43 protein-coding genes, 1 other RNA gene and 1 riboswitch (1 of these 45 running past the window's edge) are annotated in these 57,671 nt (G+C 71.0%); of the genes, 18 read left to right on the top strand and 26 right to left on the bottom strand.

Annotated elements, in window-relative coordinates; genetic code table 11:
* Nucleotides 1-1,343 carry the 3' portion of a UDP-N-acetylglucosamine 1-carboxyvinyltransferase gene (murA, locus tag ACZ4FV_RS14605; protein ID WP_395863382.1) on the top strand. The gene continues 1 nt to the left of window position 1, outside the view, so only the last 1,343 of its 1,344 coding nucleotides appear in the window; only part of the start codon is in view: it crosses the left edge, with 2 bases visible at nt 1-2; its stop codon occupies nt 1,341-1,343.
* Nucleotides 1,344-1,501: 158 nt separating this feature from the next.
* On the opposite strand, the gene ACZ4FV_RS14600 is transcribed toward murA, so the two are convergent.
* From ACZ4FV_RS14600 to ACZ4FV_RS14590, 3 genes are all read right to left on the bottom strand, one after another.
* A complete protein-coding gene (locus ACZ4FV_RS14600; protein WP_355539945.1) occupies nt 1,502-1,783 on the bottom strand; it encodes an HU family DNA-binding protein in 282 nt (93 codons plus the stop codon).
* A 235-nt stretch (nt 1,784-2,018) separates the two neighbouring features.
* Nucleotides 2,019-3,425: an NAD-dependent malic enzyme gene (locus ACZ4FV_RS14595; RefSeq protein WP_395863383.1), complete on the bottom strand. Its 1,407-nt coding sequence runs from the start codon at nt 3,423-3,425 to the stop codon at nt 2,019-2,021.
* 439 nt (nt 3,426-3,864) lie between these two features.
* Nucleotides 3,865-4,923 (bottom strand): ABC transporter permease, encoded by a 1,059-nt coding sequence (locus tag ACZ4FV_RS14590; protein WP_465322721.1) that lies wholly within the window; start codon nt 4,921-4,923, stop codon nt 3,865-3,867.
* A 125-nt stretch (nt 4,924-5,048) separates the two neighbouring features.
* On the opposite strand from ACZ4FV_RS14590, the gene ACZ4FV_RS14585 reads away from it, so the two are divergent.
* Complete coding sequence (locus ACZ4FV_RS14585; protein WP_465322720.1) at nt 5,049-5,663, top strand: TetR/AcrR family transcriptional regulator; 615 nt, start codon at nt 5,049-5,051, stop codon at nt 5,661-5,663.
* A 51-nt stretch (nt 5,664-5,714) separates the two neighbouring features.
* Here ACZ4FV_RS14585 and ssrA read toward each other — a convergent pair.
* From ssrA to ftsE, 5 genes are all read right to left on the bottom strand, one after another.
* Nucleotides 5,715-6,084: a transfer-messenger RNA gene (gene ssrA / locus ACZ4FV_RS14580) on the bottom strand.
* A 140-nt stretch (nt 6,085-6,224) separates the two neighbouring features.
* Nucleotides 6,225-6,704 (bottom strand): SsrA-binding protein SmpB, encoded by a 480-nt coding sequence (gene smpB, locus ACZ4FV_RS14575; RefSeq protein ID WP_395863485.1) that lies wholly within the window; start codon nt 6,702-6,704, stop codon nt 6,225-6,227.
* Between the two features lie 94 nt (nt 6,705-6,798).
* A complete protein-coding gene (locus ACZ4FV_RS14570) occupies nt 6,799-8,052 on the bottom strand; it encodes a M23 family metallopeptidase (protein ID WP_402234109.1) in 1,254 nt (417 codons plus the stop codon).
* Between the two features lie 163 nt (nt 8,053-8,215).
* A complete protein-coding gene (ftsX, locus tag ACZ4FV_RS14565; RefSeq protein ID WP_395863391.1) occupies nt 8,216-9,121 on the bottom strand; it encodes a permease-like cell division protein FtsX in 906 nt (301 codons plus the stop codon).
* Between the two features lie 56 nt (nt 9,122-9,177).
* Nucleotides 9,178-9,867: a cell division ATP-binding protein FtsE gene (gene ftsE / locus ACZ4FV_RS14560; protein ID WP_020553326.1), complete on the bottom strand. Its 690-nt coding sequence runs from the start codon at nt 9,865-9,867 to the stop codon at nt 9,178-9,180.
* Between the two features lie 236 nt (nt 9,868-10,103).
* Here ftsE and ACZ4FV_RS14555 point away from each other — a divergent pair, with 236 nt between their 5' ends.
* Nucleotides 10,104-10,292, top strand: a complete 189-nt coding sequence (locus ACZ4FV_RS14555; protein WP_402234107.1) for a hypothetical protein — start codon at nt 10,104-10,106, stop codon at nt 10,290-10,292.
* Between the two features lie 380 nt (nt 10,293-10,672).
* Here ACZ4FV_RS14555 and ACZ4FV_RS14550 read toward each other — a convergent pair whose 3' ends face one another.
* The 4 genes from ACZ4FV_RS14550 to ACZ4FV_RS14535 form a co-directional block, all read right to left on the bottom strand.
* On the bottom strand, nt 10,673-11,656 hold the full coding sequence (locus ACZ4FV_RS14550; protein ID WP_465322719.1) for a hypothetical protein: 984 nt from the start codon (nt 11,654-11,656) through the stop codon (nt 10,673-10,675).
* A gap of 346 nt (nt 11,657-12,002) precedes the next feature.
* A complete protein-coding gene (gene prfB / locus ACZ4FV_RS14545; RefSeq protein WP_465322718.1) occupies nt 12,003-13,115 on the bottom strand; it encodes a peptide chain release factor 2 in 1,113 nt (370 codons plus the stop codon).
* Nucleotides 13,116-13,152: 37 nt separating this feature from the next.
* Nucleotides 13,153-15,219 (bottom strand): protein kinase domain-containing protein, encoded by a 2,067-nt coding sequence (locus ACZ4FV_RS14540; protein ID WP_395863399.1) that lies wholly within the window; start codon nt 15,217-15,219, stop codon nt 13,153-13,155.
* 149 nt (nt 15,220-15,368) lie between these two features.
* A complete protein-coding gene (locus ACZ4FV_RS14535) occupies nt 15,369-16,865 on the bottom strand; it encodes a serine/threonine-protein kinase (protein ID WP_402234102.1) in 1,497 nt (498 codons plus the stop codon).
* Between the two features lie 345 nt (nt 16,866-17,210).
* Here ACZ4FV_RS14535 and ACZ4FV_RS14530 point away from each other — a divergent pair, with 345 nt between their 5' ends.
* Nucleotides 17,211-19,841, top strand: coding sequence for an FHA domain-containing protein (locus ACZ4FV_RS14530; protein ID WP_395863403.1), 2,631 nt, complete (start codon nt 17,211-17,213; stop codon nt 19,839-19,841).
* Between the two features lie 120 nt (nt 19,842-19,961).
* Here the strand turns inward: ACZ4FV_RS14530 and ACZ4FV_RS14525 are convergent, their stop codons facing one another.
* Nucleotides 19,962-21,242: a serine hydroxymethyltransferase gene (locus ACZ4FV_RS14525; RefSeq protein ID WP_395863405.1), complete on the bottom strand. Its 1,281-nt coding sequence runs from the start codon at nt 21,240-21,242 to the stop codon at nt 19,962-19,964.
* A 32-nt stretch (nt 21,243-21,274) separates the two neighbouring features.
* A riboswitch (ZMP/ZTP riboswitch) is annotated at nt 21,275-21,363 on the bottom strand.
* Nucleotides 21,364-21,521: 158 nt separating this feature from the next.
* Here ACZ4FV_RS14525 and ACZ4FV_RS14520 point away from each other — a divergent pair.
* The 5 genes from ACZ4FV_RS14520 to ACZ4FV_RS14500 all read left to right on the top strand — a co-directional run bounded on the left by ACZ4FV_RS14520 (nt 21,522) and on the right by ACZ4FV_RS14500 (nt 27,031).
* Nucleotides 21,522-22,733: an ABC transporter ATP-binding protein gene (locus tag ACZ4FV_RS14520; RefSeq protein WP_395863407.1), complete on the top strand. Its 1,212-nt coding sequence runs from the start codon at nt 21,522-21,524 to the stop codon at nt 22,731-22,733.
* Nucleotides 22,730-24,076: an ABC transporter substrate-binding protein gene (locus tag ACZ4FV_RS14515; RefSeq protein ID WP_402234100.1), complete on the top strand. Its 1,347-nt coding sequence runs from the start codon at nt 22,730-22,732 to the stop codon at nt 24,074-24,076. The genes ACZ4FV_RS14520 and ACZ4FV_RS14515 overlap by 4 nt, the downstream gene beginning before the upstream one ends.
* Before the next feature lie 9 nt (nt 24,077-24,085).
* The gene (locus ACZ4FV_RS14510; RefSeq protein WP_395863411.1) at nt 24,086-25,447 is read left to right on the top strand and encodes an ABC transporter permease; all 1,362 of its coding nucleotides are present in this window, start codon (nt 24,086-24,088) and stop codon (nt 25,445-25,447) included.
* A complete protein-coding gene (locus ACZ4FV_RS14505; RefSeq protein ID WP_395863412.1) occupies nt 25,444-26,364 on the top strand; it encodes a carbohydrate ABC transporter permease in 921 nt (306 codons plus the stop codon). Before ACZ4FV_RS14510 ends, ACZ4FV_RS14505 begins: the two co-directional genes overlap by 4 nt.
* Before the next feature lie 241 nt (nt 26,365-26,605).
* Nucleotides 26,606-27,031, top strand: a complete 426-nt coding sequence (locus ACZ4FV_RS14500; RefSeq protein ID WP_395863413.1) for a hypothetical protein — start codon at nt 26,606-26,608, stop codon at nt 27,029-27,031.
* Between the two features lie 79 nt (nt 27,032-27,110).
* Here ACZ4FV_RS14500 and ACZ4FV_RS14495 read toward each other — a convergent pair whose 3' ends face one another.
* Nucleotides 27,111-31,994, bottom strand: coding sequence for an NAD-glutamate dehydrogenase (locus tag ACZ4FV_RS14495; RefSeq protein ID WP_395863415.1), 4,884 nt, complete (start codon nt 31,992-31,994; stop codon nt 27,111-27,113).
* A 360-nt stretch (nt 31,995-32,354) separates the two neighbouring features.
* Between ACZ4FV_RS14495 and ACZ4FV_RS14490 the strand changes: the two genes are divergently transcribed.
* Complete coding sequence (locus tag ACZ4FV_RS14490) at nt 32,355-32,918, top strand: DJ-1/PfpI family protein (protein WP_465322717.1); 564 nt, start codon at nt 32,355-32,357, stop codon at nt 32,916-32,918.
* 64 nt (nt 32,919-32,982) lie between these two features.
* Here ACZ4FV_RS14490 and pruA read toward each other — a convergent pair whose 3' ends face one another.
* From pruA to ACZ4FV_RS14475, 3 genes are read right to left on the bottom strand one after another with little or no spacing between them, the layout of a single operon-like run.
* Nucleotides 32,983-34,611 (bottom strand): L-glutamate gamma-semialdehyde dehydrogenase, encoded by a 1,629-nt coding sequence (gene pruA / locus ACZ4FV_RS14485; RefSeq protein WP_395863419.1) that lies wholly within the window; start codon nt 34,609-34,611, stop codon nt 32,983-32,985.
* A 56-nt stretch (nt 34,612-34,667) separates the two neighbouring features.
* A complete protein-coding gene (locus tag ACZ4FV_RS14480) occupies nt 34,668-35,327 on the bottom strand; it encodes an HAD family hydrolase (protein ID WP_395863421.1) in 660 nt (219 codons plus the stop codon).
* A gap of 26 nt (nt 35,328-35,353) precedes the next feature.
* Nucleotides 35,354-35,815: a DUF6912 family protein gene (locus tag ACZ4FV_RS14475; protein WP_402234097.1), complete on the bottom strand. Its 462-nt coding sequence runs from the start codon at nt 35,813-35,815 to the stop codon at nt 35,354-35,356.
* Nucleotides 35,816-36,090: 275 nt separating this feature from the next.
* Here ACZ4FV_RS14475 and ACZ4FV_RS14470 point away from each other — a divergent pair, with 275 nt between their 5' ends.
* Entirely contained in the window at nt 36,091-36,684 is a 594-nt protein-coding gene (locus ACZ4FV_RS14470; protein ID WP_395863425.1) for an Rv3235 family protein, read from the top strand.
* 159 nt (nt 36,685-36,843) lie between these two features.
* On the opposite strand, the gene secA is transcribed toward ACZ4FV_RS14470, so the two are convergent.
* Entirely contained in the window at nt 36,844-39,612 is a 2,769-nt protein-coding gene (gene secA / locus ACZ4FV_RS14465) for a preprotein translocase subunit SecA (RefSeq protein ID WP_395863427.1), read from the bottom strand.
* A 139-nt stretch (nt 39,613-39,751) separates the two neighbouring features.
* Between secA and ACZ4FV_RS14460 the strand changes: the two genes are divergently transcribed.
* Both ACZ4FV_RS14460 and ACZ4FV_RS14455 read left to right on the top strand, forming a co-directional pair.
* Entirely contained in the window at nt 39,752-40,282 is a 531-nt protein-coding gene (locus ACZ4FV_RS14460) for a GNAT family N-acetyltransferase (RefSeq protein ID WP_395863428.1), read from the top strand.
* Between the two features lie 28 nt (nt 40,283-40,310).
* Nucleotides 40,311-41,519: a winged helix-turn-helix domain-containing protein gene (locus ACZ4FV_RS14455; RefSeq protein WP_395863430.1), complete on the top strand. Its 1,209-nt coding sequence runs from the start codon at nt 40,311-40,313 to the stop codon at nt 41,517-41,519.
* 101 nt (nt 41,520-41,620) lie between these two features.
* On the opposite strand, the gene ACZ4FV_RS14450 is transcribed toward ACZ4FV_RS14455, so the two are convergent.
* The 6 genes from ACZ4FV_RS14450 to mtrA all read right to left on the bottom strand — a co-directional run bounded on the left by ACZ4FV_RS14450 (nt 41,621) and on the right by mtrA (nt 48,404).
* Nucleotides 41,621-42,331, bottom strand: a complete 711-nt coding sequence (locus ACZ4FV_RS14450; RefSeq protein ID WP_052174179.1) for a response regulator — start codon at nt 42,329-42,331, stop codon at nt 41,621-41,623.
* A gap of 219 nt (nt 42,332-42,550) precedes the next feature.
* Entirely contained in the window at nt 42,551-43,231 is a 681-nt protein-coding gene (gene hpf / locus ACZ4FV_RS14445; protein ID WP_395863432.1) for a ribosome hibernation-promoting factor, HPF/YfiA family, read from the bottom strand.
* The gene (locus tag ACZ4FV_RS14440) at nt 43,119-43,484 is read right to left on the bottom strand and encodes a phosphoribosyltransferase family protein (protein ID WP_402234312.1); all 366 of its coding nucleotides are present in this window, start codon (nt 43,482-43,484) and stop codon (nt 43,119-43,121) included. The genes hpf and ACZ4FV_RS14440 overlap by 113 nt, the downstream gene beginning before the upstream one ends.
* A gap of 681 nt (nt 43,485-44,165) precedes the next feature.
* A complete protein-coding gene (locus ACZ4FV_RS14435; protein WP_395863436.1) occupies nt 44,166-45,941 on the bottom strand; it encodes an LpqB family beta-propeller domain-containing protein in 1,776 nt (591 codons plus the stop codon).
* Nucleotides 45,938-47,710, bottom strand: a complete 1,773-nt coding sequence (gene mtrB / locus ACZ4FV_RS14430; protein ID WP_395863438.1) for an MtrAB system histidine kinase MtrB — start codon at nt 47,708-47,710, stop codon at nt 45,938-45,940. The genes ACZ4FV_RS14435 and mtrB overlap by 4 nt, the downstream gene beginning before the upstream one ends.
* Nucleotides 47,711-47,726: 16 nt before the next feature.
* Nucleotides 47,727-48,404, bottom strand: a complete 678-nt coding sequence (gene mtrA, locus ACZ4FV_RS14425) for an MtrAB system response regulator MtrA (RefSeq protein WP_026219725.1) — start codon at nt 48,402-48,404, stop codon at nt 47,727-47,729.
* A gap of 381 nt (nt 48,405-48,785) precedes the next feature.
* Here mtrA and ACZ4FV_RS14420 point away from each other — a divergent pair, with 381 nt between their 5' ends.
* The 5 genes from ACZ4FV_RS14420 to ACZ4FV_RS14400 are packed head-to-tail and all read left to right on the top strand — an operon-like array spanning nt 48,786 to nt 54,374.
* Nucleotides 48,786-50,306: a hypothetical protein gene (locus ACZ4FV_RS14420; protein WP_465322716.1), complete on the top strand. Its 1,521-nt coding sequence runs from the start codon at nt 48,786-48,788 to the stop codon at nt 50,304-50,306.
* Nucleotides 50,303-50,968 (top strand): DUF4129 domain-containing protein, encoded by a 666-nt coding sequence (locus ACZ4FV_RS14415; protein ID WP_395863442.1) that lies wholly within the window; start codon nt 50,303-50,305, stop codon nt 50,966-50,968. Before ACZ4FV_RS14420 ends, ACZ4FV_RS14415 begins: the two co-directional genes overlap by 4 nt.
* A complete protein-coding gene (locus ACZ4FV_RS14410) occupies nt 50,965-52,107 on the top strand; it encodes a DUF4350 domain-containing protein (RefSeq protein ID WP_395863444.1) in 1,143 nt (380 codons plus the stop codon). Before ACZ4FV_RS14415 ends, ACZ4FV_RS14410 begins: the two co-directional genes overlap by 4 nt.
* On the top strand, nt 52,104-53,072 hold the full coding sequence (locus ACZ4FV_RS14405; protein ID WP_395863446.1) for an AAA family ATPase: 969 nt from the start codon (nt 52,104-52,106) through the stop codon (nt 53,070-53,072). The genes ACZ4FV_RS14410 and ACZ4FV_RS14405 overlap by 4 nt, the downstream gene beginning before the upstream one ends.
* A 6-nt stretch (nt 53,073-53,078) precedes the next feature.
* Entirely contained in the window at nt 53,079-54,374 is a 1,296-nt protein-coding gene (locus ACZ4FV_RS14400; protein ID WP_402234085.1) for a DUF58 domain-containing protein, read from the top strand.
* Nucleotides 54,375-54,478: 104 nt separating this feature from the next.
* On the opposite strand, the gene ACZ4FV_RS14395 is transcribed toward ACZ4FV_RS14400, so the two are convergent.
* Nucleotides 54,479-55,204, bottom strand: a complete 726-nt coding sequence (locus ACZ4FV_RS14395) for a response regulator (RefSeq protein ID WP_465322715.1) — start codon at nt 55,202-55,204, stop codon at nt 54,479-54,481.
* Entirely contained in the window at nt 55,201-56,310 is a 1,110-nt protein-coding gene (locus ACZ4FV_RS14390; RefSeq protein WP_465322714.1) for a histidine kinase, read from the bottom strand. Before ACZ4FV_RS14390 ends, ACZ4FV_RS14395 begins: the two co-directional genes overlap by 4 nt.
* Nucleotides 56,311-57,671 lie beyond the last annotated feature (1,361 nt).

The raw sequence follows: 57,671 nt of genomic DNA, 5'->3' as shown, positions 1-57,671 counted from the left end.
TGCAAGACGACGTGCTCTTGGTTCACGGCGGTTCCCCGCTTGAGGGCGAGGTTCGCGTCAAGGGCGCCAAGAACCTGGTGCCGAAGGCGATGGTGGCGGCGCTTCTCGGCGAGGCGCCGAGCCGACTGCGCAACGTCCCGGAGATCAGCGACGTACGCATCGTCAAGGGCCTGCTGCAACTGCACGGTGTGGCGGTGCGCGAGGGCGACGAGCCGGGCGAGTTGCTGATGGACCCGACCCAGGTCGAGCAGGCCAACGTCGCGGACATCGACGCGCACGCGGGTTCGAGCCGGATCCCGATCCTGCTCTGCGGACCGCTGCTGCACCGACTGGGCCGCGCGTTCATCCCGGACCTGGGCGGCTGCATGATCGGCGACCGGCCGATCGACTTCCACCTGAGCGTGCTGCGCGAGTTCGGCGCGGTGATCACCAAGCGTCCCGAGGGTCTCTACATCGAGGCGCCCAACGGCCTCAAGGGCACCAAGGTGAGCCTGCCGTTCCCGAGCGTGGGCGCCACCGAGCAGGTGCTGCTCGCGGCGGTGCGCGCGGAGGGCACCACCGAGTTGTCCAACGCGGCGGTGGAGCCGGAGATCATAGACCTCATCTGCGTGCTCCAGAAGATGGGCGCGATCATCTCGGTGACCACCGACCGGGTGATCCGGATCACCGGCGTGTCCAAGCTCGGCGGTTACGACCACCGCGCCCTGCCGGACCGCCTGGAGGCCGCGTCCTGGGGCTGCGCGGCGCTGGCCACGCACGGCGACATCTACGTCCGCGGCGCCCGCCAACTGGACATGATGACCTTCCTGAACGTCTTCCGTCAGGTCGGCGGCGCGTTCTCGATCGACGACGAGGGCATCCGCTTCTGGCACCCGGGCGGCCCGCTGAACGCGATCGCGCTGGAGACCGACGTGCACCCGGGCTTCCAGACCGACTGGCAACAACCGCTGGTGGTCGCGCTGACCCAGGCCACCGGCCTGTCCATCGTGCACGAGACGGTCTACGAGCGGCGGCTGGGCTTCACCTCCGCGCTCAACCAGATGGGCGCCACGATCCAGCTCTACAGCGAGTGCCTGGGCGGCACGCCGTGCCGGTTCGGCCAGCGCAACTTCCAGCACTCCGCGGTCATCTCCGGCCCGGCCAAGCTGCACGCGACCGACCTGGAGATCCCGGACCTGCGCGCGGGCTTCTCGTACCTGATCGCCGCCCTGGCCGCCGAGGGCACCTCGCGGGTCACCGGCATCGATCTGATCGAGCGCGGCTACGAGGACTTCCAGGCCAAGCTCGAGGCCCTGGGCGCCCGCGTGGAGCTGCCGATGAGGGTCGCCGAGAGCGTCGCCTAAGCCGTTTCCCGGGCCTCCGCGGGCCCCAGTGCCCTCTTCCCGGGGCCACAGGGGCCCGAGGAGGCCCGCAAACGGCCCCGGTGGGCCCGACGACGCCGGAAGGGCGGCTTCCCCGAGGGGAAGCCGCCCTTCCGGTTTTCTACCGGGGCGCTACGGACTTACTTGCCCGAGGCCGCGGCCTTGAGCTTCGAGCCCGCCGAAACCTTGACGCCGAAGCCGGCCGGGATGTCGATCGGGTCGCCGGTCTGCGGGTTCCGCGCGGTGCGGGCGGCGCGGTGGGTGCGCTCGAAGGTGAGGAAGCCCGGGATGGAGACCTTCTCGTCACCCTTGGCGACGATCTCGCCGACGACGTCGGCGAGCGCGCTCAGTACGGCATCCGCGTCCTTGCGGGTCACGTCGGCGCGCTCCGCGAGGGCGGCCACCAGCTCACTGCGGTTCATGTGTCACTCCCGTGTCTTGCTGACCTCCGCCGACGACCACGGAACGTGGTCGCAAACGTGGTTCAGTCCAACTCGCTGTTCTTGCCCCGGGGACGAATCCTGCACTCATCCATGCCCGGAAGCTAATCAAGGACACGCCAAATCACTGGGAAAGCCCCGTGATTTCGCGGTTCCGGCAGATTACGGGGCCGTTAGGGGGCCCCTGCAACCGGGATACGTACGGACAGTACGACGATCATCCCGCAGGGTTCTGACGCTCCGCCAACACCGCGTCCCGCACCGCCGCGGCCACCACGGCGGACACCTCCGGGTGGAAAACACTCGGAATGATGTAGTTCGGGTTGACTTCGTCGTCGGAGACCACCGACGCCAGCGCCCGCGCGGCGGCGAGCAGCATGTCGTTGGTGATGTGCCGGCTCTGCGCGTCCACCAGACCGCGGAAGACACCCGGAAAGACCAGCACGTTGTTGATCTGGTTGGGGAAGTCGCTGCGGCCGGTGGCGACCACCGCGGCGTGCTCCAGGGCCGTCGCCGGATCCACCTCGGGATCCGGGTTGGCCAGCGCGAACACGATCGAGTCCGGCGCCATCGCGGCGATGTCGGTGCCTGCGAGTACGTTCGGCGCCGACACCCCGACGAAGACGTCCGCGCCGACCACGGCCTCCTTGAGCGTGCCGGTGAGGCCCTGCTCGTTGGTGTGCTCCGCGATCCAGCGCAGGTCCTCGCCCATGTCGGTGCGACCGGTGTGCACGACGCCTTGGACGTCCGCGACCACCACGTGGCCGGCGCCCGCGGACAGGAGCAGCTTGAGGATCGCCGTGCCCGCCGCGCCCGCGCCGGACATGACAATGCGCACATCCTCGATCTTCTTGCCGACCACCCGCAGCGCGTTGGTGAGCGCGGCGAGCACCACGATCGCGGTGCCGTGCTGGTCGTCGTGGAAGACCGGAATGTCCAGCGTCTCGCGCAGCCGGCGCTCGATCTCGAAGCAGCGCGGCGCGGAGATGTCCTCCAGGTTGATCCCGGCGAAGCCCGGGGCCATCACCTGGACGGCCCGCACGATCTCGTCCGGGTCCTGGGTGTCCAGGCAGATCGGCCACGCGTCGATCCCGGCGAAGCGCTTGAACAGGGCCGCCTTGCCCTCCATCACCGGCAGCGCGGCCTTGGGGCCGATGTTGCCCAGGCCGAGCACCGCGGAGCCGTCGGTGACCACGGCGACGGTGTTGCGCTTGATGGTCAGCCGGCGCGCGTCGTCCGGATTCTCCGCGATCGCCATGCACACCCGCGCCACGCCCGGGGTGTAGATCATCGAGAGGTCGTCACGGTTGCGGATCGGATGCTTGGACTGCATCTCGATCTTGCCGCCGAGGTGCATCAGGAAGGTTCGGTCCGAGACCTTGCCGAGGCTGACGCCCTCGATCTCCCGGACCGCCTCCACGAGCCGGTCGGCGTGCTCCGTCGAGGTCGCGGCGATCGTGACGTCGATCCGCAGGCGCTCGTGGCCGGACGCGGTGACGTCGAGCGCGGTGATCGACCCCCCGGCGGATTCGACCGTGTTGGTGAGTCGACTGACCGATCGGCCCCCCGCGGGGACCTCCAGTCGAGCCGTGATCGAGTACGAGGCGCTGGGCGCTGCGGGCATGAACTCTTTCTCCTCCGATCGCTGCGGCACCCCGTCTGCCACGGCGCCGCATCGCTCCCGATGGTCTCACTTCGTGGACACGAGCGGGTCCGCGGGCCGTCCCGGGCGCCCGCCTTACCCGGGCCGGGCGCCGCCGCAAACTGTGATCCTCGTCCTTCGCCGTTCATTCCGGCGCCGGGCGGCCGGTCGGTTACGCTGTTTTACGACACCGGCTCGATCCAAGCCCCCGGGCCCAACCATTAGTCCCTACGAGGGACCACTTGCCGAGAGGCGAGCATTGGCGGGTCGGTGTCCTCGACATCACACCGGCGGTCCCCCAGGGGCCGCCGGTTTCGTATGCGCGGCCTCGTCCCGCCGACACCCCCACGACGCCCGACGCGCCTCGCGCCGCTCACCGGCCGCGGTCCGGCGCTCGTCGGCGAGTCGGCCGCGGTGACGCTCATGCCGCGCGCGTTCGCCCGAGGCCGAGGCCGAGGCCGCTCGCGGCCGAGAGCACGGCGCCCAGGGCGATCCACGCGCCGAGCACCACGAGGTGCCCGCCGGCGCCGTTGCCGTCGAAGAAGGCGGTCGAGCGCAGCAGGTTGCCGCCCGCGCCGGGCGGCAGCAGTCGGCCGAGCTTGCCCCACGGCTGGGGGAGCAGTTCCGGTGCGCTCGTCGCGCCCGACAGCGGATTGCCGATCAGGAACATGGTGACCGCGCCGAGCACGATGCCCGGCCTGCCCAGCACCGCGGCCAGGCCGATGATCGGCAGGTTGACCGCGAGCAGCAGCAGCGCCACGGCACCGGCGTCGACCGCGTAGGGGCCCGACAGCGCACCGACCCACCCCTGGAGCAATCCCGTGGCCGCGAGCCCGCCCAGCGCGGCGAACAGCGCCGCTCCCGCGAGTCGCAGCCGCAGTCGGGGCACGAACAGGGTCAGGAAGATCCCGCTGAACATCCCGGTCATCACGAGTGGCAGCACCGCGCCGCCCAGGCCCGCGCCGCGCGGATCGTCCGCGGGAGCCGGTACGACGTCGACCACGGGTACCGGCTGGCCCTCGTGCACCGCGGCCACGTATCGCGGCAGCGACTGCGCCACCGTAGCGCTCGCGGCGGAGGCGGTCAGCAGGCGCGGTCCGGCCGGGCCGAGCACGATCGCGCCGTAGTCCCGGCGATCCTCGATCCGGGCCCGCGCCGCCGCCTCGTCGGCCACGGCGTGCACCGTGAACGCGCCCGGATGCGCGCGTTCGAGGCGATCGGCCAGCGCGCTCGCCTCGGCCGGCGCACCCGCCACGGCGATCGGCAGGTCCCGCGGCTCGCTGCGGGCGCCCGGCCACGCGAAGAGCGTCACCATCAGCAGTTGCAGAACCACGAGCCCCACCGCGACCGCGGCCGCGATCCGCACCGGCGACGTCGGTCGCGCGCTCCGCGGCGCCGTCTCGGGGCCCGACCCCGACCCCGCGGGCGCCATCTCTTCGGCCGTTCCCGGAGTCCGCTCCTCCGAGGCGTTGTACGGCATGGCGACTCCACGCTCCCTCGCGCACGATCCCCGTTCGGGATCCGGGCAATTCATCGATCGATGAATCCGATCCTGGGCGCGCGCCCGCGTACTGTCAAGACGAATGTTCGTTTTATTATCGAGCCATGCCCAAGGTCAGCCAGGAACACCTCGACGCCCGCTACCGCCAGATCCTGGAGGCCGCGCGGCGCTGCTTCGCGCGCAACGGTTTCCACCGCACGTCGATGCCCGACGTCTTCGCCGAGGCCGGGCTGTCCGCGGGCGCGGTCTATCGCTACTTCAAGGGCAAGGACGAACTGATCGCCGCCTGCTGCACCGACGCACTACAGGCGGTGGCCGCGGCGCTACCGGACCCGCCCACGCTGGCGCAAGGGGACGTCGGACCGCCCCCGCTCGCGGCGACTCTGGATCGGCTCGTCGACGCCGTCGTCGAACTCGACGGCCAGGAGGGCATCGGCCGAGTGGCGATCCAGGTCTGGGGCGAGGCCATCCGCGACCCGCGACTGAGGACGCACGTGCGGACCGAGTACGACGCCGTACTCGATCGCCTCGTCGCGGTCTGCGCGCTCTACCTCGACGCCGGCGCACTGCCCCCGACCGTGGATCCCAAGGTCGTCGCACTGGCCGTGATGGCACTGCTCCAGGGCTTCACGATCCAGCGCACGGTGTTGGGCCACACCTCGGAGGCCGACTTCAAGGCGGGCATCCGCGCGCTGCTCGGCGCGCGCGACGACATGTGACACACGCGAGAAGGCCCGGTGTGCGAGCACACCGGGCCTTCTCGTCAACAGGGGTGGAGGTGGCGGGAATTGAACCCGCGTCCTACGGTGCGGAACCAGAGCTTCTCCGAGCGCAGTCCACAACGATTTTCTCGGCCCCGGTGTTCACGTGGACAAGACACCGACGGGCCCAGTTACTGTTTTTTGTCCCGCACGACCCCGTAACCGGGTCTTGCGGTGGAGTCCCCTAGATTATGCCAGGGTCCGGGGCGGGGACGCACCCGGTCTGACACCTTCGGATACTCGCTTAGGCAGCGAGGGCGAAGGAATCGCGCTTGGTATCGGCGATTATTTGTTTGCGACAGGTGGTTAACGAGATCATTGTCGCTTCCTCGGCTCGCTTCCTCTGCTTCGACAGCCGCAGTCGAAACCGATCACCCCCTATTGAGTTTTCAAGCAACCACCGAGGCTCCGAGGAACCCTGGTGCCCTGCTCGACGGCCCGAACCGCCACACTTGCTCGGCCCGAACCAGCCACATCGTACGGTCCAACGTCGGACCGGTCCACTTCATTCCCGGCGGGTCATCCTCGACGGCCGCGCACGTACTTCGACATCACGCGCTCCGTCTCGCGCCGGTCCTGCTGTTCGCGCAGGGTCTGTCGTTTGTCGTAGTTCTTCTTGCCCTTGGCCAGCGCCAGTTCGAGTTTGGCCCGACCGTCCTTGAAGTACAGGCTCAGCGGCACGAGGGTGTGACCGGTTTCCTGGGTCGCCTGGACCAGTTTCTCGATCTCGTGGCGGTGCAGCAGCAGCTTGCGCTTGCGCCGCGCCGCGTGGTTCGTCCACGTGCCCTGCGAGTACTCCGAGATGTGCACGTTGTGCAGCCACACCTCGCCGCCGTCGATGCTCGCGTAGCCGTCCACCAGGGACGCCTTGCCGGCTCGCAACGACTTGACCTCGGTGCCGGTCAGGACGAGGCCGACTTCGAGGGTGTCCTCGATGAGGTAGTCGTGCCGCGCCTTCTTGTTCTGCGCGATGAGCTTGCGCCCGGTCTCTTTCGCCATGATCCCTGCATTCTCGCGCATGGCCGCAAGCTCATTACCCGCCCGGGTGGCCGGCCTTTCCGATCCGATTCCGTCGCGGCCCCCGGGTCCGCTGTCACAACCACAGCGCGGGGTCGACGAACTCGCCATCCACGAGCACCTCGAAATGCAGGTGCGCGCCGGTGGACCAGCCGGTGTTGCCGGACCGGCCGACCTGGTCGCCGCGGGCCACCCGCTGCCCCTCGCGCACGGTGATCCGGGACAGGTGGTTGTACGTCGTGGTCAGCGCGACCCCGCCGACCCGCCCGTGCGAGAGCACCACGCGGTAGCCGTACGCCGCGTTGTAGCCGGTCTGCACCACCGTGCCCGCGCGGGCGGCGGTCACCGAGGTGTCCTGCGGGACCGCGAAGTCGGTGCCGGTGTGCAGCTTCGTGTACTCCAGGATCGGGTGGTAGCGCATCCCGAAGCCCGAGCTGACCGGCCCGCGCACCGGATAGGAGAGCGCACCGCCCTGCTTCGCGGACGAGGACGCTCTGCCCGCCGCGCCCGCCGGCGCGTTGCTCCGGTTCGCCAGCTCCGTCAACCGCTTCTGCTCGGACCGGGTCGCCTCGTAGCGCTGCTGGTCGGCCGCCTTCTCCTCGCGCGCGGTCGCCAGCGCGGCCTCGCGCTGCTTCGCCAGCGCGGCCACCTTCGCCTCCGCGTCGGTCGCGGTCTTCTCCAGGGCGACCACCTCGGCGAGTTGCCGAGTGGCCTCGGTGTGCCGCACCCGGGCCTCCGCGCGACGCCGCTCCAGCTCGGCCCGGCGGGCGTCGATCGCGTCCCGGGTGCGCTCCAGCCGGGCGATCGTCTCGTGGTCCGCCTGAAGCATCTGCCGATAGCTCTGGAGGCTGCTGAGCAGCTCCGCCGGGGTCTGCGCGCGCAGGATCATCGACAACTGCGCCATCGCGCCGTTGCGGTACGCCCGGCCCACCAACCGGGTCACGTCGTCGCGCACCGCCTGGGTCGAGGCCGCCACGTCGTGCAGCTCTGCCTCCGCCGTGCGCACCGCGGCCTCCGCCAGCTCCACGCCGTGGCTCAGGTCGACCGTCCGGGTTCGCGCCTCGGCCACGCGCGCCCGGGCCGCCTCGAGGGCGGCTCGGGCGCCCGGCCCGGCCGCCTCGGCCTCGGCGTACGCGGTCTCCGCGGTCGCCAGGCGGGCCAGTGACGCGTCCAGGTCGGCCCGCATGCCCCGGGCCGCGGCGTCGGCGCGCTGCCGACGGGCCCGCGCGTCACCGCCGTCGCCGTCGGCGTACGCGGGCACAAAACCGACCGCGGCCGTGATCACCACGAGCGCGGAGAAGCCGAGTCGCCTGGTCCGAATTCTGCGCATGATCACAAGAAACGCGTAATTGCCAGAAATTGCCACGACCCACACCGGTATGGAAGTAATACGAACCCATCCGGCTGCGTACAAACGTTCGACAGCCCCGTTCCGCGGTGGCGGAACAGGGCCGTCGGGGCCGTCGGGTCGAGTTCCGCGAACGGATCCCGGGTCAGACCTTGAGGTACTTCAGGAGCGTGAAGAACGACGCGATCGCCGACATCAGCACCCCGAAGAGGATCAAGAGCGGCAGGGTCGCCAGCACCGGTCCCCAGCCGATCAACTCGAATGCGTTGAACTGCTGACCCAGGCCCTTCTCGACGCCGAAGAAGAACCCGGTGCTCAACAGGCCGGAGGCCAGCACACCGCCCAGCAGGCCGGCGATGGCGGATTCCATGATGAACGGCAATTGGATGTACAGATTCGACGCGCCGACGAGCCGCATGATGCCGGTCTCCCGCCGCCGGCTGAACGCGGACACCCGCGCCGTGTTGACGATCAGCAGGATCGCCACCAGGAGCATGAATCCCATCACGCCGTAGGCCGCGTACTGCGCGTTCTTCAGCAGCTTGAAGAACGGCTCCAGGATCTTGCGCTGGTCCTGGACGGACTGCACGCCCGGTCTGCCGGCGAACGCGCTCGCCACGACGTTGTACTTGGTCGGGTCCTTGAGCTTGACCCGGAAGGATTCCGGCAACTGGTCGGCGGTGACGCTGCCGGAGAGCGGGGATTCCTTGTTCTGCTCCTTGAAGTGCTGGAACGCCTCCTGCTTGGACTCCTGGTAGGTCTTCTCCACGAGCGGCATTCGGCTGAGCTCGGCCTTGATCGCATCGCGTTGCTCGTTGGAGACCTCGCCGCCCGCACATCCGGCGTCGTGGTCGCTCTTGCCGCACAGGAAGATCGAGACCTCGACCCGGTCGTACCAGTAGTCCTTCATCTCGTTCACCTGAACCCGCAGCAGCGCACCCGCTCCGGCCAGCGTGAGGGACAGCGCGACACTGACGATCACCGCGATCGTCATGGTCAGGTTCCGGCGGAGACCGACTCCGATCTCCGAGAGGACGAACTGGGCGCGCATGATGTCCTAGTCGCTAGGGGCGCGGCCGGACTGCCGCGCCGTGGTGGTCCGGTGGATCAGTGCTGGTAGCCGTACACGCCGCGAGACTGGTCGCGGACCAGGCGGCCCTGCTCCAGCTCGATCACGCGCTTGCGCATCTGGTCCACGATCGCCTGGTCGTGTGTGGCCATCAGGATCGTGGTGCCGGTCCGGTTGATCCGGTCGAGCAGCTTCATGATGCCGACGCTGTTCTGCGGGTCGAGGTTGCCGGTCGGCTCGTCGGCGATGAGGATCATCGGCCGGTTCACGAAGGCACGGGCGATCGCCACACGCTGCTGCTCACCACCGGACAGTTCGCCGGGCATGCGGTCTTCCTTGCCGCCCAGCCCCACCAGGTCCAGCACCTCCGGTACCACCTTGCGGATCGTGCCTCGGGGCTTGCCGATCACCTCGAGCGCGAACGCGACGTTCTGATAAACCGTCTTGTTGGGCAGCAGGCGGAAGTCCTGGAAGACGGTGCCCACCTGGCGGCGAAGCGCCGGCACCTTCCAGTTGGACAACCGGCCGAGGTCCTTGCCCGCCACGAAGATGTTGCCTAGGGACGGCCGCTCCTCTTTGAGGACCAGCCGCAGAAAGGTGGACTTACCCGAGCCCGAGGACCCGACGAGGAAGACGAACTCACCCTTCTCCACTTCGAGGGAGACGTCGTGCAACGCGGGGCGCGGCTGCTTCGGGTAGGTCTTGCTGACGTTGTCGAATCGGATCACGGTTGCATCACGGTGCGCCAGTGTAGGGGGCAGGGCATCCGGCCGGGGGCACAGGTGTGGCCAAGGGACCACGCCGTCGCGAGCCGGGCGCCCAGGCTCGAACGGAGTGGTCGTCGGGCATGGCCATTCCGTGAGTGTAAGCGGCACAGTGGAAGGGGACGGGAACTTCCCACCGCGTCGTGAGCGTTATGCGTGTCGATGCGTGATAGCGGAGCAATCGAGGCGGAGGCGTCGAGATGACCTTGGACCGCCTGGTGTGCGCGAACTGTGCCGGCCTGGTCGCGGAGGGTCGCTGCCCGACGTGCCGGGCCAGTCGTGAACGGCTCCAGCGTTCCGGTGGACTCAATCTCCAACCCGCGATGCTCGCGGCACTCGCACTGCTGGTCCTGGTGTGCGCGCTGCTGCTGGCCCGCGTGGGCGGCTGAGCCGCGGAGCACGAGTCGCCGGGCCGGATGCGGCCCCGCTCGCCCGAGCAGGACCCCCACCATCCCCGAACAACTGCGAAACGACACGAAGGCCCTGGGTGCCCCCAGGGCCTTCGCGTCGTACAGCGGCGTTCCGCGGCTTCCGGAACCCGGATCGGGCATTGTCGGCAGCTGTCCGACGCGGACCGAACCGAGCGGGCGCCCCGTTGTCGAGGCCGGGCACAGGGCCCGGCGTCGTACCGCGGTGCCGCCCACCGTCCGTGATTCCGAGCCGACCGTTTCACAGACGCACTCGCGATGACGCGGTGCGCCCGGCCCGGAACGGCTGGACGGCGGATTCAGTGCCCCGGCACCGCCGCGCCGGGGCACAAGTCTTCGACTCAGGCCGCGGAGGCCTGCTGACGGCGCTTGAGCCGCGCCGGCAGCACGGTGAAGGTGAAGCCACCGGCCGCCATCGCGGCGCCGCCGACGACCAGGAACGCCATGTTGGCGCCGGAGCCGGTCGAGGCCAGTTCCTTGTTCGCGGGCTGCTGCGCCGCCGGAGCGGTGTCGCCGCCGCCGAAGTCGCGAACGGGGGCGTTCTGCTGGTCGCCGTTGCCGCTGCTCGTCCGGGTGTTCCCGTCGCCGCCGCAGTTCAGGTCGAGCCCGCCGGTGGCGTGCGTGGCGTCACACGTGTTGCCGCCACCGGTGCTGCCGCCCGAGTTGCCCTTCGTGGTGGTCCCGGAACCGCCCGAGTTGCCCTTCGTGGAGCCCGAGGACGAGGTCCCCGTGGATCCGGCCGAAGTGCCCTGCGAGCCGGAGGACGTACCGCTCGAGCTGCCCGAGCTGGTAGTGCCGGTGGTCGAACCCGACGTCGTCGTACCGGTGGTCGAACCGGACGTGGTCGTGCCCGTGGTCGAACCCGAGGTGGTGGTGCCCGTGGTCGAGCCCGACGTGGTCTCACCCGTGGTCGAGCCCGACGTGGTCGTACCCGTGGTCGAACCCGACGTGGTCGTACCGGTGGTCGAGCCCGACGTGGTCTCACCCGTGGTCGAACCCGACGTGGTCGTACCCGTGGTCGAACCCGACGTGGTCGTACCGGTGGTCGAGCCCGACGTGTTGCCGGTCGTGGCGCCCACGATCGTGCCGCCGGTGGTTGCGCCGACGACGGTGCCACCGGTGGTCGTACCCGTGGTGGTGCCCGTGGTCGTACCGGTCGTGCTGCCGGAGGTCTCGCCGGGCGGGCACGTGTGCGTCTGCTCGCACCCGTCGTCCGGACCCGGGTCCGCCGCGCTCGCGACGCCCGCGACCGCGAAGGACGCGCCCGCCGCGAACAGCGCGGCGGCGGCTATCCGAGCCGTCCGGACGCGCATTTTGGTTGTCATCAATTAACCCCCAGTTGGTGGGATCCCCGTATCCGCGCCGGCGCGGGTGGGGTCCCAAACGCCGTTGGGCATCACTTCGACGCGCGCCCGTGCCATCCGTGGATGGCACTCGGACTCCGATCGGATGCGTCGCGGCAATGCCGCCGTTCAGACTGGTAACCGGGCGGATGCCGCGTCAAGGGCGTTCGGAGAGGGTTGCGGGGTTAATTCCGATTCGCCGCGAAAATCGGCACGAAAGCGCAACGCGTCACAACACGAAGACCCCCGCGAATACGTGGGGGTCTTCGTGCTCGTGAATCGGGTATGAACCGGCTTTTCGCTCGGCGGACCCCGCCGTTCGCGGCGACTACGCGGCGGCGGACTGCTGTTGCTTGCGCCAGCGGATTCCGGCCTCGATGAAGCCGTCGATTTCGCCGTCGAGCACCGACTGCGGGTTGCCCACCTCGAATTCGGTGCGCAGGTCCTTGACCATCTGGTACGGGTGCAGGACGTACGAACGCATCTGGTTGCCCCAGGACGAGCCCTCGCCCTTGAGCGCGTTCATCCGGGCCTGCTCCTCCTGGCGCTGGCGCTCGAGCAGCTTGGCCGAGAGCACCGCCATCGCGGAGGCGCGGTTCTGGATCTGGGAGCGCTCGTTCTGGCAGGACACCACGATGCCGGTCGGGATGTGCGTGATGCGCACCGCCGAGTCGGTGGTGTTGACGCCCTGGCCACCGGGACCGGACGAGCGGTAGACGTCCACCCGCAGCTCGGACTCGTCGATGTCGACGCGGTCGCTCTGCTCGACGACCGGCAGCACCTCGACGCCCGCGAACGAGGTCTGTCGGCGGCCCTGGTTGTCGAACGGCGAGATCCGCACCAGGCGGTGCGTGCCCTGCTCGACGGACAGCGTGCCGTAGGCGTACGGCACCTTGACCGCGAAGGTGGCCGACTTGATGCCGGCCTCCTCGGCGTAGGAGGTGTCGTAGACCTCGGTCGGGTAACCGTGCCGCTCGGCCCAGCGGGTGTACATCCGCAGGAGCATCTCGGCGAAGTCGGCGGCGTCCACGCCACCGGCCTCGGATCGGATGGTCACCAGCGCCTCGCGCGAGTCGTACTCGCCGGAGAGCAGCGTGCGCACTTCCAGTTCGCCGACCGCCTTGTGCACCGCCGCGAGCTCGTTCTCGGCCTCGGTGCGGGTGTCCGCGTCGTCCTCGGCCTCGGCGAGCTCGAACAGGACGTTGACGTCGTCCAGACGCCGGCGCAGGTCCTCGACGCGGCGCAGCTCACCCTGCAGGAAGGAGAGCCGGCTGGTCACCTTCTGGGCGGCTTCGGGGTCGTCCCAAAGATCCGGCGCCGCCGCCTTTTCGTTGAGCGCGGCCACATCGGCCCGCATCTTGTCGAGGTCGAGGACGGCCTCGATCGACGTCATGGTCGACTCGACGGACTTGAGCTCTTCGGAAGGATCAACGGCAGCCACGCCACCATCCTAAGTGGATCGCGGCCCGGTCTCGGACTCAGCCCGGGTCCGGACTCGACCCGGCGGCCTGGACCCGGCCGTTGTCGGCGCGGATGTACACGTCCACCCGGTCGGTTCCGGCGGCCGTCGCGGCCGGGGCGTCGGCGGTGGCGGTGTTCGGGTCGACCGGCCGCCAGCCGCCCTCGCCGGGCACCGCGCCGAGCAGTCGGCCGTTGCCGTCGCGGGCGAGCACGAGCAGGCCCCGGCCCTGGGTGTAGGCGGCGGCCGGGCGGGCGGACGCGGCCAGGCCGACCCGCTCGGGCTCGCGCCAGGTGCCGTCGAGGAAGGGGATGTGCAGCACCGCGTGGTCGCCGGCGCGCACCACGAACGCGGCCAGCGTGCCGGGGGCGCCGGCGGTGAGCGCGGGCGCGGCCTCGATCCGGCCCGCGCTGGGCACCGTGGTGAAGCCGCTCCAGGAGGTCCCGGTGAGCGATCCGGCGGCCAGGCCGTCGGTGCTCGTGCGCGCGACGATGTCGATGCGATCGCCGGTGGCGACCGCGGCGGGCGCTCCGCCGAGCTTGGTCTTGGCGTCCGTCCTGGTCCACTCGCCGAACCGGCCGTCGGCCAGGGTCGAGCGGTAGAGCAACTTGTCGGTCGCGCCGACCGCGAACACGTCCAGGCGTCCGGGTGCGGCGCTGACCGCGGCGGGATCGTCGGTGGTGCGGAAGGTGGGCAGCCGGCGCCATTCCCCCCAGCGCGGGCCTTCGCCGCCGATGTACCAGAGCCCGCCCTCGCCGTCGCGCTGCACCACCCAGGCGTGTTCGGCGTCCGCCCGGGCCGCCGCCGGGCCGCCCTGGAGCAGCACGGGCGCGGCGGGCAGCGGCACGAACGCGGGCCACGCGTAGCCGGCGCCGGCGCGCTGCGGGGCGGGGCCACCCGAGCCGCCCGCGGGACCCGGGGTGCTCTGCTGCGTGACGCCGGAGGTCTGCCCGGCGGGTCGGGTCGAGGTGCCCTTGTCCCGGGTGAACCACACCGCGACCGCGCAGACCGCCGCGATGGCGAGCACACCGCAGATCACCAGGATCAGTCGGCGGCGCGCGGCGCCTGCGCGGCGGGCCGGTTTGCTCCGGCGGTGCGACTGCACCGGGGCCGCGTCGTCGAACACCGGGCGGGTCAGGTTGGTGTGCGTGTCCCGGCTGCCGTCGGCGGCCTCCGAGGTCCCCGAGACCAGCGGGACCACGCCTGCCGGGCGCGGTACGGGGGTGTCCTGGCGGCCGACGTTCCCGTTGGGGTCGGGCACGTCGAACGCGGGCAGGCCGATCAGCGACGGCAGCGCGGAGCGCAGCCGTTCGCCGAACTCGCGGGCGGTCAACCGGGCGGCGGGCGCCTTGGACAGGCAGGACGCCAGCACCGCGGCCAGCGGATCCGGCAGGCCGGGGATGCCCGGCACCGGTTCGGTGACGTGTCGACGCAGCACCGCGCCGGGGTGCCCGCCGCCGAACGGCGTCCACCCGGTGAGCAGTTCGTACAGGACGGTGGCCAACGCGTACACGTCCACGGCGGCGGTGGGTTGCAGGCCCTCGATGATCTCGGGCGCCAGGTAGTCGGGCGTGCCGATGATCCGGGTGGCCCGGGTGCGGCGCGGCGCGTCGACCAGGCGGGCGATGCCGAAGTCGGTGAGGCGGGCCCGGGAGACCCCGGCGGAGTTGTCGATCAGGATGTTCTCGGGTTTGACGTCGCGGTGGATCACACCCTCGGCGTGCGCGGCGGACAACCCGTCCGCGACGTCGGCCACGATCGCGGCCGCCAGTCGGGGGGTGAGCACACGTTCGCGCTCCAGCCGGGCCCGCAGGTCGGGACCGATGACCAGGTCCATCACCAGCGCGAGGTCGGTACCGTCCACGACCAGGTCGTGCACCCCCACGATGTTGGGGTGGTCCAGGCTGGTCAGCGCGGTGCGCTCCTGCACGAAGCGCGCGACCAACACCTGGTCGGACGCGAGGTCTTCGCGCAGCAGCTTGATCGCGACGGGTCCCTCGGGTCCCTCGCCCTGCCAGACGGTCCCGCTGGCGCCGCGCCCGAGCACCTTCAGGGCGACGTATCGGCTACCGATCTTGCGTGCCAAAGCAGCTCCGTGGACCCAGCGAGCGTGGTGCTCACAGCGGACTTCCCCGACCGCACCCTACGCGGCCGACCCCCGGATCCGGGGACCGTCGGGCAGGACGGCGTGTACGAGGTCGTCCTCGACACGGGCGACCGGGGGATGATTATGCGTCAGTTCTTGGTGTCACCGCCGCCGCCGTCGTTGCCGGAGACGAAGTCCTTGACGTTGTCGTACCAGCCTCGAACGGTATCGAACCAGTCGATAGCGGAGTTCACCCAGTCGCGCAGCGGGCTGAACCAGTAGATGGCGAACAGGATCGCGGCCATGATCACCAGCCGGAGCAGGCAGCCGATGGTGCAGCCCACTCCCGGGATGCTGGTCAGCCGGAACCCGCGTCGCCTGCGCGGCTCGCGCTCGCGCGGTTCCGGCTCGCGCTCCCTCGGCTCGCGCGCCGGCCGTTCCCGGCGGCGCGGCTCGCGTTCGGGTGCCTCCTCGCGCCGATAGCGCGGTGGCGGGGGTGGCGGCGGCGGCCCGGGATCGGCGAGCGGCGGGGCGGGCGGCGCGGCGGCCTGTCGCACCGGCTCGGCGTACGCCGGCTGCGGCGGGTACTGCCGCGGTGGTTGCGGGTAGCCGGGCGGCTGCGTGCTCATCACCCGGGTCGCGTTGGGCGGGCTCGGCGGCGGTGTGCTCGGCGGTGTGGGCGGCGGCGCGGGATAGCCGCTCTGCGCCTGCGGGATGACCCGGGTGGGGTCGCCGGCGCCGGGGCGGGCGCCGAACGCGCTCGCGGCCAGCACCTGGGCGAGCGAGCCGTCGTCGGGCCGTACGCCGGCGACGATGTCGGCGGCCAGCCGCAGCGCGCGGCCCAGACCCGCCGCGTCCGGCCGAATCTCGGGCTGCTTGGCCAGGCAGCGCTCGGTGATCAGCCAGTACGCGTCGGGCATGCCGACCGGGCGGGTCGGCGCCTCGGTCAGGTGGTGGTGCAGCAGCGCGATCGGGTTGGTGTCCCGGAAGGGCGGGTGCCCGGCCACGAGTTCGTAGAGCACGACACCCGCGGCGTAGACGTCCACGGCCGGGGTGAGCGGTCGGCCCTCGGCGGTCTCGGGCGCGACGTAGCTGGGGGTGCCGACGAGTTCGTGGGTGCGGGTGAGCGCGGGCGAGTCGGCGAGCCGGGCGATGCCGAAGTCGGTCAGCATCGGGTAGAGCGAGTCGCCGTTGCGGGCGAGCATGATGTTGGCCGGTTTCAGGTCCCGGTGGATCACCCCGTCCGCGTGCGTCACACTCAGCGCGTCGCAGATCTGAGCCATCGTCAGGGCTGCGGCGGCCGGCGGCAGCGGGCCGTTGTCACGCAGGTAGGTGCGCAGGTCCGGGCCGTCGATCAGGTCCATCACCAGGGCGAGCGTCTCGCCCTCGACGACGAGGTCGCGTACGTGCACGAGGTTGGGGTGGCGCAGATTGAGCAGCAGCGAGCGCTCGCGCAGGAAGCGGGTGACCACGTCCGGGTCGGTGCCCAACTCCTCGCGCAGCACCTTGACCGCGACCGTCTCGCCCGAATCGCGCACGCTCGCGCGCCAGACGGTGCCACTGGCTCCGCGCCCCAGGGTTTCCTGAAGCAGATACTTGCTGCCGACCGGCCGGTCCACGACGCTCCCCACTGTCCTGTCCGCCACCTGGGCGGTGGTGCCGGGTTGCCGTCCACCCTAGGTGGTACTCGGCTACAGACGCATCGACCCCAGGTACGGTTCGCCACGTCGCGGCCGAACCCGAGGCGGTGTCGGTCCGAACCCGGCCGAACCCGGGCCGAACCCGGACCGGATCCAAGCCGGGCCCACGCGGCGGATACTCGATGACGCGGAGCGACTCGACGGCGGCATCGTGTTCGGGCGATTCGCCGGCGACTCGGTCTTTTTCGGTCGAAATTCGGACAAGATCCATCGTCTGTCCGGCTGTAGGCGACATGACGGTCGCGGGTGCGAGGATGCCTCTTGTTTTCTGCTCGGAGGAGGGAGGCGCGCATGCAGATCCGGCTCACCGTGCACGGACCGCAGCGGACCGGACCGGGCGCCGACGTGCTCGTCACCGCGCCGTCCGGGACGACGTTCGCGGGCATCGCGGGCGCGCTGCGGACCGCCTCCGGGACCGAGGGCCAACGCTTCTGGGTGGGCGACATCCGGCTGCGCGACGACACCCCCGTGGGCCGACCGCCGCTGGTGGACGGCGCGCTGGTCACCGTAGACGCGCTCGGCTCCCCCTCGCCCTCCGCCGGATCCCCGCAGTTGCGGGTGGTCGGCGGGCCGGACGCGGGTGGCGTGCACCTGCTGCACCAGGGCGGGGTACGGATCGGCCGCGCGCCCGAGGCCGAGGTGCGCCTGGGCGACCCCGATCTGTCCCGCCTGCACGCCGAGTTGTGGATAGAGCCCGGCCGGATCCGCGTCGCCGACCTCGGCTCGACCAACGGCACCACCGTGGACGGGATGCCGATCGGCCGCGAACCGGTCGACCTGCCGCCGGGCTCGCTGCTGCGGGTCGGCGAATCCACCCTCCAGACCTTCCTGCCGCCGCCCTACGGCTCGCCCGAGGACGGCTCCGGAGCCCGCGCCCGGGCCGACGGCACCGGGCACATCGAGGTGCGTCGCACCGCCCGCGCACAACTGCCGGTGCCCGCCCGCGCCCGCTTCGAACTGCCCGAGGAGACGGCGGGCCGGCGCCGCCCGTTCGCGCTGCGCCGCCGGGCCGCCGGGACCGAGCGGGAGACGATCGAGGCGGCCGCCCGCTCGGCGCTGCTCGACGAGGTGCGCTGGCGACGGGACCAGTCGCCCGATCCGGCGACCCTGCTCCTGGACGCGCTGGCCACCGGCGAGCCCGGCCCGGCGGGCCGGTTGTGGGAGCGCGCGGCCGGCCACCCCGAGGCGCTGGGTGTGCGTCTGGGCGTCGGCGACCTGCCCTCGCGGGTGACCCTGGTGGAACCCTCGACCGTCGCCGGCACGGGCGGCGAGGAGCGCCGACTGACCGCGTTCTCGGTCCCGGTCACCGTCTCGCTCAAGGACACCGTGCTCGGCCTGACCGGGCACCGCCCCCGACTGCTGGGCCTGGCCCGCTCGGTGGTGGCCCAACTCGCCGGACTGCACGGACCGCAGGATGTGGAACTGGTCGTGCTGTGCGCCGACCCGGGCACCGCCGCCGACTGGTCCTGGGCCCGCTGGTTGCCGCACCTGCGGCCGGGCGAGGGTCAGGACTGCCGGCTCCTGGTCGGCCTGGGAGCGGATCAGGTGCGGGCCCGCGCGGGCGAACTGCTGGACCGGATCGACACCGCCGAGCGGGTCCCGGTCCGGCGCACCGTGGTGGTCCTGGACGGCGCGGGCCGGTTGGCCGCCCGTCCGGAGATCGTCCGGCTTCTGGTCGAGGGACCCGCGGCCGGCGTGCACGCGTTGTGTCTGGACGAGCGGGCCGAGGAACTGCCGCCGCAGTGCTCGGCGGTCGCGCACATCGCCGGCGAGGTCGGCACCCGGATCGACCTGATCGGGCCGGGCACCCGGCGCGTCGAGGACGTGGTCGCGGACGCGGTGTCGTCCGCGTGGGCGGACCGGTTCGCCCGTGCCCTGGCCCCGTTGCGCGAGGCCACCCGTCGGGTCACCTCACCGCTGCCGGAGTCGGTCCGGCTCCTGGACCTGCTCAACCTGGATCTGCTCACCCCCGCCAAACTGCTCGCGGGCTGGCGCGAGGCGGGCCGCTCGCCGCGCGCGGTGCTCGGCTCGGACGCGCGCGGCCCGGTCACCGTGGACCTGTCCACCGACGGGCCGCACGTGGTCATCGGCGGCGCCGCGGGCTCCGGCCGCTCCGAACTGCTCGCGTCCGTGCTGTGTTCGCTCGCGGTGGCCAATCGGCCGGACGAGCTCGCCATCGCGCTGGTGCACGGCCCGGAGGGGCTGTCCGAGCTGCCGCACGTGGTGGGACACCTCACCGACGCGGAGATCCCGGCCGCCGGTGACGCGGTCGCGGCCGTGCGGGACGAACTGGATCGCCGTGAGGGGCTGTTGCGCGGCACGCCGTTCGAGGCGTACCGGGCCGGCTCGGACCGGCCGCTGCCCCGGCTCGTGGTGGCGGTGGACGACATAGACCTGCTGGCCGAGGCGTACCCCGGCTTCGTCAAGAGCCTCGCCGACGTGGCCCATCGCGGCGGCGCGCACGGCGTGCACCTGCTGGTGACCACCGGTCAGCCCGCCCGGACCCCGGAGATCGAGGCCGCGGCGGGCGCCGAACTGCGGATCGCCCTGCGGGTGGACGATCCGCAGGCCTCGCGCGTGCTGATCGACGTCGAGGACGCGGCGGGCGTGGACGAGGACTATCCCGGGCGCGGGTTCGTGCGCGGCCGGGACGGCGCCGTCGTCCCGTTCCAGGCCGGCCGGGTGACCGGCCGGATGCCGCGCACGGCCACCCTGCGCCCCACCGTGGTCCGCCAGGAGTGGCAGGAGATGGGCAACCGCCTGGCCCGCCGCCCGACCCCCGTGGGCGGCGGCAAGGGCCCCACCGACCTGGCCCTGCTCACCGGTGCCGTCCGCCGCGCCGCGGAACAACTCGGTACCCCGCTCCAAACCCCTCTGTGGCCCCCGGCCCCCTTGGAGCACCTGGCCCGCAAAGCCCGGTAACGCCCACCCGACCAGGCCGCGGGGCCCCACCAGGCACCCCGCGCCGCGGTAAAACCCCAACCTCCCCACCAGACGCAGCGGGTGGAGCGGGTGGAGCGGGTGGGCAAACAAATCCCGCGCCTACACAGGCAACCCCCGCGCCGGAAACCCACCCAAAAGCTCCCGCACCTCGCCCCGCACGCGCACGATCACGTCCTCGGCTCCGACCCCCGCCGCCGTCACCACCTGATCGATCCACCGCGCGATCGCGGGCATGTGCTCCTCGGCGAGCCCACGCGACGTGAGCGCCGGCGTCCCGATCCGAATCCCGGAGGGGTCGAACGGCGACCGGGTGTCGAACGGCACGGTGTTGTAGTTCACCACGATCCCGGCCCGATCCAGCGCCTTCGCCGCGACCTTCCCGGGCACCCCGCGCCGGGTCAGGTCCACCAGCAGCAGATGGTTGTCCGTCCCGCCCGACACCAACTCGAAGTCGCGCCCGACGAGTTCCTCACCGAGCCGTTTCGCGTTCGCCACCACCGCGTGGGCGTATGTCCGAAACTCGTCGGTCGCCGCCTCGCGCAGCGCGACCGCGATGGCCGCCGTGGTGTTGTTGTGCGGCCCTCCCTGAAGGCCCGGGAAGACCGCCTTGTCGATCGCCTTGGCATGCTCGGCGCGGCACATCAGCATCGCCCCGCGCGGCCCGCGCAGCGTCTTGTGCGTGGTCGTGGACACCACGTCCACGTGCCCGACGGGGGACGGATGCGCCCCGCCCGCGATCAGCCCGGCGATGTGGGACACGTCCGCGACCAGGATCGCGTCCACCTCGCGGGCGATCTCCGCGAACCCGGCGAAGTCCACCGTGCGCGGCACCGCCGTACCGCCGCAGAAGATGATCCGCGGCCGCTCGCGCAGCGCGAGATCGCGCACCTCGTCCAGGTCGGTGCGCCCGGTGTCGGCGCGCACGCCGTAGCGCACGCCGCGGAACCAGGTCCCGGTCGCGGACACCCCCCATCCGTGGGTGAGGTGCCCGCCCATCGGCAGCGCCATGCCCAGCACGGTGTCGCCGGGCCGGGCGAAGGCGAGGTAGACCGCGAGATTGGCCGGTGAGCCCGAGTACGGCTGCACGTTGGCGTGCTCGACGCCGAACAGGGACTTGGCCCGCTCGCGGGCGATGATCTCGATCGGGTCGATGTTCTGCTGGCCCTCGTAGTACCGACGGCCCGGATAGCCCTCCGAGTACTTGTTGGTCAGTACCGTCCCGGTCGCCTCCAACACGGCGGCGGAGACGTAGTTCTCGCTCGGGATCAGCCGCAGCGTGTCCTGCTGCAACAGTTCCTCGGCACGCACCAACGAGGCGATCTCGGGGTCGGTGCGGCGCAGTTCCGGGTGGCGATCGGTCACGTGCCCGTGGATGTCCATGTGTTCTCCGGCTCGGTTCACAGCGAATGTGATCCGGGTGCCCAGGCGGACGACACCTCGTCGGTGGAACCGCCGCTTCCTCGTGGTCGATCCCACGCGTACGCCAGTCGCGGCCCGTTCAGCATACGGAGCGCGACGGTCACCCGCCGCCTCATTACGCAGCGATGATCGAAAGTCACGAATAAGGCTCGTTGCACGGGGCAGGGGTTGTGGCCAACGCCACACCAGGCGTACCACAGGACATCAGCAGGCGGGATCTGTCCACCATCGGGGGAATTCGTGGCGGAAGTGGTACTGGATGCGGTTGGAAAGTTGTATACGGACGGCACTCGAGCGGTCACCTCACTCGATCTGACCGTCGCGGACGGGGAGTTCCTGGTTCTGGTCGGCCCGTCCGGATGCGGGAAGACGACCGCGTTACGGATGGTCGCCGGCCTGGAGGAGATCAGCGAGGGCACGATCAGCATCGGCGACCGAGTGGTCAATCGGGTGCCCTCGCGTGACCGGGACGTGGCGATGGTGTTCCAGAGCTACGCCCTGTATCCGCATCTGAATGTGCGGGACAACATCGGATTCGGGCTCCGATTGCGGAAGTTGCCCAAGGACGAGATTCGCGAACGGGTCACCAAGGCGGCCCGCACCCTGGGCCTGGAGGAGCACCTCGGCCGCAAGCCGAGGCAACTCTCCGGCGGTCAGCGGCAACGGGTCGCGATGGGCCGGGCGATCGTCCGGGAGCCGCAGGCGTTCCTGATGGACGAGCCACTGTCCAATCTCGACGCGAAGCTACGCGTGCAGATGCGCGCCCAGATCGCCCGACTGACCCGCGAACTCGGGGTCACCACGCTGTATGTGACGCACGATCAGACCGAGGCGATGACCCTCGGCGATCGGGTCGCGGTGATGAAGAAGGGCGTCCTCCAGCAGGTCGCCCCACCGCAGGAGCTGTACGACCACCCGGTCAACCTGTTCGTGGCCGGCTTCATCGGCTCGCCCGCGATGAACCTGATGACCGGCACGCTGAACCGCGACGACGCGGACGGCACCACGGTGGCGATCGGCAGCCAGCGGTTGACCGTGCACCCCGACGTGCTCGCCGCGCGCCCGGCGCTGGCCGGCTACCACGGTCGCCCGCTGATCGTCGGCATCCGCCCCGAGGACCTGTACGACACCGCCCTGGAGGGCGCCGAGCCCGCCGAGGGCGCGGTGTTGCGGGCCGAGGCCGACCTGGTCGAGGCGATGGGTTCGGAGGTGCTCGTGCACGTGCGCGTGGACGCGCCGCCCGCGGTCACCGAGGACGTCCAGGAACTCGCGCGCGACGTGGGCGCGGAGGACACGGTGCCGGACCCGGGCGCGGCCCATACCGAGCTGGTGGCCCGCTTCGGGCCGCGTACCCGGGCCCGCGAGGGCGCCGATGTGGTGATGCGGGTGGCAACCGACCGGCTGCACTTCTTCGACCCGGAGACGGGTCTGTCCATTACGGAGGACGCGTGAAGCGGTTCGTGGGCGCCTTGGCGGTCGCCTCGATGCTCGCCATGGGTCTCGCGGCCTGTAGCGACGACGGCGACGACAAGGGCAAGAAGAGCGACGCGACCCCCGGCGGGAGCGGCGCGCCGGCCGTACCCCGCCTCGACGGCACCACGGTGAGCGTCGCGGCGGTGTGGACCGGTGACGAGCAGGCCGCCTTCAAGAAGGTGCTCGCCGACTTCGAGAAGCGCACCGGGGCCAAGACCGAGTTCATCCCCACCGGCGACAGCGCCTCCACCTTCCTGGGCCAGCGGGTCGAGGGCAACGCGCCGCCGGACGTGGCGTTCCTGGCCCAGCCGGGCGTACTCCAGCAGTTCGCGCAGAAGGGCTGGATCAAGCCACTCGCGGCCGACGTGCAGCAGGCCGTGCAGGCGAACTTCGCGACCCAGTGGCAAAAGCTGGGCTCGTATCAGGACAAGCTCTACGGCGTCTACTACAAGGGCGCCAACAAGTCGCTGATCTGGTACAACGCGAAGGTCTACGAGAACGCGGGCGCCACCGAGTCCAAGACCTGGGACGACCTGCTCAAGAACGCGGGCCTGATCTCCGACTCGGGCACCCCGCCGTTCGCCATCGGCGGCGCCGACGGGTGGGTGCTCACCGACTGGTTCGAGAACATCTACCTGAGCCAGGCCGGCCCGGAGAAGTACGACCAGTTGGCCAAGCACCAGATCCCGTGGACCGACCCCTCGGTCAAGACCGCCCTGGAGACGCTGGCTCAGGTCTTCGGCAAGAACGACTGGTTCCCCGGCGGCAGCGGCGGCGTGCTCCAGACCGAGTTCCCCGCGTCCGTACCGCAGGCGTTCGGCGATCCGCCGAAGGCGGGGATGATCTCGGGCGGCGACTTCATCGGCACCAACATCATCAAGGACACCAAGGCCAAGATCGGCACCGACGCGAAGTTCTTCGGCTTCCCCGCGGTCGGCACCGGCAAGGCACCGGTGGTCACCGGCGGCGACGTGGCCGTGGCGATGAAGGACTCCCCCGGCGCCCAGGCCCTGCTCAAGTATCTGGCCTCGCCGGACGCCGCCAAGGTGTGGGCGCAGCAGGGCGGTTACCTGTCGCCGAACAAGAACCTGGACATGGCGTCCTACCGCGACGACACCACGCGCGGGATCGCCAAGAACCTGATCGCCGCGGGCGACGACTTCCGCTTCGACCTCTCCGACCAGGCGCCCGCCGCGTTCGGTGGCACCAAGGGTGAGGGCGAGTGGCGCGATCTCCAGGACTTCCTGCGCAACCCCTCGGACGTGGCCGGGGCGCAGAGCAAGCTCGAAGCGGACGCCGCCAAGGCCTACGCGGGCGGGTGACCGACGTCGATGAGTGAGAAGGCACCCGTACAGGTCGCGGTGCCCGAGAAGACGAAGCCGACGCCCGCGCGCGAGTCGCGCGGGCTCGGTTCGGGCGCCCTGTTGGGCTGGCTGTTCCTGCTGCCGGCCATCGTCATGCTCGCCGTCCTGGTCGCCTATCCGATCGTGTGGTCGCTGATCCGCAGCCTGTTCGGCGCGGACGGCTGGTCGGACTTCGTGGGGATCGACAACTACAAGGAACTGTTCACCGACGACGACACCTTCACCGCGCTCAAGAACAACCTGATCTGGGTCCTGGTGGTGCCCGCCGTGGTCACCTCGCTGGGTCTGGTCTTCGCGGTGCTGACCGAACGGGTCAGGTTCGCCACCGCGTTCAAGCTGATCGTCTTCATGCCGATGGCCGTGTCCATGCTGGCCGCGGGCATCATCTTCCGGCTCGTCTACGACCGCGATCCCGATCAGGGCGTGGCCAACGCGGTGATCACCAGCGTGCACGACATGTTCGACGAGGGCGCGCCGTATCCCGGCGCCCGACCGCGCAACGACACCGTGCTCGCGCCGCAGGGCGGCGGCTTCATCACCAAGGCCGGTACCGCGCCCGGCGGTACCGCGCTGTTGCCGCTGGTCGCGCTGCCCGCGGACAAGATCCCCACCGACGCGCGGGACGCCAAGCCCGCCGTGCCGCCCGCCGGGGGCCTCGGCGGCGTGGTGTGGGTCGACTTCACCAAGGGCAACGCGGGCAAGGCCGGAGTGGTCGACCCCGGCGAGAAGGGCCTGCCCGGGGTACGGGTCGAGGCGGTCCGGAACGGGAAGACGGTGGCGAGCGCGAGCACCGGCAAGGACGGCTCGTTCACCATGCCCGCGTCCGCCGCCGAGGGCGGCCCGGTGCAATTACGGCTGACCGAAGGCAATTTCGCCAAGTCCTTCGGCGGCTACGACTGGCTCGGGCCCAACCTGGTCACCGCCGCGATCATCGGCGCCTACATCTGGATGTGGGCGGGCTTCGCGATGGTGCTGATCGCGGCCGGCCTGGCCGCGATCCCGCGGGACGCGCTGGAGGCCGCGCGCGTGGACGGCGCGACCGAGTGGCAGGTCTTCCGCCGGGTCACCATCCCGCTGCTGGCCCCGGTGCTGGTGGTGGTGATGGTCACGCTGGTGATCAACGTGCTGAAGATCTTCGACCTGGTGTACATCATCTCGCTGGGCTCGTCCCAGAAGGAGGCCAACGTGCTGGCCCTGCAGATGTACATCGCCTCCTTCGGCGGCGGCAACAACCAGGGCCTGGGCAGCGCCATCGGCATCCTGCTCTTCCTGCTGGTGCTGCCGGCGATGTTGTTCAACATCCGTCGCTTCCGAAGGGAGAACCGGTGAGCACGTCCGTGACCCCCGACCTGACGAAGCCTCGGAAAGCGCCGGCGCCCCCGGAAGGGGGCATCAAGCGCGGCCTCGCCTCGCGTATCGTCGGCCGCACCGGCGGCGGTCTGGCGGCGGTCCTGCTGGTGCTGATCGCGCTGTTCTGGCTGATGCCCACCTTCGGACTGCTGGTCTCCTCGCTGCGCGATCCGCAGGAGATGAGCAAGTCCGGCTGGTGGAAGGTGCTGGGCAAGCCGAGCGACCTGACCTTCTCCAACTACGACAAGCTGCTCGACAACAAGGACATGACCCGGGCGTTCTTCAACACCATCTGGATCACCGTGCCCAGCACGCTGTTGGTGATCCTGATCGGCTCGCTCGCGGCCTACGCCTTCGCCTGGCTGGAATTCCCCGGTCGGGACTGGCTGTTCCTGATCGTGGTCGGGCTGCTGGTGGTGCCGGTCCAGGTGGCGCTGATCCCGATCTCGAAGCTGTACGGCGACACCGGGTTGTTCGGCACCATCCTGGGTGTGGTGCTCTTCCACGTCGCGTTCGGCCTACCGTTCGCGGTGTTCCTGTTGCGCAACTACTTCGCGGGCATTCCACGCGACCTGCTGGAGGCCGCCCGGATGGACGGCGGCACCGACCTGACCATCTTCTTCCGGGTCATCCTGCCGCTGGGCCTGCCCGCGATCGCGTCGCTGGGCATCTTCCAGTTCCTGTGGGTGTGGAACGACATGCTCATCGCGTTGATCTACGCGGACACCGAATCGGCGCCGCTGACCGTCGCGTTGCAGTCCCAGTCCCGGGCGTTCGGCGCCAACATCGACGTGCTGGCCCCCGGCGCGTTCCTGTCGCTGATCGTCCCGGTGGTCGTCTTCTTCAGCTTCCAGCGCTACTTCGTCCAGGGCGTGATGGCAGGCGCCGTCAAGTAGTCGTCGAGGAGGCGAACATCCCCTCGATGTCGAACAGGCGTCCTGGGCAACGGCCGCGGGGCCGTCCGGCGAAGTCCGGGCGGCCCCGCGGCCTGTGTGTTTCGTGCCGCCATCGTTACGGATCCGACTTCGGGAACGGAATTCCATGTGACATCGTCCGAAGGCGTAGGGTGCTCCCCGCCGCTTCGAAACCGGCTCGGGGGTGCACCAAACGGGGGACATACGTCATTTCGGGGGAACAATGAGGGGAAATCGCCGAACCGGTTTTCTACGGACCCTGCTGATCGCGCTGGTCGTCGAAACCGTGCTGATGAGCGCGACCGCCATCACGTTGGCGGTCATGTCGTTCGCCGTGCGCGACGACCGCAAGAGCCTGGAGGGCCTCGGTGATCTGCTGCTGATCGCGTCGGTGTTGTGCGCGGGCATCGCGGTGGTGAGCGGCATGGGCGTGGCCGGCGTGCGCGACGCGATGCGGCGCGGCACCGGGGCGCTGGGGCGCGCGGCCGCGGTGGGCCTGATCCACGTGTTCGTGGCGCTGGTGGCCACGCTGATGACCACTCCGCCGTGGACGGTCCTGGTGGCCGGCCTGCCCGCGATGATCTACCTGCCGTGCTGGTGGGCGGTGCGCGAGCGCAGTCACCACGAGCTGTTGATGCTCGAACCGTAGCGGGTCGACGCAAGCGAACCGCACAGGCCGCCGGCCCGGAACCCGCGTGGGTTCCGGGCCGGCGGCCTTCTCGCACCGATCAGCTCTTGCTGCCGGTCCGCAGCAGCGTACGGATCGTCCGCATCGCGACCGAGAGCGTCGCGAGGTCGTAGTTCTCCGCTTCCTGCAACTCGTCCAGCGTGGACCGGGCGCGGGTGAGCACGGCCGCGTTCCGGTGCTCCCACGCCTTGAACCGCAGCTCCGGGGTGTCCTCCGGTTCGCCGGAGGCGAGCACCTCCGCGGTGAGCCCGGCCTGCGCCGCGTACAGGTCCTCGCGCAGCGAGGCCCGTGCCATCGACTTCCACCGGTCGCTGCGCGGCAGTTCGATGATCCGGTCGAGCAGGTGCGCGATCGGCAGCCGGTCGGCGATGTCGAAGTACACCTGCGCGACGTCGAGCACCGCGCGCTCGGACTCGTGCGCCACCTCGACGATGTCCAGGGCGGCGTACGCCGAGGACATCCCGGCCACCGCGGTGGCCAGTTCGGTGGGCACGCCCGCCTCGGTGAACTCCTCGTACAGCCCGTCCATCCAGGCCAGGTCCGAGCCGCGCAGCACCTTGGGCAGGTGTGCGACCACCTCGGCCACACCGTCGCGGAAGAACTCCACCTGCGCGGCGATGTCGATCTCGCGCCGACTGCCCAGGAACCAGCGGGTCGCGCGCTCGATCAGCCGCCGGCTGTGCAGCCGCAGCTTGGTCTGCATCTCGGCCGGGACCTTGTTGTCCAGCGCCGCGATCGCACCCATGACCCGGTCCGCGCCGAAGATCTCCCGCGCGGTGATGTGCGCCCGGGCCACCTCCTCCGCCGACGCGCCGGTCTCCTCGCGCATGCGGAACATGAACGAGAGGCCGCCGAGGTTGACCACCTCGTTCACCACGACCGTGGTGATGATGTCCCGACGCAGCGGGTGTCGGTCCATCTGCTCGGCGAACCGCGCCCGCAGCGCGCTGGGGAAGTAGCGGTACAACTCCCGGGCCAGGAACGGGTCGTCCGGCAGGTCCGAGGCGATCAGGTCCTGGGCCATCACGATCTTGGTGTACGCGAGCAGCACGGCCAGCTCGGGCTGGGTCATCGCCTGCCCGTTCTGCTGCCGCTCGCGCAACTGCCGGTCGGTCGGCAGGAACTCGATCTCCCGGTTGAGGTGCCCGTCGCGCACCAGCCGGCGCATGTACCGCATGTGCACGTGCAGCAGGCTGGTGGCCTGGGCGACCGCGTTCTCCAGCGCGCAGTTCTGGCCGTAGTTGGCGGCCAGCACCAGGTGCCCGACCTCGTCCGTCATGGCCGCGAGCAGCTCGTTGCGCTGCTTGAGGGTCATGTCGCCGGCGGCGGTGACCTGGTTGAGCAGGATCTTGATGTTCACCTCGTGGTCCGAGGTGTCCACGCCCGCCGAGTTGTCGATCGCGTCGGTGTTGATCCGGCCGCCCGCGAGCGCGAACTCGACCCGACCGAGCTGCGTGCAACCCAGGTTGCCGCCCTCGCCGACGACCTTGACCCGCAGGTCGGCGCCGTTGACCCGGATCGCGTCGTTGGCCTTGTCGCCGACGTCGGCGTGCGACTCGCCGCTCGACTTGATGTAGGTGCCGATCCCGCCGTTCCAGAACAGGTCAGCGGGAGCCTGCAGGATCGCCTTCATCAAATCGGCCGGAGTGAGTCGGATCACCGCGTCCGGCAGCCCCAGTGCCTGCCGCACCTGCGCGTTGATCGGCACCGACTTGGCGGTGCGCGGGTACACCCCGCCGCCGGCCGAGATCAGCTCCTTGTCGTAGTCCGCCCACGAGCTGCGCGGCAGGTCGAACAACCGGCGCCGCTCGGCGAAGGAGACCGCCGCGTCCGGGTTCGGGTCCAGGAAGATGTGCCGGTGGTCGAAGGCGGCCAGCAGCCGGATGTGCTCGGACAGCAGCATGCCGTTGCCGAACACGTCACCGGACATGTCGCCGATGCCGACCACGGTGAAGTCCTCGGTCTGGGTGTCGTGACCCAGTTCGCGGAAGTGCCGCTTGACCGACTCCCACGCGCCGCGCGCGGTGATGCCCATGCCCTTGTGGTCGTAGCCCGCCGAGCCGCCGGAGGCGAACGCGTCGCCCAGCCAGAAGCCGTACGCCTGCGCGACCTCGTTGGCGATGTCGGAGAACGTCGCGGTGCCCTTGTCCGCGGCCACCACCAGGTAGGTGTCGTCCGTGTCGTGCCGCACCACGTCCGCCGGCGGCACGACCTCGCCGTCGACGAGGTTGTCCGTGATGTCCAGCAGCGCGCCGATGAAGGTGCGGTAGCAGGCGATGCCCTCGGCCAGCCAGGCCTCGCGGTCCGCGGGGTCCGGCAGTTGCTTGCAGAAGAATCCGCCCTTCGCGCCGACCGGCACGATCACGGTGTTCTTGACCATCTGCGCCTTGACCAGGCCCAGGATCTCGGTGCGGAAATCCTCGCGCCGGTCCGACCAGCGCAGCCCGCCGCGCGCGACCGCGCCGAAGCGCAGGTGCACGCCCTCGACCCGGGGCGAGTAGACGAAGATCTCGAACCGGGGCCGCGGCGCGGGCAGGTCGGGGATCTCCTGCGGGTCGAACTTGAGCGAGAGGTAGTCGTGCGCCTCGCCGTCCTCGCGGTGCTGGAAGAAGTTGGTCCGCAGGGTCGCCTTGATCATCGCCAGGAACGAGCGCAGGATGCGGTCCTCGTCCAGGCTGGCCACCTGGTCCAGGGCACCTTCGATGGCCTCGACGATGCCGTCCACCAGCTCGGTGCCGGCCTGCTGGTGGCCCGGCGAGAAGCGGGCCTCGAACAGGTTCACCAGCAGCCGCGTGGTGTGCGGGTTGGAGACGAGGACGTCCTCGATGTACTCCTGCCCGAACGTGGTCCCGGCCTGCCGCTGGTACTTGGCGTAGGCGCGCAGCACCATCGCCTGGCGCCAGGTGAGCCCGGCCCGGAAGACCAGCGCGTTGAACCCGTCGTTCTCCGCACGCGCGGTCCAGGTCGCCGAGAACGCGTCCTGGAACAACTCCTTGACGTCCTCGGGCTGCCCGTACATCGCCGCGGCGTCGTAGCGCAGACCGAAGTCGTACACCCACGCCACGGTCCCATCGGCGCGGCGCAGCTCGTAGGGCCGCTCGTCGACGACCTCCAAGCCCATCCGCTGCAGGATCGGCAACACCTCGGACAGTGACACGTGCCGACCGGTGCGGTAGATCTTGAAGCGCCGCTCGCCGGGCAGTGCTCCTATCGGCTCGTACAGGTGCAGCTTGAAGTCCGCCTCGGGGGTCAACTCCTCGACCCGCTTGAGGTCGGCGACCGCGGTCCGGGGCGGGAAGTCGGACTTGTAGCCCTCGCCGAACGCGTGTGCGTAGCGGCGGGACAGTTCGGCCGCGCTCTCCTCGCCGCATTCGGCGACGAGGGCCTCGCCGAAGTCGTCGATCCACGAGCGGGTGGCCTCGGACAGCAGTCGTTCGATGTAGTCCACGTCCGGGTCGCCGAGTTCGGCGCCGGTGGGCACGCGCACGGTGAAGTGCAGGCGTGCGAGCACGGATTCGGTGTTGCGCGCGGTGTAGTCGACCACCGAACCGGCCAGCTCGGCGAGCAGGATGTCCTGCATCTTGAGCCGGACCTCGGTGGTGTACCGGTCGCGCGGCAGGTAGACCAGGGCCGAGTAGAACCGGCCGTACTCGTCCTTGCGCAGGAACAGCCGCAGCCGGCGTCGCTCCTGGAGGTAGAGCACGTTGATCACGATGTCGTGCAGCTCGTCCACGGCGATCTGGAACAGGTCGTCGCGCGGGTAGGTCTCCAGGATCTGCAACAGGTCCCGGCCGTCGTGGCTGACCGGCGGGAAGCCCGCCTTCTCCAGCACCGCGTGCACCTTGCGGCGCACCACCGGGATGCGCTGGACGCTGTCGGTGTACGCGGCCGAGCTGAACAGTCCCAGGAAACGACGCTCGCCGACCACGTTGCCGGCCGCGTCGAACTTCTTCACACCGATGTAGTCGAGGTAGGCCGAACGGTGCACGGTCGCCCGCGAGTTGGCCTTGGTCAGGATCAGCAGCTGTTTCTCCCGGGCCTTCGCGCGAGCCCGGGTGGAGAGCCGACTGAAGGACGCGGACAGGTCCTGGTCGGCACGCAGGATGCCCAGGCCGGTGCCGGGCACCGCGCGCAGCACGTCCTCGTCGTTCTCGCACACCAGGTCGTACTCGCGGTAGCCGAGGAAGGTGAAGTGGTCCTCGGAGAGCCAGCGCAGCAGCTCCCACGCCTCGCCGATCTCCTCCTCCGGCAGCGAGGCCGGCGGGTCGTTGGCGAGTTCGTCGGCAAGCCGCAGCGACGTGTCGCGCATCTTGGTCCAGTCCTCGACCACCTCGCGCACGTCGCTGATGATCCGCTGCAACCCGGTCTCGACCGAGCGCAGGTCCTCGCGGTCGCTCTCCCGGTCGATCTCGATGTGCATCCAGGACTCGACGATCGCGTCCTCGGGCACCCCGTGTGCGTCGGTGGTGTCCACGATCTCCAGCAGCTCGCCGGCGATGGTGCGCCGGACGATGAGCTGGGGGTGGATCACCACGTGAATGCTGCGTTCCTGGCGGGAGAGCTCGTTGGTGACCGAGTCCACCAGGAAGGGCATGTCGTCGGTGACGATCTCGACCACGGTGTGCCCGGAGGCCCAACCGTTCTCCTCCACCGTGGGCGTGTACGCCCGGACTCGCGCGGTGCCCTGAGGGCGCTCCGCCGCGAGTCGACAGTGCGAGATCGCCGCACCGTACACGTCCACCGGATCGCGATCGATCAGGTCGTCGGGTGCGGTGTGCCGGTAATAGCGGGACAGGAGGACATCGAGGTCCACCCGGTTCGGGCCCTCGGGCCCGCCGCCTCCGTGCTGTGACGATGCCGCTCGTGCCGCTTCCGCCGCTCGGGCGAGAAGCTCCGCCTTCGCCTCGTCCAGCTTGCTCTGCATGATGCTGCCGCTCCTGTCGCGCGCCGTTGCGTGACCATTGCCGTCCCCGGGCGTGCCCGGCTGTGTACTGCCGGTACCCGCTTTGTCGCGAGTACCTGTTTCAGGCGACGTGCGCGGGCTCACGGTGGTTCCGGGACTCCGTCGTCCCGGCTCGCGGCCCACGCGGCGTCGCCGCATCGTCAGGCTACTCGCGTGCCTCCCGGCCGCCGAGAGGGGATCTCGGATCACCCTGTAAGGAATTTCCGGCTCGGTCCGGACACCTCGTACCCATTGCCTCGAAGGCGGCGCTCGGGGCACCGTGGACGCGGGACGAACGACGCAACGCACGGGCGGGACGGACTCGGTGGGGAGACGATCGTCATGGCCAAGAAGGTGCTGCTGATCGCCGGCGACGCGGCGGAGTCGCTGGAGGTCCTGTATCCGTACCAGCGCCTGCGCGAGGAGGGCTACGACGTGCACGTCGCCGGCCCCTCGCGCAAGAAGCTCGCCTTCGTCGTACACGACTTCGTCGAAGGCTTCGACACCTTCACCGAGAAGCCCGGCTACACGTGGCCGGCCGACTTCGCGTTCGTGGAGGTTCGGCCGGAGAACTACGTGGCCCTGGTGCTGCCGGGCGGGCGGGCTCCGGAATACCTGCGCAACAACCCGGTCGTCCTGCGCCTGGTGCGGCACTTCTTCGAGGCGGACAAGCCGATCGCGCAGATCTGTCACGGCCCGCTGATCGCGGCCGCCACGGGGATGCTGGCCGGGCGGCGCACCGCTGCCTACCCGGCGATCGCGCCGGACGTCAGAGCCGCCGGCGGCACGTGGGTGGACGGCGAGGCGGTCGTCGACGGCACCCTGGTCTCCGCCCGCACCTGGGTCGACCACCCGGCCTGGATGCGCGAGTTCGTCCAGGTGCTGCGGGCCAAGGCGCCGGCCTGAGCGGTCGGCACCCGCGGCGGCCGGCCCACGGTGGTCGGCCGCGCGGCGGTCGGCTCCGCGCCGGTCAGCCCATGTGCGGATAGTGGTACGCGGTCGGCGGGTCGAACGTCTCCTTGATCGTGCGGGTGCTGGTCCAGCGCATCAGGTTCTGCATCGCGCCCGCCTTGTCGTTGGTCCCCGACGCCCGCGCGCCGCCGAACGGCTGTTGGCCCACCACCGCGCCGGTGGGCTTGTCGTTGAGGTAGAAGTTGCCCGCCGCGAAGCGCAGGAAGCCCGCGGTCTGCGCCAGCGCCCGCCGATCGCGCGCGATCACCGAACCGGTGAGCGCGTACGGCGCGGCCGACTCCATCTGCCGCAACATCGCGTCCCAGTCGCCGTCCTCGTACACGTGCACGCCCAGCAGCGGCCCGAAGTACTCGGTGGTGAACACCTCGTCCCACGGATCCTCGGCCAGGACCACGGTGGGCCGGACGAACCAGCCGACCGAGTCGTCGTAGGTGCCGCCCGCCAGCACCAGCAGGCCGTCGCCGGCGTGCGCGCGATCGATCGCCGCCTTGAGCTTGGCGAACGCGCGCTCGTCGATCACCGCGCCCATGAAGTGCCGCAGGTCCGTGACGTCGCCCATGGACAGGCCGTCCACCTCGGCCAGGAACGCGTCCCGGAACTCGCTCTCCCAGATCGAGCGCGGGATGTAGGCGCGCGAGGCGGCCGAACACTTCTGCCCCTGGTACTCGAACGCGCCGCGCACCAGCGCCGTGCGCAGCACGTCGTGATCGGCGCTGGGATGCGCGACCACGAAGTCCTTGCCGCCGGTCTCGCCGACGATCCGCGGATAGCCGCGGTAGGTGTCGATGTTCGCGCCGATGGTGCGCCACAGGTGCTTGAACGTCGCGCTCGACCCGGTGAAGTGCAGCCCCGCGAAGTCCGGGTCGGCCAGCGCGACGTCGGAGACCGCGACACCGTCGCCGTGCAGCAGGTTGATCACCCCCGGCGGCAGCCCCGCCGCCTCCAGGAGCCGGATCAGATGGTGCGCGGCCAATGCCTGGGTGGGCGCGGGCTTCCACACCACCACATTGCCCATCAGCGCCGGCGCGGTGGGCAGGTTGCCCGCGATCGCGGTGAAGTTGAACGGCGTGACCGCGTACACGAAGCCCTCCAGCGGCCGGTGGTCCAGCCGGTTCCACACCCCCGGCGAGTCGATCGGCTGCTCGGCCAGGATCCGCCGGGCGAAGTGCACGTTGAACCGCCAGAAGTCGACCAGTTCGCACGGCGCGTCGATCTCCGCCTGCTGCACCGTCTTGCCCTGACCGAGCATGGTCGCGGCGGCGATCGTCTCGCGCCACGGCCCGGCCAGCAGGTCGGCCGCCTTGAGCAGGATCGCCGCGCGGTCGTCGAAGTCCATCGCGCGCCAGTCGGGCGCGGCCTCCTTCGCGGCGATCAGCGCGGCCCGCGCGTCCTCGTGCGTCGCGTTGGCCAGCGTGCCCAACTCGCCCGCCCGCCGGTGCGGCTGCACGATCTGCACACGCTTGCCCGCACCCATCCGGTGCTCGCCACCGATCGCGTGCGGCAGGTCCACCGGCGCGTCGGACAACTCGGCCAGCCGCGCCGTCAGGCGCTCCCGCTCGGGAGAGCCCGGCGCGTAGCCGTGGACGGGTTCATTGCTCGGCCGGGGCACCCGGGTCACAGCATCCATGGATGCGCAGTGCCCGCGAATTCGACAATCGATGCGCCGGGGCACCGACGCGAGGGTCAGCCCGGATACGTACGCGCGAGCGCCACCGCGTCCGCGAGCGAGTCCACCACCGGCACGCCGACCCCCTCCAAACTGGCCCGCGCGTGCGATCCGCCCGTGTACAACACCGCCCGCGCGCCCACGTGCAGCGCCGCCGCCGCGTCGTCGGCGGCGTCGCCGATCAGCACCACCTCATCCGGCTCCCGGCCCAGCGCGGCCAGGTGCCGGACCAGGTGCTCGGCCTTGCCGCCGCCGGGCGGACCCACCCGCCCGTCCACCCGGACGAACCGCTCCTCGATCCCGAACCGGCGCACGAACGGCATCAGCGACTCGTGCTCGGTCAGCGACAACAACGACTGGGTGCCGCCCTCGTGCTGCCACCTGCGCAGCAGTTCGTCCGCGCCGCCGGCAAGCTCGCACAGCGCGCTGTGTGTGGCGTAGACCTGCTGGAAGGCGTCGTCGAGCAACACCCACTCGGCGGCATCGGGAACCCGGCCGGTGACCTTCTCGTAGAACTTCGGCACGGGCACGCAGTAGAGCTCGCGATAACGCTCGAGGGTCATCGGCGGCAGCCCCAGCAGCGCGAACGAGGCGTTGGTGGCCGCGATGATCGCGTCCATGTCGTGGAACAGCGTGCTGTTCCAGTCCCAGACCAGGTGCGGAGGTCGACTCTTCATGGACCTTCATTGTGCCGTGGGCACGCTCACAGCAGATCGGCAAGCTCCTGTGTCGCGAACCACAACAGCTCGTGCTCCTCGGTCGCCTCGATCAGATCGTCGGTGAGCCCGCCGGCCAGCGCCGCGGCGATCGCCTCCTCGGCCTCGGCGGTGTCCATGTGCACCGCCGCGATCCGCTTGCGCGGCACCGTCGCGTCCACCAGCACCGCTCCCGGCCCGTCCTGCGCGCGCACGCTCACCAGGTGGTCCGGTACGTCCGCCGCCAGCACGATCCGACGCGTGCCGCCCGGTTCGCCCGCGAGCAGCCGCAGCGAGGTCTCGGCGGCCCGGGTCAGCGCGCCGTACTCCAACTCCTCCTCGTCCTCGCTCTCGTACCAGGCGCGAAACGCGTCGGTGACCGCGTACGCGGGCAGCGGTGCCGACACGATCGCGCCCTCGGCGTGCACCGAGGCCAGACCTGCGGGCGTGGTGGGGATGAACACACGCATCGGGCGACTCCAATCGAGTGAAATCCCGGCATCCGTTCGAGTTCGCCGAACGCCGGGGCGACGGTCGACCTACCGCCACATTGCGTGAGTCGACGCGCGTCAGCGTAATCCCAGACCGGCCAGACGAATGGTTGACCAGGCGCCGCGAGCCGGCTAGGAAGTGCCTGCACACGTCCCGGTCGGGGGAACGAGCGGAACGGGTGCGCGGCCACACCCGACGCTCGCGTCCTCGCACGCCTTTCGCACGTCTTCGCACAGCTTCACGGGGAGGACCCATGGTCCACACGAACACCGTCCGCACCACGACGCCACCGCACCTGTACGTGGTGCGGGCACCCGCCGGCGAGAGCCCCTTCGATCCGGCCCCGGCCGGGCGAGCCGATCGCGGCATCCTCCCGCTTCGCCCGCCCGCGCACCGGGCCGCGCTCGTGCACGGCTCGCTCGCGCTCGCGCCCGATCCGGCCTTCGACCCGCCACCCGCACCACGCCCGGCACTGCGGCTGATCCGCGCCCTGGACGAGCCCGACCCGGCCGAGGCCAGGCTGCGCGCACGACGGCTGGCACACGCGCTCGCCGAGATCGGCTCCGGCCTGCGCGCGGTCACCCAGTTGCGGCCGTACGCCTCCGCCGCCGTCTACGCCACCACACACCACCTGGTCCGCCGACTCGCCGCCCGCCGGGTCGGCCGGCTGAGCGTGGAATCGTGCGGCGGCCGGGCCCCCGCCGACGGCGTCGCCGAGGGCTACGCCCGGCTGCGCGCGGCCTCCTGGGTCCTGACCCTCGCCTTCCGTCTCGAACGCGACGCCCCCACCCGCCGACCCACCGACACGTGGTTGTGCACCGCGCTGGAACACGACGGCCGCACGTGACGCGGAAGACCCGAGGGTCCGGACCACAGTCGCGGTCCGGACCCTCGGGTCGATCCATCACTTCGGACAAGCCGTCGGCCACCAGGCTGCACGTCGGCCATCCAGCCCGTCCGGCGTTCGAGGACAGGCCGGCCGCAGGCCGGCCGAGTCGAGCCGGGTCTACTTCTTCTTGCGCTTCGCGCGCTGCGCGCGCCTGCGCTCGGCCCGAGTCGCACCCTCGTCGACCTCGACGTCGTCCTCGTCGAAGGTCTCCTCGGAGGTGATCACACCACCCTCGCCGTCGATCGTCGGCGCGCTGTACTGCAGGTGCGCCGGCCGCTGGGGCGCGTCCAGGCCCTTCGCGTGGATCTCCGGCAGCGGCGCGGCCTTGTCGATCGAGATGCTCGGCGCCTCGGGCACCTGCTCGATCTCGACCTCGACGTTGAAGAGGTAGCCGACCGACTCCTCCTTGATGCCCTCCATCATGGCGTTGAACATGTCGAAGCCCTCGCGCTGGTACTCCACCAGCGGGTCGCGCTGCGCCATCGCCCGCAGGCCGATGCCCTCCTGCAGGTAGTCCATCTCGTAGAGGTGCTCACGCCAGCGGCGGTCCAGCACCGACAGGATCACCCGGCGCTCCAGCTCGCGCATGACCTCTTCGCCGAGCTTCTCCTCGCGCAGCGCGTACGCGGCCTGGGCGTCCGCCCGCAGCAGTTCCACGAGCTGCTCGGTGTCCAGGTCGGAGCGGTCGCCGAACTCCTCCTCGACCTCCTCGATCGTGACGCTGACCGGGTACAGCCGCTTGAGGTTGGCCCACAACTTCTCGAGGTCCCACTCCTCCGCGAAGCCCTCGGTGGCCCCGTGCACGTACGCCTCGACGGTGTCGTCGATGAAGTGGCCGATCTGCTCCTGCAGGTTCTCGCCCGCGAGCACCCGACGGCGCTCGCCGTAGATCACCTCGCGCTGGCGGTTCAGCACCTCGTCGTACTTGAGGACGTTCTTGCGGATCTCGAAGTTCTGCTGCTCGACCTGGGTCTGCGCGGACTTGATCGCGTTGGAGACCATCTTCGACTCGATCGGCTGGTCCTCGGGCACGTTGGCCAGGGTCAGCACGCGCTCGACGATGTTGGCCTTGAACAGGCGCATCAGGTCGTCACCGAGCGAGAGGTAGAAGCGCGACTCGCCGGGGTCGCCCTGGCGGCCGGAGCGGCCGCGAAGCTGGTTGTCGATCCGGCGGGACTCGTGCCGCTCGGTGCCCAGCACGTACAGGCCGCCGAGGTCGGAGACCTCCTCGTGCTCGGCCTTGACCGCCTTCTTGGCCTTCTCCAGCGCGTCCGGCCAGGCGCTCTCGTACTCCTCCGGCGTCTCGGTCGGGGTGAGCCCGCGCTGGGCGAGCTCGGCCGCGGCGAGGTGGTCCGGGTTGCCGCCGAGCATGATGTCGGTGCCTCGGCCGGCCATGTTGGTGGCCACCGTGACCGCGCCCTTGCGGCCGGCCTGCGCGACGATCTGCGCCTCGCGCTCGTGGTGCTTGGCGTTGAGCACCTCGTGCGGCACGCCGCGCTTGCGGAGTTGCGCGGAGAGGTACTCGGACTTCTCCACGCTCGTGGTGCCGACCAGAACCGGCTGACCCTTCTCGTGCTTCTTGGTGATGTCCTCGACCACCGCGTCGAACTTGGCCTCCTCGGTCTTGTACACGAGGTCGGACTGGTCCACGCGCTGCACCGAACGGTGGGTGGGGATGGGCACCACGCCGAGCTTGTAGATCTGGTGGAACTCGGCGGCCTCGGTCATCGCGGTACCGGTCATGCCGCCGAGCTTCTTGTACAGGCGGAAGAAGTTCTGGAGGGTGACGGTGGCCAGGGTCTGGTTCTCGTCCTTGATGTCCACCCCCTCCTTGGCCTCGATCGCCTGGTGCATGCCCTCGTTGTAGCGGCGCCCGGCGAGGATGCGGCCGGTGTGCTCGTCGACGATGAGCACCTCGCCGTCCACGACCACGTACTCCTTGTCCCGCTTGTACAGCTCCTTGGCCTTGATGGCGTTGTTCAGGTAGCCGACCAGCGGGGTGTTGACCGCCTCGTAGAGGTTGTCGATGCCGAGGTAGTCCTCGACCCGGGCGACGCCGGACTCGTGGATCGCGACGGTGCGCTTCTTCTCGTCGACGTCGTAGTCGCCGGTCTCCTCGATGCCCTTGAGCGGGTTGGCCGCCTCGCCGCGCCTGAGCCGCTTGACCATCTTGGCGAAGTCGGCGTACCACTTCGTGGCCTGGTCGGCCGGGCCGGAGATGATCAGCGGCGTGCGGGCCTCGTCGACCAGGATCGAGTCGACCTCGTCGACCACGGCGAAGAAGTGGCCGCGCTGCACCAGTTCGTCGGCCGACCACGCCATGTTGTCGCGCAGGTAGTCGAAGCCGAACTCGTTGTTGGTGCCGTAGGTGATGTCGTACCCGTACGCCTTGCGACGCTCGTGCGGCGGCATATTGGCCAGGATGCAGCCGACGCTCAGGCCCAGGAAGCGGTGGACGCGTCCCATCCACTCCGAGTCGCGCTCGGCGAGGTAGTCGTTGACCGTGACCACGTGCACGCCCTCGCCGGCGATCGCGTTCAGATAGGCGGGCAGCGTGGAGACGAGGGTCTTGCCCTCACCGGTGCGCATCTCGGCGATGTTGCCCAGGTGCAGCGCGGCACCGCCCATGAGCTGCACCTTGTAGTGCCGCTGGCCCAGCGTGCGGCGCGCGGCCTCGCGAACGGTGGCGAAGGCTTCCGGAAGCAGGTCGTCGAGGGTCTCCCCGTCGGCGTAGCGCTGCTTGTACTCGTCCGTCAGTGCCCGAAGCTCGGCATCGGAGAGGTCCTTGAAGTCATCTTCGATCGACTCGATCTGATCTGCGATGCGGTTGAGCTTGCGCAGGATTTTGCCCTCGCCGGCGCGCAGGACCTTGTCGAAGATAGACACGCTGGATGAGCTCCTTGCCCGACGGCGCCCGCCCGCCTTTCGGACGTGACGGCACGGCGGGGCCCGTCCCGCCGATACGGCCATCGTATGCGAGGAGGCAAGCCGGGATCGAGCCTCGCGGGCCGGCACAGTGACCGGCATGGAACCTGTGGAGATCGCGGCGGGGCGCTTTCAGCTCCGGCCCTGGAACGAACACGACGTCGAGGTGGTCCGCGAGGCGCTGGCCGATCCCGAGATCACCCGCTGGATGTCGGTGCCGACGGACGGTGACCCGCGCGCGTGGCTGGCCGCCCGCCGGGAGCGCTGGGACGAGGGCGACAGCCCCTCGTTCGCGGTGATGGACGCGGTGACCGGCGAGGTCCACGGCCACGTGGCGCTCAAGAACCTCGTCCCGCGGTGGCGCACGGGCGAGATCGGCTACTGGACGCTGAAGGGCGCGCGGGGCCTGGGCGTGGCCCGGCACGGGGTGGGCGCGGTGACCCGGTGGGCGTTCGGCGCGCTGGACGTGCACCGGGTGGAACTGCGGCACGCGGTCACCAACACCGCCTCGTGCGCGGTCGCGAGCGCGGCCGGATATGCACTCGAAGGAGTTCTCCGGGACTGCGTCATCGGCGCCGCCGAGCCCTTCACCGACGTACATCTGCACGCCCGGCTCGCCACGGACACCTGATGCGAACACACGTTCTAAGGTGGCGGTCATGACCACACAGCCGACCTTCTTGCCGGGCACCGAGCTGACCGCCGACGAGGCCCGCCGAATCGTGCTGGCCGCGCAGGGCCTCCTGGGCGCCCCCGACCGCCGCGCGGGCGTACCCGGCGTGCTGCGCTCGCTCGGCGCGGTCCAACTCGACACCATCTCCACGCTGGCCCGCTCGCACGAACTGGTGCCGTACGCCCGCCTGGGCCCGGTCGGCCGCCCGGCCGTCGAGGCCGCCTACTGGCGCGGCGACACCGCGTTCGAGTACTGGTCGCACGCGGCCTGCGTGCTGCCGATGTCCACCTGGCCGGACTTCGCCTTCCGCCGCCGGCACCACCGCGAACGCGGTCACCTGTGGGGCCACCAGGTCACCCCGGAGGCGTACGCGAACGTGCTGAACCGACTGCGCGCCGAGGGTCCGCTCACCGCGACCGGCCTGGGCGGCGCCAAGAACCGGGGCGAGTGGTGGGACTGGAGCGAGACGAAGGTCGCCGCCGAGCGCGCGCTCGCCTTCGGCGACGTGGTCTGCGTGCGCCGCGAGGGCTGGAAGCGGGTGTACGACCTCCCGGAGCGGGTGATCCCTGCGGCCCTGCTCGCCGAGGAGCCCGACGACGCCGAATGCGTCCGCCGCCTGGTCGCCCTGGCCGGCCGCCAACTGGGCGTGGCCACCCGGGCCGACCTGATGGACCAGTACCGGTTGACCCGGGCCCAGGTCGACGCCGCGCTGCCGGACAGCGGCCTGGTCCCGGTCACCGTCGCGGGCTGGGGCGAGCGGGCTGCCAAGGAGGGCACCTGGGCCGACCCGGCCGCGCTCGCCGCCGCACCGCGCGGCCGCCATCGCACCACGCTGCTGTCCCCGTTCGACGCGCTGGTGTGGGACCGGCCGCGCACGGCCCGGGTGTTCGGCGGCTTCGAGCACCGCCTGGAGGCGTACGTGCCGGCCGCCAAGCGCGTCCACGGCTACTTCGTGATGCCGCTGCTCGCCGGCGGGCGGTTGATCGGCCGGGTGGACCCGGCCCGCGAGGGCCGCACCCTGGTGGCCCGACGCCTGTCCTTCGAAGCCGGCCCCAAAGTCACCGAGCGCGCCCTGACGGCCATGGCCGACGCCCTACGCGAGGCCGCAACCTGGGTGGGCTGCGAAAACATACGCATCGAACACCTCACCCACGAAACCACCCGCGCCCCCCTGAACGCCCTACTCACAACCTGACCCGAAGACCACGCCGATCCCATCCGCCGGCCGAGCCACCCACAGCCCGGCCGGCGTTTGAGGCCAACACGGAAGCCGCATGGCCCGAGTGCGCCCGAGCCTCAGTCGCCGATCTCCAGAATCTTCTCCCGCATCGCGTAGACCACGGCCTCCATCCGCGAGTGCAACTGGAGCTTCTCCAGGATGTTGCGCACGTGGTTCTTGACCGTGTTCTCACTGATGAACAACTGCTTGGCGATATCGCGGTTGTTGCGGCCGGTGGCCACCAGCCGCAGCACCTCGATCTCACGATCGGTCAGCCGCGGCGCGGGCACCAGGCGTCGTTCGTCGTCGCGCCTGCTCATCGACTTGAACTCGGTCAGCAGCTTGACCGCCATCGACGGGCTGATCTGCGACTGCCCGTCGGCCACCGCGCGGATCGCCGAGGCCACCTCGCCGTGCGAGATCTCCTTCAGCAGGTAGCCGGTCGCGCCGGCCTTGATCGCGTCGTAGAGGTCGGCCTCTTCCTCGCTCATCGTCAGCATGATGATCTGCGTGCTGGGCGCGACTTCCTTGATCGCCGTGCACGCCTCGATACCGCCGCGTCTGGGCATCCGGACGTCCATCAGGATGATGTCGGGCAGCAGATCCTGCGCGGCCTCCAGCGCCTCGGCGCCGTCCCCGGCCTCGCCCACCACCGTGATGTCCGGTTCGGGCGCGAGCACGATGTCCAGACCCCGGCGAAACAGATCGTGGTCGTCGACCACCAGCACGCGAATCGGTTCGCCCGCTGAGCCGTGGTCCACGCGGGTCGGAACAGACTGTTCACCCACCGTGTTTCCCCCCTGGGTCGGCACGATCCGTGTCCAGGACATGATCCCACGTGATCGCCACGACGCCAGGCCCTGATGGGTGTTATGTGCGGAACGTACTTGCGAAGCGGAACTTTCGCCAGGGAACGCCAGGGTCGAGGACGCAACCGACGCCGAAACCCCTAAGGGTTTCGGCGCCGGATCACCGACCGAGGGCGCGCCCGAACGGCCCGACCGCTGCTACTGCGGTCCGCCGTCCTCGCGGTCCTCGGGCTTGAGGTGGATCACACCGTAGTCGTAGCCGTGCCGGCGGTACACCACGCTCGGCCACCTGGTGCTCGAATCGATGAACAGATAGAAGTCGTGGCCTACCAACTCCATCTCGTACAGCGCCTGGTCGAGCGCCATCGGGCGCCCGGCGTGTACCTTCTCGCGAACCACGAGGGGGCCTTCGCCGTCTACCTCGATCGGGCCCGCCATGTGCGGCTGGGGCCTCAATTCGCCGTTCTTCACAGCCTCGATGTCTTCCGCGGACGCCACCACGGCCCCGTTGAGCCGATCGGCGTGATTGATCTCCGCAGTGGCCGCGCCCACCGATACGGGGGAGCGGTGACCATGGTGCACGCGCCGCCGGTCGGCGGCCTTGCGCAACTGCGCTTCAAGCCTCGCGCACGCCATGTCGAGTGCGGCGTATGGGTCGGACGCGGCGGCTTCGCCCCGGATGACGGGACCACGCGTATTCAGCGTGATCTCCACCCGGTCCGAACGCTCCGCCAGCCGCGGGTTCCGCTCCTTGGATACCTCGACGTCAACGCTGATCACCTTGTCGTCGAGCTTCCGGATCTTCTCCAGCTTCTCGACGCAGTGCTTGCGAAAACGCTCGGGTACCTCGGTCTTGCGGCCCTTGACGACAATGTCCACGCAGAACTCCATCCATTGCGCCATGCCGGAGGGGTGGGCACCCAACCGACCGACCAGGTCGCCGATGGCCCTGCTCCGGCCGGCGCCGCCGGGCGGTCGCGGCCAGCACGGCCGCCGCCTCGACTCGCCCTCCCACGGCTCGGACCGCACGGGTCGCCTCCGCGAGAGTTGCGCCGGTGGTGCAAACATCATCGACGACGATCACCACACTAATGCCCGTAAACAAGGGCGCCAACCTGTCCGAAACGATCATTGATCGGTGGACGTTCATCCCCCGTTCACGTGCGGAAAGACCGGCTTGGTCCCGTACTCGACGGGTATGTCGCAGTGCCGGCAGCACACGTGTGCGGGTCCCGCCCGCGCGCAGCCGGCCGGCCGCGCGCAGGGCCAGCTCGCCGATGGCGTCCCGACCCCGGCGGCGCACCGCAGCCCGGGTCGAGGGCACCGGGACCAGCAGACAGGGCCCCACCGGGTCGCTCAGCCCGGCCGCCGCGGCCCGGGCGAGCGCGTCGCCGAGCGGACGGGCCAGGCTGTGCGCGCCGTGTTCCTTGTACGCGGCGAGCACCGAGCGCACCGGTCCCTCGTACCCGGTGATCGCGTGCACCGGCGGCAGGCCCTCGGGTGCGGGGGTCGGCCGCGCGGGCGCGGGCTCCGGGGCGAAGACCCCGTGGCACTCGGCGCACAGCAGCGCACCCGGCTCGGCGCAGCCCGCGCAGCGCACGGGCAGCACCAGGTCGGCCCATGTCGCGAACACCCGACGCCGTTCCATGTCCCCAAGCTCGCACGTCCGGCCCGGAAACGGACCCGTCGCGGGCGCGACCACCCGATCCGGTCATGGCGCGCCGTGGCGAACGATCGAACCCGCCCGGGCCCGACCGGACCCGCCCACAGCCGACCGGTACGCCACGCGGCCCGCCGGGACGGCGGGCACGCCCTAGCCGGGATAGACCGGGTACAGCCCGCTGTGCACCTTGGTCCAGTTGTTGCCCTGGGACAACTGGTAGATGTTCTCCTCGCCGGAGTCCGCCAGCAGGGGTTGGTCCGCACCGTCCGGAGCCGCGATGCGCAGCATGCCGTTGACCGAGGCGACCGAGACCGAGATGCCGCCGTCGATGTCCACGATCTGCGGCTGGAGCGCGCCCTGGCCCTCCTTGCCCAGCACCACGAGCCGGTCGGCGCCGTTCCAGGAGATCGCCTTGACCTCGACCAGCGAGGGGATCACCGAGCGCGGCGCGGCGATGGTCATGGCCACCGTGCCGTTGCTCACCCGCCGCTCGACCCGGCCGATCAGGACCTTGCCGTTGTCCACGATCAGCGCGGCGCGCGTGCCGTCCGGGGAAAGCCGCAGGCCGGTGATCCGGGACGCGGCGATGCCCTGCACGTCGACCTCGACCCGGGTGATCTGCTTGCGTTCGTCCTCGTACAGCGCGAGCACCCGCTCGGCGTTCCTGGTCCGGTCCAGCACCCACAGCACACCCCGGCCGTCCCAGGTCGGGCTGAGCAGCGACGCCGGACCCGTGCTCAGCCACTCCTGGACCTCGCCGTGGCCGTCCACGTCACCGACCCACAACTTGCGGCCGTTGGTGTCGATGCCCGCGATCCGGCGGCGGAAGGGGTCGCGCGAGACGGCGATCTGGTCGACCTTGTAGGTGCCGTCGCCGAAGGGTCCCGGCAACACCGGCGGATTGCCGTTCGGGCCGGGCACCACGTTGACCACGTTGCCCTTGGCGATGAAGTAGCCGGTGGGCGAGGACGTCTTGGCGGCCCGGCCGGGGTCGTACTGCGCCGCGTCGTCGTCGGAGAGCGAGCACATCGGGGCGCCGCCGCCGGTGATCGAGACGGAGTCCACCCCGGAGACCTGGCGCAGCGTGTACAGCAGTTGCGCGGCCATCCGCTCGCAGCCCTTGGTCTGGGCGAGTCTGGCCTCGCGGTTGAGCTGGACCCGGGCGATCCGGTTGTCCTCGATCGAGACCACCCGGTCGGCCGGCGCGGTGCCCGGCGGGAACGCGGTGTCCACGACCGGCCGCAGCCAGTCGGTGGGGCCTTCCACGAGTTGGCGCACCAGCGCGGAGGTCAGGCCGACCCGGCTGCGCAGGTAGACGGGGTCGGGCACCAGCATGTCCTTGCCCATCGGCATCGCGGTGGCGAACCAGTAGGTGTTCACCGACCGGTAGATCCGGTGGAACTCGGCCCGGGACAGGATCAACCCGTCCGGCAGGTCGGCGATCCGCCACTGGTTGTCGGTGCCCAGGCGCAGTTGCAGGGTGGCCCGGTACTGCGCGTTCGGCTGCTGCTCGGGTTGGTAGGCGTTGCGGCTGTCGACCGTGCCCACCCGGGTGCCGGACACCTCGGCCTGGTAGGTCCGCTCGTCGGCGCCGGGCACGAGTTCGATCCGGGCGATCGACTCGAGCACCACGATCTCGCGCGCGGGCACCCACTTGGCCCGCGCCTCCGGGGTCAGATAGGTCCGCGCCGTCGTGTAGTCCGGCTCGTCGCTGGTGACCGCCTCCAGGAAGCCGGCGACCATGCCGTGCGGCTGCTCGCCGGGCTTGGGCGGCACGGCGAACACCCGCACCTGCTGCTCGGGGCCCTGGTCCTTGGTGCCGCCCTTGCCGGCCTCGCGCACGCTGCCGCTGTGCGGCATCGACGCGCACGCGCTGAGCGTGCACAGCACACACAGCAGGGCCAGGAACGGGGTGATCCGCCTCATCGACTGCCTCCCGGGGAGCCGGCCGCGCGCACGGTGCGCCGATACGGCGAGCCGGCCGGGCCCAGGCCCCGATTGGCCCGCGAGTCCTCGGGCTCCAGCGGCAGCGGCGAACGCACCAGTTCGCCGCCCGCGGTCTTGGGCAGGCTCAGCCGGAACTGCGAGCCGCCGCCGGGCTCGCCCCACGCCTGGAGCCAGCCGCCGTGCAGGTTCGCGTCCTCCAACGCGATCGACAGGCCCAGGCCGGTACCACCGGTGGTCCGCGCCCGGGCCGGGTCCGCCCGCCAGAACCGCGCGAACACCAGTGAGGACTCGCCGGGCTTGAGGCCCACGCCGTAGTCGCGCACGGCCACCGCGACCGAGTCCTCGCCGCCGGCGACGCTGACCACCACGTCGTGGCCCTCGCCGTGCTCGACCGCGTTGACCACCAGGTTGCGCAGCACCCGGTCGATCCGACGCGGGTCCACCTCGGCCACACACGGCTTGTCCGGCACGCGCACCACCAGGCGGCTGCCGCGGCGCTCGGCCAACGGTTCGGCGCCCTCGACCACCCGGCGCACCAAATCGCGCAGGTCCACCGGCTCGGCGTCGAGCACGGCCGCGCCCGCGTCGAACCGGCTGATCTCCAGCAGGTCCGACAGCAGCGCCTCGAACCGGTCCAACTGGTTCTGCAACAGCTCGGCCGATCGCCGGGTGGCCGGGTCGAAGTCCTCGCGCGCCTCGTGCAGCACGTCGGCGGCCATCCGCACGGTGGTCAGCGGCGTACGCAATTCGTGTGAGACGTCCGAGACGAACCGGCGCTGGACCCGGGAGAGCTCCTCCAACTGTCTGATCTGGTTCTGCAGGTTGGAGGCCATCTTGTTGAAGGAGGACCCCAGCCGGGCCAGGTCGTCCGCGCCGACCACGCGCATGCGCTCCTCCAGGCGCCCGGCGGCCAGCCGCTCGGCGATCCGCGCCGCCATCCGCACCGGCGTCACCACCTGCCGGGTCACCAGCGCGGCGATCGCCACCAGGAGCAGCACCAGGAACACCCCGGCGGTGGCCAGCGTGCTGCGCACCAGCCCCAGGGTCTTCTCCTCCGGTCCGAACGAGAAGAAGTAGTAGAGCTGATAGGACCCCCCGTCCGGGTCCTCCAACTGGGCTCCGACCACCAGACCGGCCTCGCGGGTTCTCTTCGCCGGACCGTCGCCGCGCTGCCCCTCGCGGACGATCTGGGTGTACTGCAACAGCGCCACCCCGCGCTTGAGGCCGACCTCGCGGCGCAACTCGGCGGGCACGCTCGCGTCCGGGACCACGTCGCCGGACGCGCGCGGGCTGCGGCCGGACCCGGGGGAATCGTCCGCGGTGTCCTGGCTGGTGGCGGCCACGTCGTAGACCCCCTGACCGCCGCTGGAGAGCTGCTTGACCAGCGCGTTGAGCCAGTCGCCGGTGTTCACCCGGTTGCCGGATGCCGGGGTGCCGGTGGGCACCTGGACATGCCGGCCCGGACTGGTGGCGATCTCGTCGGCCTGGGCGCGGGCATCCTCGAACCCGCCCTGGGCCTGGGACCGGGCGGAGGCCACCTTCGCGTCGAGCAGGCCGTTGCGGACCTGGCCGACCACCACCACCCCGAGCAGCACCATCACGGCTACGGACAGGACCAGCGTGGTGGCCACCACGCGAAACTGGATCGATCTGTTCCACAGCGCGATGACCCGGCCCACGCCACCGCGCACACGACGCAGGGCGAGGGACCAGGCCGACGGGGAGGGCGGCCGCTGTGCGGTGCTCACCGGTACGAACTCAAGGTCAGGCCGGTCCCGCCTTGTAGCCGACCCCGCGCACGGTGACCACCGTCTCCGGGCGCTCGGGATCGCGCTCGATCTTCGAGCGCAGCCGCTGGACGTGCACGTTCACCAAGCGGGTGTCGGCCGCGTGTCGGTAACCCCAGACCTGTTCGAGAAGCACCTCGCGGGTGAACACCTGCCAGGGCTTGCGGGCGAGTGCGACAAGGAGGTCGAACTCCAGCGGGGTGAGCGCGATGTTCTGCCCGTCCCGCTTCACGGCGTGGCCGGCCACGTCGATCACCAGATCGCCGATCACCAACTGTTCCGGTGTGGGTTCTTCGGCTCTGCGCAGGCGGGCCCGCACACGAGCGACAAGCTCCTTGGGCTTGAACGGTTTGATCACATAGTCGTCGGCTCCGGATTCCAGCCCGACCACGACGTCGACCGTGTCGCTCTTGGCGGTGAGCATCACGATCGGCACGCCGGACTCGGCACGGATCTGGCGGCAGACGTCGATGCCGTCGCGGCCGGGCAGCATCAGGTCCAGCAGCACCAGGTCCGGTTTGACGTCCCGGAAAGCCTGGAGTGCCTTGTCGCCGTCCGCCACGAACGACGGCTCGAACCCTTCGCCACGCAGCACGATGCCGAGCATCTCGGACAGTGCGGTGTCGTCGTCAACGATGAGGACGCGTCCCTTCATGTGCATCATCGTCGCATTACCGGATTGTGACCTGCACTCATCCGACCGATTCCGGCCGCGTCCACGCACGGCAAATCCCCCTTTTTCGGGGCAATCGACATGATCGAGAAGGTGGAATCACCGCGAATACCGGTCGAGTACCGAGACGTACGCCGGCCCGCCGACTCACGCAACGGACATTTCAGCCACGAGTACGACCGCCGCGACCACCCGCCGACGTCGCGCCGGCCGGCCCCGGAACGCGTGCGGAGCCCTCCACGTTGTCCACGCGATCGGTGCGCCCGTACGGGGAACCGCATCCCGTGACCGCCCGTTCATCCGAGCCCCGCGCCGGCATGCCACGATGAGTCACCACCCGATCAGGACGAGGAGCGCAAACGCATGACGGACTCGCCCGGCCCGCCCACCCCGGACGCCCCGGGGCCGGACGGAGAACGCCCGTCGGACGACGCCACGTCACCCGACCAGACCGCACCCGCGCCTGCCTCGCAAACCCCGGCCACACCCCCGGTCACGCCTCCCGCCACGCCCCCGGCCGCAGGCTCGTCCCCGGACGAGACCGCCGAGGAGGCCGCCGAGGAAACCACCGGCGAGCCCGTGCCCGCGGACCGACCCACGTCCCTGGACAAACCCGCGTCCTCGGACACGCCCGCCGCCGCGAACGCGCCGACATCCTTGGACAAGCCGCCCGCCGAGGACCGGCCCCCGCAGCCCGGCCCGCAGGCCCCGGCACCCGGCTGGGCACCCGTCCAGCCCCCCGCCGCCGGCTGGGGCCCGCCCCAACAGGGCCCGGGCAACGGCTGGGGACCCCCGCAGCAGGGCCCCGGCCCGCAGGGACCCGGCCCGGACCCGCGCTGGGGCGGCAACCAGCAGCCCCTGTGGGGCGCGCCTCCCGGCTGGAACGGCCCCTACGTCCAGGCCGCCAAGCCCGGCGTGATCCCGCTGCGCCCGCTGAGCGTCGGCGAGATCCTCGACGGCGCCTTCGCCGCCATGCGCTCGCACTGGAAGGTCATGATCGGCATCGCCGTCGTGGTCGCCCTGCTCACCCAGTGCCTCGAAGTCCCCATCACGTGGCTGCTCAACCGCGAGTTCTCGCCCAGCGACCTCGGCGACGACCCCACCGGCGAGGAGATCCGGCACTACCTGCGCGACACCGCCGCACTGGTGCTCGTGCCGATCGTGGTCTCCACCCTCGGCCAGATCGCCGCCACCGCCATGCTCACCGTCGTGGTCAGCCGCGCCGTGATCGCCAAGACCATGTCCGCCGGCCAGGCCTGGGCGGCGGTCCGCCCGCTGTTCCCGCGGCTGCTCGGGGTCACCTTCGCCAGTTGGCTCATCCCGGTCGGCGCCCTGCTGGTGGCCCTGCTGCCCGGCCTGGTCCTGCTGGCCGTCGGCGCCGACGGCCTCGGCGCCCTGCTGCTGCTCCCCGGCATGATCGGCGGCATCGTCGCGGCGATCTACCTCTACGTCTGCCTCGCCCTGGCCGGCCCCACGCTGATGCTGGAGAAGCAGTCGGTCCGCAAGTCCCTGGAACGCTCACGCAAGCTGGTCACCGGCTCGTGGTGGCGCGTGTGCGGGATCATGCTGCTGATCGCGCTGATCATGGCGATCGTCGGCGGCATCATCCAGACACCGTTCCTGCTCGCCTCCGACGGCTTCTCGGCGATCACCGCCTCGGACGCCTCCGACATCCCCGAACCCTCCTTCCTCGACCTGCTGATCACCGGCGTCGGCGCGGTGATCTCCTCCGCACTGCTGTTCCCCTTCGCCGCCGGCGCCACCGCGCTGCTCTACATCGACCAGCGCATCCGCCGCGAGGCACTGGACCTCGACCTCGCCCGCGCGGCCGGCGTCCTCGACGAGCCCGGCAGCGACACGACCTCGGGACCCACGCCGGCGTGACCCGCCACATGCCGATCCCGGCCCGGGACTGGGAACCGGTGGACATCCCGCGCGACGACGCGCGGGATGCCGCCCGGGACGAACTCTCCCGCAGCGAATACCACCGCGACGACCCCAGCCTGCTCAGCCGCGCCCTGGACTGGTTCTTCGACCACCTGGGCGACCTGCTCTCCCGGGCCGGCGCCAACAGCCCCGGCGGCGGCATCGGCCTGGTGGTGATCCTGCTCGTGCTGATCGCCGCGATCGTGCTGCTGCGGATCCGCCTGGGCCCGCTGCGCGCGGCTCGCCGCCGCGCGGGCCTGCCGCTCTACGGCGACCAGGGGCCGATGTCGGCCGCCCGACACCGCGCCGCCGCCGACGGGCACGCCGCCGAGGGCCGCTGGGACGAGGCGGTCCGCGAACGCTTCCGCGCCATCGTGCGCGCCCTGGAGGAACGCGCCGTGCTCGACGTACGCGCCGGCCGCACCGCCGACGAGGCGGCCGCCGAGGCGGGCCGAGCGCTGCCCGACGCCGCGGCGGACCTGCGCACCGCCGCGGCGACCTTCGACGACGTGCACTACGGCGGCCGTACCGCCGACCGGGAGCTGGACCGCACCCTGCGCGAACTCGACGCCCGCTGCGCCGCCGCCCGCCCGCACACCGACGAGCGGGTGCCCCGATGAGCGACACCGCGCTCAGCCCCACCACCGAACAGCTGTGGCGGCGCATGCGCCTCCCCCTGACCCTGGTCGCCCTGGTCCTGATCGTGGTCTCCGCGCTCGTACTGCTCCAGGGCGACCGACACGAGGGCCGCCTGGACCCCCGCTCCACCGGCGGCCAGGGCAGCAAGGCCCTGGCCCGGCTGCTCGGGGCCGAAGGCGTCCAGGTGAGCACGGTCCGCTCCGCCGACGAGGCGGCCCGCTCGGTCGGCCCGGACACCACCCTCCTGCTGCCCTTCCCCAACCTGCTCACCGAAGAGAGCCTGCGCACCCTCGCCGCCGCCGCGCCGGCCCGCACCGTCCTGGTCCGCCCCGGCGAGGACGCGCTCGCGATCCTGGCGCCCGGCGTGCACACCGCCCGCGACGCCGGCCGCCACACCCTGCAACCGGGCTGCGCACTGCCCGCCGCCGAGCGCGCGGGCGACGCGGACATCGGCGGCGGCCGCTACGACACCTCGCTGCTCCCCGGCGCCACCGGCTGCTACCCGGACGCGGGCCGACCGACGCTCGTGCTCGCCCCGATCGGCACCGGCCACGACACGGTCGTGCTCGGCTCCGGCAGCCCGCTGGTCAACGACCGGCTCGACGACCGCGGCAACGCCGCCCTCGCGCTCAACCTGCTCGGCGCCCACCCGCGCCTGGTCTGGTACCTGCCCGGCTCCGGCGAACTCCCGCCCGCCGAAGACTCGCTGTGGGACCTGCTCCCCTCCGGCTGGCGCTGGGGCGCCGCCCAACTGGCCGTCGCCGCCGTCCTGCTGGCCCTGTGGCGGGCCCGCCGACTCGGCCCCGTGGTGGCCGAACCACTCCCGGTCGTGGTGCGCGCCGCCGAGACCGTGGAGGGCCGCGCCCGGCTGTACCAGCGCGGCCGAGCCCGCGACACCGCCGCCGAACTGCTGCGCGCCGCCGCCCGCGAACAGCTCGCGCGCGCCCTGGGCGGCAACGCCGGCGAAGCCGCCCTGATCGCCTCGATCACCGCCCGCACCGACCACACGTCCGCGCACCTGCACGCCCTGTTGTACGGTGCGAACCCGGAGAGCGACGAGGCCCTCGTCACCCTGTCCGACGAACTCGACGCGCTGATAAGGCAGGTACGCACGACGTGAGCGCACCCGAGCAGACCCGCGAGGCGCGCGACGCCCTCGAAGCCCTGCGCGGCGAGATCGGCAAGGCCGTGGTCGGCCAGGACGCCGCCGTCACCGGACTGGTGATCGCCCTCCTGTGCCGTGGCCACGTGCTCCTGGAAGGCGTCCCCGGCGTCGCCAAGACCCTGATGGTGCGCGCCCTCGCCCGCAGCCTGGAGCTGACCACCACCCGCGTGCAGTTCACCCCGGACCTGATGCCGGGCGACGTCACCGGATCGATGGTCTACGACGCGCGCACCGGCGCGTTCTCCTTCCGCGAGGGCCCGGTGTTCACCAACCTGCTGCTCGCCGACGAGATCAACCGCACGCCGCCCAAGACCCAGGCCGCGCTGCTGGAAGCCATGGAGGAGCGCCAGGTCTCGGTCGACGGCACCACCCGACCGCTGCCCGACCCGTTCATGGTCGCGGCAACGCAGAACCCGATCGAGTACGAGGGCACCTACCCGCTGCCCGAAGCCCAGTTGGACCGCTTCCTGCTCAAGCTCACGCTGCCGCTGCCCGAACGCGACGACGAGATCGTGGTGCTGCGCCGGCACGCCGAGGGCTTCGACCCACGCGACCTGGAAGCGGCCGGCGTACGCCCGGTCGCGGGCGCCGCGGACCTGGCCGCCGGTCGCCGGGCGGTGAGCGCGCTGCGCGTCGACCCGAACATCCTGGCCTACGTCGTGGACCTGTGCCGGGCCACCCGGACCTCCCCGTCCCTGGCCATGGGCGTCTCCCCACGCGGCGCCACCGCGCTGCTCGCCGCGGCCCGCGCGTGGGCCTGGCTGGCCGGCCGCGACTACGTCACCCCCGACGACGTCAAGGCACTGGCCCGCCCGGCCCTGCGACACCGCGTCCGACTGCGTTCCGAGGCCGAGATGGAAGGCGTCACGCCCGACGTGGCGATCGACGCCGTCCTGGCCCACACGCCGGTCCCGCGTTAACCGCCGATGGCCCTGACCGGTCGTGCCGTCCTGGCCGCAACACTGGGCATCCTGGTGGTCGGCCTGCTCCTGCCGTCCCTGGTCGGTCTGGCGGTGGTCGAGGGCGCGCTGCTGCTCGGCATCCTCACCGACCTGCTGCTCGCCGCCGGCGTCCGCGGCCTGGCCTTCGAACGAGGCGGCGACACCGCGGTCCGCCTCGGCGAACGCGCCGAGGTCACGCTGACCGTCACCAACCCCGGCACCCGCCCCCTGCGCGGCCGACTGCGCGACGCGTGGCCGCCGAGCACCGGCACCGCCACACAGCGGCACGACCTGGACATCCCCGCCGGCGAACGCCGCCGGCTCACCACCACGATGACCCCCACCCGCCGCGGCGACCGCAACGCCTACCGGGTCACCGTCCGCTCGATCGGCCCGCTGGGCCTGGCCGCCCGCCAGGGCTCACACCAGGTGCCGTGGCGACTGCGCGTGTTGCCCGGCTTCCCCAGCCGCCGGCTGCTGCCCTCCAAGCTGGAACGCCTGCGCGAACTCGACGGTCGCTCGGCCCTGCTCACCCGCGGCGCGGGCACCGAGTTCGACACACTGCGCGAGTACGTCCCCGGCGACGACGCCAAGTCGATCGACTGGCGCGCCTCCGCCCGCAACCAGGGCGTCGTGGTACGCACCTGGCGCCCCGAACGCGACCGGCACATCCTGATCGTGCTGGACACCGGCCGCAGTTCGGCCGGCCGGATCGGCGACATCCCGCGCCTGGACGCCGCGATGGACGCGAGCCTGCTGCTGACGGCGGTCGCCAATCACGCGGGCGACCGGGTCGACCTGCTCGCCTACGACCGCCGCGTTCGCGCCGAGGTCCGCCGGGCACCCCGGAACGGGATACTCCCCGCCTTCGTCCAGGCAATGGCCACCCTGGAACCGGAGTTGATCGAACCGGACGCCCGAGGTCTGGTCGCCGAGGTCCTCCGCCGCTCCCCGCGCCGCTCACTGATCGTGCTGCTCACCGGCCTGGAACGAGAGGCGGTCCAGGAGGGAATCCTTCCGGTGCTGCCCGGCCTGGCCGCGCGTCACGAGGTGATCGTGGCGGCGGTCGCCGACCCGGCGATCACCGCCATGGCCGGCCGGCGAGGCGACGCCACGGCGGTCTACGAAGCGGCCGCCGCCGAGCGCGAACTGGCCGAACGCCGCTCCACCGCAGCCGAGTTGCGCCGCAAACGGATCACCGTCGTGGACGCTCCACCCGGTGAACTGGCCTCGGCGCTCACGGACATGTACCTGGCCTTGAAGCTGGCCGGACGGCTGTAGCTCGAAGAACGAGTCCCCCGGCCCGCTTCCAGTTCCAGCCGATTCCGCCGGCGGACGCGGACCGCCCTGCCCTGCGGGACGCCGGACGGAGCGAGTAGGGATGTTCAACCACCCGGCGTGACATGCCCGTTCGCCCACGCCCACGCCGCGATCCCGACCCGATTACGCACCCGCAACTTCGCCTGGATGTTCGCGATGTGCGTCTTGGCGGTGCCGGCGGTGATGTACAACTCGGCGCCGATCTCGGCGTTGGTGTGCCCCCGGGCGATCAGCCGAACGATCTCGTGCTCCCGGATGGTGAGCGGATCGGGGACCGGGTGCCCGGCCGGGGTGGGACTCGCGGCCGAGGTCGAGGCCGCAGCGGACGTCGAGTTCGGGTTCGGGTGCGGGTGCGGGTGCGGGTTCGCCGACAGCCGATCAAGCAGGCGGACGGTGACTTGCGGGCTGATCAACGTGTCACCCGCCATCGCCGCCCGGACCGCCTCGATCAACAGCGTGGGCCCGGACCGCTTGAGCAGGAACCCACAGGCCCCGTTGCGCAGCGCGGTGTGCACGTACTCGTCGAGTTCGAAGGTGGTCACCACGATCACCCGCGTGGGCGTGGCCACGTCCGGGCCGGCGAGCCGCCGGGTGAGTTCGAGCCCGTCGAGCCGAGGCATGCGAATATCCGCCAGCACGACGTCCGGACGCAACCGTGCCGCCGCCTCGACGGCCGCGACACCGTCGGCCGCCTCACCGACCACGGTCATGTCCGGCTGCGAATCCAGCACGAGCCGAAACCCGCTGCGAATGTCGTCCTGGTCGTCGGCGATCAGGATGCGCGTGGTCACGGGTTCCTCGTTTCCTGGGTCGAGCGAGCGGTTCCGGCCGTGGGCCCGGGTTGGGGCGGGTCGACAGAGTGTGGAGCGCGGTCGGCGCGGTCGGCGGGCAGGATCGCGTGGACGCGCCAGCCGTGTTCGAGCGGTCCGGCATGGAACTCGCCACCCGCCTCGCGCACCCGCTCACGCAGCCCGGCGAGCCCGCGCCCGCCGCCTCCCGTGCGACGGCGCGCGAGGTCGTCGGTGACGGCGCCGGCGGCGCCCGTGGCGCCCTTGGCGCCCTTGGCGCCCGTGGTGTCGTTGTCGTTGTCGTCCACTACGAGTACCGCCACGGCCGGACGGCCGAATCGGGACGTCGCGGTGACCGCGACGTCCACGCCGACCGCGTTCGGCGCGTGTCGGCGGACATTGGTCAGTGCCTCGACCACCACCCGGTGGACGGCGGCCGACGTCTCACGGGACACAGCGGTCACCGGGATGTCCGAGGTCGGGTCGGCGGTGGTAACGGCGCCGGCGACGGTCATGAGTTCGGGAGCGATGGTCAGGGCCGCACGAGTACCGACCGAGGTGGTGAAGTCGGCGATCAACTCCGGCAACCGATCGATACCGGGCAAGGCCGCCCGAGATGCCGCCCGATCCGAATCGCCGACATGCAGGGTGGTGACCATCCGGTCCATCGACGCCAACGCCGCCAACCCGGCCCGCTCGATCCGCTCGAGGGCGACCAGCGCCTGAGCGGGGTCCGACGCACCGACGAAGCGGGCCGCCTGGGCCTGCGCGACGATGCCACTGACGTCGTGCGCGACGTAGTCGTGCAAGTCCCGGGCGATGTCGAGCTGCTGCTCACGGCGAGCCGACGCGACCGCGGCCACCCGCCGCCGCTCGACCAGTCGCGGATACCCGCCCAAGACCACCGCCCCGACCACCGGAAGCCCCCAGAACACCGCCGCGCCGAACGCCTCCAGGGGGCCACCCCGCCATTCCGCCAACGGCAGCGACCACAGCGCGACCGCCGCCCCCATCGCCCCGATCGCTCCCCCTGCGGATCGCCGCGGCTCCCAACGCGCACACACCCCGACCAGAACCAGCAGTACGGCCACCCGGGCGAGCCCCCACATGCCCGACTCCGTCGACGAGGACCACACCTGCCCCAGGAGGGAGATCAAACAGAGCCCACCCAGCCCGACACACACATACGAAAGCCACGCCCCCGGCCGCGGCCGACACAACACGGCCCACAGCGCCACCGCACCGCCGGCCACGGTCGGCACCACCGCAAAGGAACTCTGCCCAAAACCAATCCCGAGCCCGACACCAACGACGGCAACCACACAGACAACCGCCAAAGCACGACCGCCGGACATCCCGAGCCTGTCGATCCTGGTCCTGGTCCTGGTCCCGGTCCTGTTCCCGAGCGTCATATCCCACCCCGAATCCCACTGACGGCGACATGGCCTCCGGTGCGGACTTCAGCGCCGACCTCGACTCGGAACCCTCCATCGGCAGCAGTGCCCATCGGCGTGTCTCCCCCATCCATCGCCATGATCACCAGAGAGCGTAGACGCGCCCACTTTCCACGCGCCTCTACCAAAAAGCAGAGACCCCACTCCGATCACATCTGCCGATCGTCCGATGGCCCGATGGAGGCCCGGTCCTTCCGGCGAGATGTGGGTGTTGGTCGGGAGAAAAAGCATCCAGGGGCGGTGGCGGGGGGAGGGGGTCGGGTTGCGTATGCCGAAGTGACGTTTCCGGGTGGGTGGGTTTTCGGGCGGGGGCGGTGCCGTGAGGTACTTCGGCGGGCGTTTCCGAAGGAGGCCGGGCCCGGGTGGCGCACCTTCGGTGCGTTTGGGAGGTCACCACCCGGATCCCGAGACGGCCTCGGGCGCAAGGGCCCCTACTGACCTGGGGTTTTGCGTCGTGGGAGGGCGAGAGCGGGTGTCGTGGGCGGGTTTGCGTCTCGGGGAGGTGGGGCTCCGGCTTTCCGTAGGAGGCTTTCTCGCCGCCCGGGTGCCCAGGGGTCCCGTTTTCGGGCGGGGGCGGTGCCGTCGGGTTCTTCGGGGTGCCGTGTGCGGTGGGCCAGGGCGCTTCGGCGTGTAGTGGGTGCGTAAGTGTGCGGCCTCGGGTGCGGGTCTTTGCCTCCGCGAGACGCGAACCCGCCCTCGACACCCGCTTTCGCCCTGCCCACGATGCAAAACCCCAGGTCAGCAGCGATGGCTCGCGTCTGGAGTCGTCCCGGGATCCGGGTGGTGACCTCCCAAACGCACCGAAGGTGCGCCACCCGGGCCCGGCCCCTTCGGAAACGCCCGCCGAAGTACCTCACGGCACCGCCCCCGCCCGAAAACCCCACCCACCCGGAAACGTCACTTCGGCATACGCAACCCGACCCCCGTTACCTTTTCCGTGGCCCTGAAACGGGGCTCCTGGCCTCCGGGTCCGGCATGACTTCTACCCCCTGTCGAACGCATGACCTGGGGGGTGG

The sequence above is a fragment of the Embleya sp. NPDC025285 genome, assembly GCF_055558835.1.
The sequence above is the reverse complement of the archived record's forward strand: the minus strand, read 5'-3'. Positions and strand labels throughout refer to the sequence as shown.

Coding starts and splice junctions, on each gene's coding strand:
- ACZ4FV_RS14600 (WP_355539945.1), bottom strand. CDS start 1,783: ATGAACCGCAGTGAGCTGGTGGCCGCCCTCGCGGAGCGCGCCGACGTG.
- ACZ4FV_RS14595 (WP_395863383.1), bottom strand. CDS start 3,425: ATGCCCGCAGCGCCCAGCGCCTCGTACTCGATCACGGCTCGACTGGAG.
- ACZ4FV_RS14590 (WP_465322721.1), bottom strand. CDS start 4,923: ATGCCGTACAACGCCTCGGAGGAGCGGACTCCGGGAACGGCCGAAGAG.
- ACZ4FV_RS14585 (WP_465322720.1), top strand. CDS start 5,049: ATGCCCAAGGTCAGCCAGGAACACCTCGACGCCCGCTACCGCCAGATC.
- smpB (WP_395863485.1), bottom strand. CDS start 6,704: ATGGCGAAAGAGACCGGGCGCAAGCTCATCGCGCAGAACAAGAAGGCG.
- ACZ4FV_RS14570 (WP_402234109.1), bottom strand. CDS start 8,052: ATGCGCAGAATTCGGACCAGGCGACTCGGCTTCTCCGCGCTCGTGGTG.
- ftsX (WP_395863391.1), bottom strand. CDS start 9,121: ATGCGCGCCCAGTTCGTCCTCTCGGAGATCGGAGTCGGTCTCCGCCGG.
- ACZ4FV_RS14555 (WP_402234107.1), top strand. CDS start 10,104: ATGACCTTGGACCGCCTGGTGTGCGCGAACTGTGCCGGCCTGGTCGCG.
- ACZ4FV_RS14550 (WP_465322719.1), bottom strand. CDS start 11,656: ATGACAACCAAAATGCGCGTCCGGACGGCTCGGATAGCCGCCGCCGCG.
- ACZ4FV_RS14530 (WP_395863403.1), top strand. CDS start 17,211: ATGCAGATCCGGCTCACCGTGCACGGACCGCAGCGGACCGGACCGGGC.
- ACZ4FV_RS14525 (WP_395863405.1), bottom strand. CDS start 21,242: ATGGACATCCACGGGCACGTGACCGATCGCCACCCGGAACTGCGCCGC.
- ACZ4FV_RS14510 (WP_395863411.1), top strand. CDS start 24,086: ATGAGTGAGAAGGCACCCGTACAGGTCGCGGTGCCCGAGAAGACGAAG.
- ACZ4FV_RS14500 (WP_395863413.1), top strand. CDS start 26,606: ATGAGGGGAAATCGCCGAACCGGTTTTCTACGGACCCTGCTGATCGCG.
- ACZ4FV_RS14495 (WP_395863415.1), bottom strand. CDS start 31,994: ATGCAGAGCAAGCTGGACGAGGCGAAGGCGGAGCTTCTCGCCCGAGCG.
- ACZ4FV_RS14490 (WP_465322717.1), top strand. CDS start 32,355: ATGGCCAAGAAGGTGCTGCTGATCGCCGGCGACGCGGCGGAGTCGCTG.
- pruA (WP_395863419.1), bottom strand. CDS start 34,611: ATGGATGCTGTGACCCGGGTGCCCCGGCCGAGCAATGAACCCGTCCAC.
- ACZ4FV_RS14480 (WP_395863421.1), bottom strand. CDS start 35,327: ATGAAGAGTCGACCTCCGCACCTGGTCTGGGACTGGAACAGCACGCTG.
- ACZ4FV_RS14475 (WP_402234097.1), bottom strand. CDS start 35,815: ATGCGTGTGTTCATCCCCACCACGCCCGCAGGTCTGGCCTCGGTGCAC.
- ACZ4FV_RS14470 (WP_395863425.1), top strand. CDS start 36,091: ATGGTCCACACGAACACCGTCCGCACCACGACGCCACCGCACCTGTAC.
- ACZ4FV_RS14460 (WP_395863428.1), top strand. CDS start 39,752: ATGGAACCTGTGGAGATCGCGGCGGGGCGCTTTCAGCTCCGGCCCTGG.
- ACZ4FV_RS14455 (WP_395863430.1), top strand. CDS start 40,311: ATGACCACACAGCCGACCTTCTTGCCGGGCACCGAGCTGACCGCCGAC.
- ACZ4FV_RS14440 (WP_402234312.1), bottom strand. CDS start 43,484: ATGATCGTTTCGGACAGGTTGGCGCCCTTGTTTACGGGCATTAGTGTG.
- ACZ4FV_RS14435 (WP_395863436.1), bottom strand. CDS start 45,941: ATGAGGCGGATCACCCCGTTCCTGGCCCTGCTGTGTGTGCTGTGCACG.
- mtrA (WP_026219725.1), bottom strand. CDS start 48,404: ATGAAGGGACGCGTCCTCATCGTTGACGACGACACCGCACTGTCCGAG.
- ACZ4FV_RS14420 (WP_465322716.1), top strand. CDS start 48,786: ATGACGGACTCGCCCGGCCCGCCCACCCCGGACGCCCCGGGGCCGGAC.
- ACZ4FV_RS14410 (WP_395863444.1), top strand. CDS start 50,965: ATGAGCGACACCGCGCTCAGCCCCACCACCGAACAGCTGTGGCGGCGC.
- ACZ4FV_RS14400 (WP_402234085.1), top strand. CDS start 53,079: ATGGCCCTGACCGGTCGTGCCGTCCTGGCCGCAACACTGGGCATCCTG.
- ACZ4FV_RS14390 (WP_465322714.1), bottom strand. CDS start 56,310: ATGTGGGGGCTCGCCCGGGTGGCCGTACTGCTGGTTCTGGTCGGGGTG.